This is a genomic window from uncultured Ruminococcus sp., assembly GCA_902785355.1.
Lineage (GTDB): Bacteria > Bacillota > Clostridia > Oscillospirales > Acutalibacteraceae > Ruminococcoides.
Map to the genome: position 1 here is coordinate 1 of CACZYF010000021.1, position 57,671 is coordinate 57,671.

49 protein-coding genes (1 of these 49 running past the window's edge) are annotated in these 57,671 nt (G+C 56.6%); 32 read left to right on the forward strand and 17 right to left on the reverse strand.

Features of this window, described 5'->3' with window-relative positions; all coding sequences use genetic code 11:
- The coding region (locus R2I50_RS06140) for a TetR/AcrR family transcriptional regulator (RefSeq protein WP_399552843.1) at window positions 1–378 on the reverse strand (378 nt) is incomplete at its 3' end.
- A 681-nt stretch (window positions 379–1,059) separates the two neighbouring features.
- On the opposite strand from R2I50_RS06140, the gene R2I50_RS06145 reads away from it, so the two are divergent.
- Entirely contained in the window at window positions 1,060–1,515 is a 456-nt protein-coding gene (locus R2I50_RS06145; protein ID WP_316608280.1) for a GNAT family N-acetyltransferase, read from the forward strand.
- A gap of 117 nt (window positions 1,516–1,632) precedes the next feature.
- On the opposite strand, the gene asnB is transcribed toward R2I50_RS06145, so the two are convergent.
- The gene (asnB, locus tag R2I50_RS06150) at window positions 1,633–3,945 is read right to left on the reverse strand and encodes an asparagine synthase (glutamine-hydrolyzing) (protein ID WP_316608281.1); all 2,313 of its coding nucleotides are present in this window, start codon (window positions 3,943–3,945) and stop codon (window positions 1,633–1,635) included.
- 395 nt (window positions 3,946–4,340) lie between these two features.
- Between asnB and R2I50_RS06155 the strand changes: the two genes are divergently transcribed.
- Window positions 4,341–4,766 (forward strand): universal stress protein, encoded by a 426-nt coding sequence (locus tag R2I50_RS06155; RefSeq protein WP_316608282.1) that lies wholly within the window; start codon window positions 4,341–4,343, stop codon window positions 4,764–4,766.
- Between the two features lie 125 nt (window positions 4,767–4,891).
- Here the strand turns inward: R2I50_RS06155 and R2I50_RS06160 are convergent, their stop codons facing one another.
- Window positions 4,892–5,911 (reverse strand): hypothetical protein, encoded by a 1,020-nt coding sequence (locus tag R2I50_RS06160; RefSeq protein WP_316608283.1) that lies wholly within the window; start codon window positions 5,909–5,911, stop codon window positions 4,892–4,894.
- 232 nt (window positions 5,912–6,143) lie between these two features.
- Between R2I50_RS06160 and R2I50_RS06165 the strand changes: the two genes are divergently transcribed.
- From R2I50_RS06165 to R2I50_RS06210, 10 genes are all read left to right on the forward strand, one after another.
- Complete coding sequence (locus R2I50_RS06165) at window positions 6,144–7,106, forward strand: PhoH family protein (RefSeq protein ID WP_399552844.1); 963 nt, start codon at window positions 6,144–6,146, stop codon at window positions 7,104–7,106.
- Between the two features lie 166 nt (window positions 7,107–7,272).
- Entirely contained in the window at window positions 7,273–7,758 is a 486-nt protein-coding gene (gene ybeY, locus R2I50_RS06170) for an rRNA maturation RNase YbeY (protein WP_316608285.1), read from the forward strand.
- A 157-nt stretch (window positions 7,759–7,915) separates the two neighbouring features.
- Complete coding sequence (gene era, locus R2I50_RS06175) at window positions 7,916–8,830, forward strand: GTPase Era (protein ID WP_316608286.1); 915 nt, start codon at window positions 7,916–7,918, stop codon at window positions 8,828–8,830.
- 174 nt (window positions 8,831–9,004) lie between these two features.
- Window positions 9,005–9,382 carry an endonuclease domain-containing protein gene (locus tag R2I50_RS06180; RefSeq protein WP_316608287.1) on the forward strand — a complete coding sequence of 126 codons (378 nt, stop codon included), beginning with the start codon at window positions 9,005–9,007 and terminating at the stop codon, window positions 9,380–9,382.
- A 187-nt stretch (window positions 9,383–9,569) separates the two neighbouring features.
- The gene (locus tag R2I50_RS06185; protein WP_316608288.1) at window positions 9,570–9,731 is read left to right on the forward strand and encodes a hypothetical protein; all 162 of its coding nucleotides are present in this window, start codon (window positions 9,570–9,572) and stop codon (window positions 9,729–9,731) included.
- Window positions 9,682–10,488 (forward strand): DNA repair protein RecO, encoded by an 807-nt coding sequence (recO, locus tag R2I50_RS06190; RefSeq protein WP_316608289.1) that lies wholly within the window; start codon window positions 9,682–9,684, stop codon window positions 10,486–10,488. Before R2I50_RS06185 ends, recO begins: the two co-directional genes overlap by 50 nt.
- A gap of 65 nt (window positions 10,489–10,553) precedes the next feature.
- A complete protein-coding gene (locus tag R2I50_RS06195) occupies window positions 10,554–12,905 on the forward strand; it encodes an endonuclease MutS2 (protein ID WP_316608290.1) in 2,352 nt (783 codons plus the stop codon).
- A 23-nt stretch (window positions 12,906–12,928) separates the two neighbouring features.
- Window positions 12,929–13,744, forward strand: coding sequence for a C39 family peptidase (locus tag R2I50_RS06200; RefSeq protein ID WP_316608291.1), 816 nt, complete (start codon window positions 12,929–12,931; stop codon window positions 13,742–13,744).
- Window positions 13,745–13,755: 11 nt separating this feature from the next.
- Complete coding sequence (locus tag R2I50_RS06205; protein ID WP_316608292.1) at window positions 13,756–14,229, forward strand: pyridoxamine 5'-phosphate oxidase family protein; 474 nt, start codon at window positions 13,756–13,758, stop codon at window positions 14,227–14,229.
- An 86-nt stretch (window positions 14,230–14,315) separates the two neighbouring features.
- On the forward strand, window positions 14,316–16,430 hold the full coding sequence (locus R2I50_RS06210; RefSeq protein WP_316608293.1) for a leucine-rich repeat protein: 2,115 nt from the start codon (window positions 14,316–14,318) through the stop codon (window positions 16,428–16,430).
- A 229-nt stretch (window positions 16,431–16,659) separates the two neighbouring features.
- Here the strand turns inward: R2I50_RS06210 and R2I50_RS06215 are convergent, their stop codons facing one another.
- From R2I50_RS06215 to R2I50_RS06230, 4 genes are all read right to left on the reverse strand, one after another.
- Entirely contained in the window at window positions 16,660–17,115 is a 456-nt protein-coding gene (locus tag R2I50_RS06215) for an ATPase (RefSeq protein ID WP_316608294.1), read from the reverse strand.
- A gap of 1 nt (window position 17,116) precedes the next feature.
- Window positions 17,117–17,611 carry a pantetheine-phosphate adenylyltransferase gene (gene coaD, locus R2I50_RS06220; protein ID WP_316608295.1) on the reverse strand — a complete coding sequence of 165 codons (495 nt, stop codon included), beginning with the start codon at window positions 17,609–17,611 and terminating at the stop codon, window positions 17,117–17,119.
- Between the two features lie 61 nt (window positions 17,612–17,672).
- Window positions 17,673–18,227 (reverse strand): 16S rRNA (guanine(966)-N(2))-methyltransferase RsmD, encoded by a 555-nt coding sequence (gene rsmD, locus R2I50_RS06225; RefSeq protein WP_316608296.1) that lies wholly within the window; start codon window positions 18,225–18,227, stop codon window positions 17,673–17,675.
- 229 nt (window positions 18,228–18,456) lie between these two features.
- Window positions 18,457–19,185: an RsmE family RNA methyltransferase gene (locus R2I50_RS06230; RefSeq protein WP_316608297.1), complete on the reverse strand. Its 729-nt coding sequence runs from the start codon at window positions 19,183–19,185 to the stop codon at window positions 18,457–18,459.
- A gap of 130 nt (window positions 19,186–19,315) precedes the next feature.
- Between R2I50_RS06230 and R2I50_RS06235 the strand changes: the two genes are divergently transcribed.
- The 3 genes from R2I50_RS06235 (at window position 19,316) to R2I50_RS06245 (ending at window position 23,954) form a co-directional block, all read left to right on the forward strand.
- The gene (locus R2I50_RS06235) at window positions 19,316–19,849 is read left to right on the forward strand and encodes a CinA family protein (protein WP_316608298.1); all 534 of its coding nucleotides are present in this window, start codon (window positions 19,316–19,318) and stop codon (window positions 19,847–19,849) included.
- A 247-nt stretch (window positions 19,850–20,096) separates the two neighbouring features.
- Window positions 20,097–21,596, forward strand: coding sequence for a 4-alpha-glucanotransferase (malQ, locus tag R2I50_RS06240; RefSeq protein WP_316608299.1), 1,500 nt, complete (start codon window positions 20,097–20,099; stop codon window positions 21,594–21,596).
- 3 nt (window positions 21,597–21,599) lie between these two features.
- On the forward strand, window positions 21,600–23,954 hold the full coding sequence (locus tag R2I50_RS06245) for a glycogen/starch/alpha-glucan phosphorylase (RefSeq protein WP_316608300.1): 2,355 nt from the start codon (window positions 21,600–21,602) through the stop codon (window positions 23,952–23,954).
- 285 nt (window positions 23,955–24,239) lie between these two features.
- Here the strand turns inward: R2I50_RS06245 and R2I50_RS06250 are convergent, their stop codons facing one another.
- Window positions 24,240–24,902, reverse strand: a complete 663-nt coding sequence (locus R2I50_RS06250) for a DUF4956 domain-containing protein (protein WP_316608301.1) — start codon at window positions 24,900–24,902, stop codon at window positions 24,240–24,242.
- A 67-nt stretch (window positions 24,903–24,969) separates the two neighbouring features.
- On the reverse strand, window positions 24,970–25,677 hold the full coding sequence (locus R2I50_RS06255; RefSeq protein ID WP_316608302.1) for a polyphosphate polymerase domain-containing protein: 708 nt from the start codon (window positions 25,675–25,677) through the stop codon (window positions 24,970–24,972).
- Window positions 25,678–25,978: 301 nt separating this feature from the next.
- Between R2I50_RS06255 and R2I50_RS06260 the strand changes: the two genes are divergently transcribed.
- Both R2I50_RS06260 and R2I50_RS06265 read left to right on the forward strand, forming a co-directional pair.
- On the forward strand, window positions 25,979–27,337 hold the full coding sequence (locus R2I50_RS06260) for a citrate/2-methylcitrate synthase (protein WP_316608303.1): 1,359 nt from the start codon (window positions 25,979–25,981) through the stop codon (window positions 27,335–27,337).
- A gap of 52 nt (window positions 27,338–27,389) precedes the next feature.
- Complete coding sequence (locus tag R2I50_RS06265) at window positions 27,390–28,295, forward strand: DMT family transporter (RefSeq protein ID WP_316608304.1); 906 nt, start codon at window positions 27,390–27,392, stop codon at window positions 28,293–28,295.
- 304 nt (window positions 28,296–28,599) lie between these two features.
- Here R2I50_RS06265 and R2I50_RS06270 read toward each other — a convergent pair whose 3' ends face one another.
- On the reverse strand, window positions 28,600–29,400 hold the full coding sequence (locus R2I50_RS06270) for an alpha/beta hydrolase-fold protein (protein ID WP_316608305.1): 801 nt from the start codon (window positions 29,398–29,400) through the stop codon (window positions 28,600–28,602).
- Window positions 29,401–29,824: 424 nt separating this feature from the next.
- On the opposite strand from R2I50_RS06270, the gene pyk reads away from it, so the two are divergent.
- Genes pyk through R2I50_RS06285 form a run of 3 tightly spaced genes read left to right on the forward strand, consistent with a single transcriptional unit; the run spans window position 29,825 to window position 33,657 of the window.
- Complete coding sequence (pyk, locus tag R2I50_RS06275) at window positions 29,825–31,258, forward strand: pyruvate kinase (protein WP_316608306.1); 1,434 nt, start codon at window positions 29,825–29,827, stop codon at window positions 31,256–31,258.
- Between the two features lie 56 nt (window positions 31,259–31,314).
- Complete coding sequence (locus R2I50_RS06280) at window positions 31,315–33,042, forward strand: dockerin type I domain-containing protein (protein ID WP_316608307.1); 1,728 nt, start codon at window positions 31,315–31,317, stop codon at window positions 33,040–33,042.
- 57 nt (window positions 33,043–33,099) lie between these two features.
- A complete protein-coding gene (locus R2I50_RS06285; RefSeq protein WP_316608308.1) occupies window positions 33,100–33,657 on the forward strand; it encodes a SprT family zinc-dependent metalloprotease in 558 nt (185 codons plus the stop codon).
- Between the two features lie 270 nt (window positions 33,658–33,927).
- On the opposite strand, the gene R2I50_RS06290 is transcribed toward R2I50_RS06285, so the two are convergent.
- Genes R2I50_RS06290 through R2I50_RS06300 form a run of 3 tightly spaced genes read right to left on the reverse strand, consistent with a single transcriptional unit; the run spans window position 33,928 to window position 37,390 of the window.
- A complete protein-coding gene (locus tag R2I50_RS06290) occupies window positions 33,928–36,048 on the reverse strand; it encodes a hypothetical protein (RefSeq protein ID WP_316608309.1) in 2,121 nt (706 codons plus the stop codon).
- 12 nt (window positions 36,049–36,060) lie between these two features.
- A complete protein-coding gene (locus R2I50_RS06295; RefSeq protein WP_316608310.1) occupies window positions 36,061–36,999 on the reverse strand; it encodes an Ig-like domain-containing protein in 939 nt (312 codons plus the stop codon).
- A 10-nt stretch (window positions 37,000–37,009) separates the two neighbouring features.
- Entirely contained in the window at window positions 37,010–37,390 is a 381-nt protein-coding gene (locus R2I50_RS06300; RefSeq protein ID WP_316608311.1) for a DUF3783 domain-containing protein, read from the reverse strand.
- 243 nt (window positions 37,391–37,633) lie between these two features.
- Here R2I50_RS06300 and R2I50_RS06305 point away from each other — a divergent pair, with 243 nt between their 5' ends.
- Window positions 37,634–41,134 (forward strand): fibronectin type III domain-containing protein, encoded by a 3,501-nt coding sequence (locus R2I50_RS06305; protein WP_316608312.1) that lies wholly within the window; start codon window positions 37,634–37,636, stop codon window positions 41,132–41,134.
- A 393-nt stretch (window positions 41,135–41,527) separates the two neighbouring features.
- Here the strand turns inward: R2I50_RS06305 and R2I50_RS06310 are convergent, their stop codons facing one another.
- From R2I50_RS06310 to cysK, 4 genes are all read right to left on the reverse strand, one after another.
- Entirely contained in the window at window positions 41,528–43,435 is a 1,908-nt protein-coding gene (locus tag R2I50_RS06310; RefSeq protein WP_316608313.1) for a fructose-1,6-bisphosphatase, read from the reverse strand.
- Window positions 43,436–43,536: 101 nt separating this feature from the next.
- On the reverse strand, window positions 43,537–44,565 hold the full coding sequence (gene mutY, locus R2I50_RS06315) for an A/G-specific adenine glycosylase (RefSeq protein ID WP_316608314.1): 1,029 nt from the start codon (window positions 44,563–44,565) through the stop codon (window positions 43,537–43,539).
- Window positions 44,562–45,098: a TIGR04002 family protein gene (locus R2I50_RS06320; RefSeq protein WP_186833943.1), complete on the reverse strand. Its 537-nt coding sequence runs from the start codon at window positions 45,096–45,098 to the stop codon at window positions 44,562–44,564. Before R2I50_RS06320 ends, mutY begins: the two co-directional genes overlap by 4 nt.
- Window positions 45,099–45,815: 717 nt before the next feature.
- Window positions 45,816–46,748, reverse strand: coding sequence for a cysteine synthase A (cysK, locus tag R2I50_RS06325; RefSeq protein ID WP_316608315.1), 933 nt, complete (start codon window positions 46,746–46,748; stop codon window positions 45,816–45,818).
- Between the two features lie 453 nt (window positions 46,749–47,201).
- Here cysK and rimP point away from each other — a divergent pair, with 453 nt between their 5' ends.
- The 11 genes from rimP to R2I50_RS06380 all read left to right on the forward strand — a co-directional run.
- Entirely contained in the window at window positions 47,202–47,687 is a 486-nt protein-coding gene (gene rimP / locus R2I50_RS06330; RefSeq protein ID WP_316608316.1) for a ribosome maturation factor RimP, read from the forward strand.
- Between the two features lie 87 nt (window positions 47,688–47,774).
- Entirely contained in the window at window positions 47,775–48,878 is a 1,104-nt protein-coding gene (gene nusA / locus R2I50_RS06335; protein ID WP_316608317.1) for a transcription termination factor NusA, read from the forward strand.
- 15 nt (window positions 48,879–48,893) lie between these two features.
- Window positions 48,894–49,160 (forward strand): RNase P modulator RnpM, encoded by a 267-nt coding sequence (rnpM, locus tag R2I50_RS06340; protein WP_316608318.1) that lies wholly within the window; start codon window positions 48,894–48,896, stop codon window positions 49,158–49,160.
- Window positions 49,150–49,458 carry a ribosomal L7Ae/L30e/S12e/Gadd45 family protein gene (locus R2I50_RS06345; RefSeq protein WP_316608319.1) on the forward strand — a complete coding sequence of 103 codons (309 nt, stop codon included), beginning with the start codon at window positions 49,150–49,152 and terminating at the stop codon, window positions 49,456–49,458. Before rnpM ends, R2I50_RS06345 begins: the two co-directional genes overlap by 11 nt.
- 2 nt (window positions 49,459–49,460) lie before the next feature.
- Complete coding sequence (infB, locus tag R2I50_RS06350) at window positions 49,461–51,833, forward strand: translation initiation factor IF-2 (protein ID WP_316608320.1); 2,373 nt, start codon at window positions 49,461–49,463, stop codon at window positions 51,831–51,833.
- Window positions 51,834–51,927: 94 nt separating this feature from the next.
- Window positions 51,928–52,311: a 30S ribosome-binding factor RbfA gene (rbfA, locus tag R2I50_RS06355; RefSeq protein WP_316608321.1), complete on the forward strand. Its 384-nt coding sequence runs from the start codon at window positions 51,928–51,930 to the stop codon at window positions 52,309–52,311.
- Complete coding sequence (locus R2I50_RS06360; protein WP_316608322.1) at window positions 52,292–53,239, forward strand: DHH family phosphoesterase; 948 nt, start codon at window positions 52,292–52,294, stop codon at window positions 53,237–53,239. Before rbfA ends, R2I50_RS06360 begins: the two co-directional genes overlap by 20 nt.
- Window positions 53,236–54,135, forward strand: coding sequence for a tRNA pseudouridine(55) synthase TruB (truB, locus tag R2I50_RS06365; RefSeq protein ID WP_316608323.1), 900 nt, complete (start codon window positions 53,236–53,238; stop codon window positions 54,133–54,135). Before R2I50_RS06360 ends, truB begins: the two co-directional genes overlap by 4 nt.
- A 245-nt stretch (window positions 54,136–54,380) precedes the next feature.
- Window positions 54,381–54,752, forward strand: coding sequence for a helix-turn-helix transcriptional regulator (locus R2I50_RS06370; RefSeq protein ID WP_316608324.1), 372 nt, complete (start codon window positions 54,381–54,383; stop codon window positions 54,750–54,752).
- A gap of 168 nt (window positions 54,753–54,920) precedes the next feature.
- Entirely contained in the window at window positions 54,921–55,184 is a 264-nt protein-coding gene (gene rpsO, locus R2I50_RS06375) for a 30S ribosomal protein S15 (RefSeq protein WP_316608325.1), read from the forward strand.
- 500 nt (window positions 55,185–55,684) lie between these two features.
- Window positions 55,685–57,671: the 5' portion of a polyribonucleotide nucleotidyltransferase gene (locus R2I50_RS06380; protein ID WP_316608326.1), read on the forward strand. The gene runs 212 nt beyond the window's last position; the window shows 1,987 of its 2,199 coding nt (coding positions 1–1,987); it begins with the start codon at window positions 55,685–55,687; its stop codon lies beyond the right edge, outside the window.

Genomic DNA, 57,671 nt, shown 5'->3' on the forward strand with positions numbered 1-57,671 from the left:
AATATCGGTATAGTTGTCATCAATTTCGGGGAGTATTCTATTTACGCCTATATTACCGGATGTTTTTCGCATAAACAAAAGTTGAAACAGCTTCGGCTCTTTTATTGCAAACTGAATATACGATTGACCAACGCCCTTGAAGGCAGGGGTTTGCTGTAATCCTTGCTCAACATAGTCGGAATAGATCTCACGAGCTTTTGTTTCAATCCCGTTAAGTACCTCGCCCATATTATCAAAAACGGTAAATATCGGTCTTGCCGAGCTGCCAAGATAATTGCCGATTTCTCTTGCAGTAACGGCGGAAATGTCACGCTCACGCAGGATCGCTAAGCCTGCGTCGATAATTTCTTCTTTAGTAAATTTTGCTTTAGGGGGCATAGCTTGCTCCTTTCTAAAACCAGCGTTTTAAATCATTTGTTTTATTATAAAGTATAATAATCGTTTTGTCAATAGCTGGATTTGTAACGCCCAAACTCGCAAAATAATAGAATTACCCTACAACTCTGTTTTTGCTCCACAGAGACCGCATAAACAGTACGTTTTGAAGCTTAAAAGCGTGACACTTTTTCGATTTATTATCAAGCTCAAAAAGCATAATCAATTTATCGCTTTAAAGTGTTGATCTTTAAAGTGTTGATTTTAAAGATTGTTCGTGCTATAATAACAATAGTACCGTTGATACTGTTTTGATACTGTTATTATTTGAAGCCAAAAATAATAGTCAGAATAGCGGTAATAACGGTATCAATAGAAGAAAATACTAAACTAATATGTTTAGTGCTAAAATGAATTAAGCGAGTGGGAATAACAGATAGTTTATTCTGAATCACATCTCAGCAGGCAGTGTAACAGCTGTCTGCTGTTTTTATAAGCAGTGATCACGGTCGTGTTCATGGTCATCGGAAAACGCCGCAGGAAGTCTGTCGATACCGCTGACAAGTAAACTTAGATTGATGAAGCGCGCTTTGCATATAATGCAGGCGCGCTTTTTTGAACTGTCTATTTACATTTGCTATGAAGCTGTGATAGAATCAAACAAAAGCAAATTGAGGTGAAGATATGAAAGAGGAGATCATCAAGCTGGAAATCGAGGATTTTGAAAAGTGTAATAACATCTGGGATATGGAACGGCAGAAGGAAATTGCCCGGCAGTGCTATCGCGAGCTCCTTGAGGGCAACCGCACGACCTATATCTATACCCTCGACGGAGAATATATCGCCGAGATCAATCTGGTGACGGAGATGGATGATCCCGACTATACCATCCCCGGCAGGCGAATTTATGTATCGCGGCTGATCGTAAAGGAGGGGTTCAGACGACGGGGGATCGGCAGAAAGCTGCTCGACTTTGCTGTCGCAACGGCACAGGAAGCGGGTTATACGGAGCTTTCGATCGGCGTTGATCTTGATAATTATGCTGCGCTCATGCTCTATATCGGGGCGGGTTTTGACCGGGTGATCTTCATCGGCGAGGATGAGTACGGCAGATTCGTAAAACTGCTGAAAGCGGTGTGATACCGACTTTTCGCTCAAACAGATAGTGAGTTTTCACGATCTTAAAATATTAATATTACAAATATAGAAACGCATACAAAAACACCCCCGAGCGATCGGGGGTGTTGCTTATGTTGTTTATTCTTCTTCGGGATCGATGTTCTCGCGGAGCTTTTCCTTGAGGCTCGCGAAGAAGTCCTCGGGGTCGATGTCGTCGGTCAGCACGAGGGGCTTTTCGTCCTCTGCGTCCTCAACGTTGACGCGCTTGGCGCGGGGGGAGGAGGAGAAGATATCCTCGAACTCCTGCTCGAGCTCCTCGGCGCTCTCGGGAGCGGCTTCGATCTCCGCCTGAGCGTCAGCCGCTTCTGCAGCGAGCTCCTCGACCGCGGGCTCGTTCTCCTCGGGAAGCGTATCGGTATCCTTCACGGGGGTAAAAACCTTAGTGCCGGAATCGGGATCGTCGTTCTCCGCTTCGGCTGCGGGAGCATTCTCGCTCTCTGCCTCGGCGTTGTCGCCGTCCTCGGTATTCTCAGCCTTTTCGCCGTCAGCGGCGTTATCCTCGCCCTCGGCGGGTTCCTCGGGCTTTTCGGGCTTCGCGGCAGGCTGCAGATCCTCGGGCGATACCGCGCCGAAGTAGATCATGTACCATACCAGGAATACATAGATCGTCCAGATCTTGCGGGAGTGATCCTCCTTCTCCTCGAAGTGCTCATCCAGATATTCGAGCAGCAGATCGGTGTTGAAGAATTTCTCAGCCGTCGGAGAGGTGAACATATCCTTGACGACGTTGTAGTAGTGTTCATCCTTGAGCCATTCGCGGGTCGGTACGGGGAAGCCGAGCTTCGGCTTCTCGGCGACGTCCTCGGGCAGGTGGCGTTGAGCCGCCTTACGCATCGCGTACTTGGTGTTGTACTTGTTCACGCGCAGAGGTGTCGGCAGAGAGGAGGCGACCTTGAAGACCTCTTTATCGAGGAAGGGCACGCGCAGCTCCAAGGAGTTTGCCATGCTCATACGGTCCGCCTTCAGAAGGATATCGCCGACCATCCACATGTTGATGTCGAGGTACTGCATCTTGGTCTCGTCGTCGCAGCGGCGGGCGCGGGTGAAGAAGCGGCGGGTCAGGCGCGAGGGATCGGTGGCGATGGAGGGATCCTTGAGCAGCGCTTTCTTCGCCTTCTCGTCATACATATAGGCGTTGCCGATGTAGCGCTTCTCCAGCGGATGGGTCGCTCGGATGAGGTAATCGCGGCCCTTGATATCGGGCAGCTTCTTGCAGATCCAGCCGATCGCGCGGCGTAAAAAGTACGGCACGATCTTCTGGTAGATCTTAAAGACACGGGGGTCGTTATAGCAGGTGTAACCGCCGAACAGCTCGTCGGCGCCCTCGCCCGACAGCACGACCTTGACGTGCTCGCTCGCGAGCTTCGTGACGAAGTACAGCGCGACGCAGGACGGGTCGGCGAGCGGCTGATCCATGTGATACTGTACCTTCGGTACCGCCGCCCAGAACTCCTCTGAGGAGATCAGCTTCTTGTGATGTTCGACCTCGATCTTGTCGGAGAGCGCCTCCGCCCACGAGATCTCGTTGTATCTGTCGCCGAAGTCAAAGCCGACGGTAAAGGTCTTCTGACCCTTGAAGTACGACGCGACCCATGACGAATCCACGCCGGAGGACAGGAAGCATCCGACCTCGACGTCAGCGATCTTGTGGGCGCTGACGCTGTCCTCAAAGACCTTCTCGATCTTGTCGACGGCTTCTTCCTCGGTCATCTCGACGTCGGGCTTGAACTTAGGCTCAAAATATCTCTGCGTCTCGACGACGCCGTCGCGGAACCACATGAAGTGACCCGGCAAGAGGCAGTAGACGTCCTTGAAGAAGGTCATCGGCTGGGGTACATACTGGAACGACAGATAGGCGTCAAGCGCCTTCTCGTTGAATTGCTTCTCGAACTTCGGGTGCTCTAAGATGCTCTTGATCTCGGAGGCATAGCACAGCTCGTCGCCGATCATGGTATAGTGCAGGGGCTTGATGCCGAAGAAGTCGCGCGCGAGGAACACCGCCTTGGTCTCCTTGTTATAGATCGCGAAGGCGAACATGCCGCGCAGCTTGTCGAACATGTCCTCGCCCCACTCCTCGAACGCGTGCAGCAGCACCTCGCTGTCGGAAGTGGTGGAGAAGTGATGACCCGCTTCTTCGAGCTCCTTCTTGAGCTCCTTATAGTTGTAGATCTCGCCGTTATAGGTCAGCACCAGATTACCGTCCTCGCTGATGATCGGCTGGTCGCCGGTCTCGAGGTCGATGATCGACAGTCTGCGGAAGCCCATGGCGATGTGATCGTCCATGTAGTAGCCGTCCGAGTTGGGACCGCGGTGGGTAATGACCTCCGTCATCTTACGAAGGGTATCCTCACGCGTTTCGAGCTGTCCTGTAAAACCGCAAATACCGCACATATCGCAAAACTCCTTTCAAGCTTGCTTCGTGTTTACTGTTCATTGTTATTGCGAGGCTCTTCGGCACGCGAGCCGGGAGCCGTGGCAATCTCAACTGCTTTATCGTATGACGATAAACCGATAATGCATATACTTTCGCATTATTAATAGTATCATAACATATTTTTCCCGAAACTGCAAGAAAATATTGGGAATTCGCGGATGTATCCGTAAAAAAGCGGGAACATATTTATCCGCGGAATCATGGGGGAGAGGCTTCGGCAAGTCGATTATCCCTGTTTTCTTGTGATTATTCATAAAACATTCATAATATATTCACACGGTTTTACACTTTTCGTCACAAAGACGTGGTATGATAAGACCATCAAAGAAAGTTTAGCAAGGGAGGTGAGAGAATGAGAGTCGCAAAGAAGCCGTCTGTGCTGGTGTGCGTGACAGGGCAGTATGACTGCGACCGTCTGATCGAAGCCGGATTCGAGCTGGCGGCGGAGCGTGACTGTGACCTGCATGTGCTGTGTGTACACAATCCGACTCGCGATATGTCGTCCTATTCGGACGAGATCGAGTATCTGTATCGTACAGCAAAGAGCTTAGGCGCTGATATGACCGTGCTGTTCCACGCGAACGCGCCGAGATGTACAGCCGACTTCGCGCGCAGGATCAACGCAAAGCACCTCGTCACCGGTATGCCGGACAGCCGTCCCAACGGCTTCGTCCTGACCGTGAACGAGCTGCTGCCCAAGCTTCCGGTCACCATGGTGACCGAAGACGGCGAGCGTCTGCTGTATGCGCTGGATCATGCATCGGCTGCCCTCGCCTGATCGATTAATTGTGTAACAAAACTACTTATCATGTATAAGAAAACAGTATAATCATATAAGCTACATCATCAATATATTTCATCAGAAAAGGCTGTCACGGTACGCTTCCGTGACAGCCTTTGACCTTATTCATCAGTTTTCGGTTTAGTATTAGCTTCGGTCGGGTCGTCGTTCTCCGTGCGGAGCCTGACCGCGATCATGTCGGTGGAGTCGATGGTCTCCCAGCTTTCGGCGTCTTTGATCTGGAAAGACATCTTGATACTGTCGATCGCATCGATGTCATATTCATCGAGATCCATGCGGTAGAAGGTGACGGTGTCCACGGCGCGCTTGCCCGGCAGGACGGTGCGGTTCATCACCGAGGTCAGGTCGTAGCCGTTGACTGTGACGTCGTCGGTGCGTACCGCGACGGTGCGGTCGGTATTATTCTCGATATAGACCAGCAGCTGCGCGTCGCCGTCCTCGGTGTAGACGGGCGACAGCTCGCCGCTCTCGCTCTTCGGCTGATAGGGCGGTTTCTTGAACAGGATGCGGATGTCCTTGTCGTCGTAGGCGGTCTGACCCTCGATCTCAGGCTCCTTTGCCGCTTCGGCAGGTGACGCGGCGGCAGAGGTCTTCAGCGTGATCAGGTCGGTGGTTTTGATCGGGTTATAGCTCTTGGTCTCCACCGCTCTCAGCGCGAAGTCGATCGTGCGGACGCAGGTGATTCCGGAGTAGGCGAGGCCTGTATAGCGCAGAGTCATGTTGCCGCTCTTGCTCTTGCCGGCAGGGACGTCGATGCTCAGCTCGGGGGTCAGCATATAGCCGTTGATGATCGCATAGGGTGACTGGACGGTGATATCCTTTCCGAAGCTGTTGCTGACCGTCAGGTGCAGCTCGGGGCCTGCGATCGGGGCGTAATTGATGCCGTGGACGGTGACGGTCATCTCGTTGTCGACGTAGATGATTTTGTCGCCGACGGTGGGCGTATCGTCAAAATCTGCCATAAAGCTTTTCACTGCGGAGGATCCATCTGAATCAGCCTGCCCGGCAGACTCGGTGGCTGAGGAGCCGTCGGTCGCCTCGGTCGGCCGGTGTTCGTCACCGCACGCGCAGCAGAACGCCGCCGTCAGCATGCAGAGGATCAGACATAGCACACGCTTCATGTTAAAATCTCCTTACTGTTATCCGTTTTCCGAATGATCCGGCTAAAATTATACAATAGATATGCCGAAAATGTCAATATCATGCTTTTATAAGATAGATAACGACGGTTTGCTGTATAGCTTACATAAAATATTATAAAATGTTGAAAAGTTTTTATATAATAATAGTTGATTTTTTGTGATCTATGTGTTATAATAATTAGACTTAATATGGAGAATTGTACTATTTACGATTATGGAACAAATCATTAATATAGACCGCATGGAGCATGCCGCCGCTTTATTCGGCAGCTTCGACTCCAATATCAAGATCATCGAGGATGAGTTCGGCGTGCGCGTACACGCGCGCGACAGCGAGCTGAAGATCTCCGGAGACGCGGAGGGCGTGCTCAAGGCGAGCAAGGTCATCGACAGCCTGCTGAATCTGCTCAACCGCGGTGAACAGCTCAGTGAACAGAATATCACCTACTGTATCTCGCTCGTTAACGAGGGCAGCGAGGAGAAGATCGAGTCCCTTGCGTCGGACTGTGTGTGCGTGACCTCCAAGGGCAAGCCCATCAAGCCCAAGACCATGGGCCAGAAGCGCTATTGTTCGGCGATTGAGAACAACACCATCACCATCGCCGTCGGACCCGCCGGTACCGGTAAGACGTACCTTGCCGTCGCGATGGCGGTCACCGCCTTCCGCAGCAAAGAGGTCAACCGCATCATCCTCACCCGACCCGCCGTGGAGGCGGGCGAGAAGCTCGGCTTTCTGCCCGGCGATCTGCAGAGCAAGGTCGACCCGTACCTGCGTCCGCTGTATGACGCGCTGTTCGATATGCTCGGCGCCGAGACCTACCAGAAGTATCTCGAGCGCGGCAATATCGAGGTCGCGCCGCTGGCGTATATGCGCGGCAGAACCCTCGACGACAGCTTCATCATCCTCGACGAGGCGCAGAACACGACGAGCGAGCAGATGAAGATGTTCCTCACCCGACTGGGCAATAACAGTAAGATGGTCATTACCGGCGACGTGACCCAGATCGACCTGCCCTCCGGCGCTAAGTCCGGACTAAAGGAAGCGGTCAGGATCCTTAAGGGGATCAAGGGTATCGAGCGCCTCACCTTCTCGGAGAAGGACGTCGTCCGTCACCGACTGGTGCAGGATATTATCCGCGCTTACGAAAAGGCGCAGGAACGCAGAAATTCATAAATCCAAAGTATGTTGTGATAATAATCGCCCGAGGGCGTTCATATATAGGATATAGATGATGTTAGGATGACCGACAGACCGTCAGCAATCTTCACTACTCCGTATTCACCATCAGCTAACACACATTTTGCCGCTCAGGGCGGTTCTACAGAGAGCAGGGATTCGGATGACAAGCAAGAAGGTAAGAGTTATTATCACAGACAGCCAGCGAAGAGTCCGCGTACCCTCGGGACTGAGGATGCATGTCCGCCGCGCGTGTACCGCCGCGCTGCGCAGCGAGGGCTTCACCGACCCCGCGGAGGTATCCGTCACCTTCGTCGATAACGATGAGATCCGCCGTCTGAACGCACAGTTCAGGAACATCGACCGCGAGACCGACGTGCTTTCTTTCCCGATGGGAGAGAACGGCGTGTACGATACCAATTACGACACCGGCGCTAAGATCCTCGGCGACATCGTGATCTCGATGGAGAAAGCCAAGGAACAGGCGAATACCTTCGGCCACAGCCTCGAACGCGAGGTGTGCTACCTGAGCGTACACAGCATGCTGCACCTGCTCGGGTACGACCACATGGAGCCTAAGGAAAAGGCGATCATGCGGATGAAGGAAGAAGCCGTTATGGTCAAGATCGGCTTAGGAGTAGGCACGTAAGATAATCTACGGCGAAGGCGCACGTTTTCGTGCGTCTTTTTTCTGTCGGATATCTGCCGTCTTACAGTATCGGTCTACAGTAATAAAACATTTGCTATCAAGCGCAAAATGTGTTATAGTTAAAATGTGTAACTATGATAAGATAAAGGAAGCTACTATGAATAATCAACAGAAATCAGCTTTTATCACCATCGTCGGCGTGCCGAACGTCGGCAAGAGCTCCATCCTCAACCGGCTTTTGGGGCATAAGGTAGCGATCGTCAGCTCCAAGCCCCAGACTACCCGTAACCGCATCACCGGCGTCCTCACCGACGGCGACGACCAGCTGGTCTTTTTCGATACGCCGGGTCTGTTGAAGCCGCGTAACGAGCTGGGCGAGTATATGGTCAAGGCGATCAACGAGTCCGTACCCAACGGCGACCTCGCCGTGCTGGTCGTTGAGGCGACCGGCGGTGTGCGAAAGGGCGAGCTGAGCTTGATCGAGAAGCTGAAAAAGTCCGACATGCCCGCGATCCTCGCGATCAACAAGATCGACACCTTGAAGAACAAGAAGGAAGAGCTGATGGAGGCGATCCTCGCCTACAGCGCGCTGTATGACTTCGACGCCGTGGTACCGGTATCCGCCGAGACGGGTGAGGGCTTCCCCGCGCTTATGGAGGAGCTGAAAAAGCACTGCGTCGAGGGCGGTCACTTCTTTGACGACGATACGCTGACCGATCAGCCCGAGAAGGTGATGATCTCGGAGATCATCCGCGAGAAGATCCTCCGACTGTGCGACAAGGAGATCCCCCACGGTACCGCCGTAGTCATCGAGAGCCTTTCGGAACGCGACAACGGGATGATGGATATCGAGGCGACCATCTTCTGTGAGCGCGACTCCCACAAGGGCATCATCATCGGTAAGAAGGGAGCTATGCTCAAGAAGATCTCGACCTACTCGCGTCAGGATATCGAGCGCTTCTTCGGTTGCAAGGTGAACCTGCAGACATGGGTCAAGGTCAAAGAGGACTGGCGCAACCGCCGCGCGCTACTGACCAACTTCGGCTACGACAGCAAGAATTTTGAATCATAAACAGGCTCCCTTTGGGAAAGGGAGCTGTCGCCCTTAGGCGACTGAGGAATTGCATCGATGATCGAGCGACAGCGAGAAACAAAGGCTCCCTTTGGGAAAGGGAGCTGTCGCCCTTAGGCGACTGAGGAATTGCATCGATGATCGAGCGACAGCGAGAAACCTTATTATTTACCCATGAAAAGAACCCACAATAAAGAGAAGAATTCGTTTGCAAGACAACTTCGCAACAACATGACAAAGGAAGAAAAACACCTATGGTATGACTTTTTAAAACCATATCATAAAACCTTCGGTGTGATTTTTCTTCGTCAAAAAATCATAGATAATTATATCGTTGATTTTTATTGCCCGCAGGCAAAGCTTGTGGTCGAACTGGACGGCTCGCAGCATTATGAAGAAGAAGCCGAGCTGTATGATAAGAAGCGAACCGAGTCTTTAAATACACTCGGAATCGAAGTGCTGAGATACAGCAACTTGGATATTCACAGTAGGTTTATGGAAATCTGCGGTGATATCGATTATCACGTACAATCTCGAATCAAAAGCATATAGAATAATGTGGTCGGCTTTGCCGACATTTGGTACAATTCCTCAGTCACCTAACGGTGACAGCTCCCTTTCCCAAAGGGAGCCTTTGAAGCAAGCATAAATGTAAGTTTTTCCATCTACATATTTCACGCAATATCAGCCGCGCTTTCATGTATAATAATAGTACACCAACAGTAAAGGTCTGATTTGTATGAACGCGAATGACGCATGGAAGAACTTTGTCGAGAGCGGCAGCGTGCCCGATTACCTGCAGTATGTGCAGGCACAGCGCGACGCCGCCGATGTGACGGACGGAGAACAACATGAGGTTCAAGACCAAGGGACTGATCATCCGACAGCAGAATATCGGTGAACGCGACAAGCTCGTTTGGCTCTTGACCGAGAGCCACGGTATTTTGCGCGCTTTTGCGCGCGGAGCGAAGAACATCAAAAGCCCTAAGTGCGCCGGCACGGGGCTTTTGTCATATTCCGCACTGACGATCTTCGAGGGGCGGGACAGCTATTCGGTGGATGAAGCCGAGTCGCTGGAGCAGTTCACCGGGCTGCAGCGCGATATCGAGAAGCTCGCTCTGGCGCAGTACTTCTGCGAGCTGTGTCTGCACCTTTGCCCGAGCGGTCAGGAGGCGGGCGAGCACCTGCGGCTGATGCTCAACGCGCTGTACCTATTGGCGAACGATAAGCGCCCCGCGCTGCAGATCAAGGTTTGCTTCGAAATGCGGCTGATCGCGATGACCGGCTACATGCCCGACCTCGTGATGTGCAAGGGCTGCGGCATATATGAAGCGCCCGAGATGGTGTTCGTCCCGAACACGGGACAGCTCTGGTGCGTTTCCTGTGCCGATCGCCACGGGATACAGGGCGCTCGATTCCCTGTCGCGGCGGTCACCGCCCTGCGGCATACGGTCTACGCCGACTTCGATAAGCTGTTCTCCTTCACCCTGAAGGACGAGCTGCTCGAACCGCTGTCAAACGCCGCCGAGCGCTATATCTCGTACATGACCGGCAGAGATTATCCCACTCTGCAATTCTATAAGAGCATGATTCAGATAACAGATAACGGTGACAGAAAGGCTCCGTCCTCAGCCGATCATAAATCAAAAAATCCGTAAGAAATTTCCCGAAATTATTCACCATTCACTATTCACTATTCACTATTCACCGGAAAGAACGAACTATGATGAACCGACATTACAAGACACTGGAACTGGACAAGATTTTACATATGCTCGCGGAGGAGACCTCGATCGACGAGGCAGGCGAGCTGGCGCTTTTGATTGAGCCGCAGCTGACCCTCGACAAGGTCGAGCCGCTGCTGCAGCAGACCGAGGACGCACATATGCTGATCGGGCGCTTCGGCGCGCCTTCCTTCGGCGGCATCAGCAACGTGACGAATCCGTTGCGCCGTGCCGAGGCGGGCGGATGTCTGAATACCTCGGAGCTGCTCTCTGTCGCCCGCGCTCTGCGGGTGATCAAGGGCGTGCGCGACTGGCACGCTCACTGCGCGGGGGTAGGTACCTCGCTCGACAACTACTTCCGTATGCTGTACACCAACCCGAATTTAAGCGACCGTATCACCGCTTGTATCATCGGCGCTGACGAGATCTCCGACGGCGCTTCACGCGAGCTGGGCGAGATCCGTCGGAGGATGCGGATCGCCGCGTCAAAGGCGCGCGAGGCGCTCGAGAAGATCATCCGGTCATCGACCTATCAGAAGTATTTACAGGAGGCGATCATCACCCAGCGCGACGGTCGCTATGTCGTACCGGTCAAGCAGGAGTTCCGCTCTCAGGTAGCGGGTCTGGTACACGACACCTCGTCCTCGGGCTCGACGGTCTTCATCGAGCCGATGGGCGTAGTCAACGCCAACAACGATATCCGCGTTCTAAAGGGCGAGGAGGAGAAGGAGATCGAGCGTATCCTCTTTGAGCTGAGCGGTCTGTGCGCGGGCTGTGCGACCGATATTATCGAGAGCTACAAGACCCTCGTACAGCTGAATCTGATCTTCGCCAAGGCACATCTCGCTTATAAGATGAAGGCGGTACGTCCCGTTATGAACGATGAGGGCGTGATCGAGCTGAAGGCTGCCCGTCATCCTTTGATCGATAAAAACCGCGTCGTTCCGACCGATATCCGTCTGGGCGGCGAGTTCGATACCCTCGTCATCACCGGCCCCAATACCGGCGGCAAGACCGTGTGCCTCAAGACCCTCGGTCTGCTGACCTTGATGGCGATGTGCGGCATGATGGTGCCCGCTTCCGATAATTCGCGACTTTCCGTATTCCGCCGCGTGCTGGTGGATATCGGCGACGAGCAGAGCATCGAGCAGAGCCTCTCCACCTTCTCGGCGCACATCACCAATATCATCGGGATATTGAAGCTGTGTAACCGCTCCACCCTCGCCGTGATCGACGAGCTGGGCGCGGGTACCGATCCCGTAGAGGGCGCGGCGCTGGCTGTCGCGATCCTCGAGAAGCTCCGCGAGCGCGGCGCGAAGATCGCCGCCACCACCCATTATTCGGAGTTGAAGGAATTTGCGTTAAAGACCCCGGGCGTCGAGAACGGCTGCTGTGAGTTTGACGTCAGCACCCTGCGCCCGACCTATAAGCTGCTGATCGGCGTGCCCGGTAAGAGCAACGCCTTCGCGATCAGCAAGCGGCTGGGTATGGAGGACGACGTCATCGAGCGCGCCCGCGCGCTGACCTCCTCCGAGAGCCGCCAGTTCGAGAACGTAGTCGAGAGCCTCGAGGTCAGCCGCAAGGAGCTGTCCGACGAGCTGGAAAAGGCGCGTCAGGCGACCCTCGCCGCGCAGCAGAAGCAGGCTGAGGCGGAGAAAGCCCTCGAACGAGCCAGGATCGACTCGAAGCGCGAGCTTGATATGGCGAAGCATAAGGCGCAGGAGCTCGCCGCCAAGACCCGCGCGCAGGCGTACGCCATCATCGACGAGCTCGAACAGGCGAAGAAGGAGAAGCGCTACGAGGCGGAGCAGAAAACCAAGTTCAAGACCGGCATGAAGGCGCTCGAAGAGACCGCCGATCCGATCAAGGAGAGCGAGCAGGGCGATTATAAGCTCCCGCGACCCTTGCAGGTGGGCGATAACGTGCTGATCTTTGATATCGATAAAAAGGCTGTCGTTCTCGAAAAGCCCGAGAAGGACAGCGTGCTGGTACAGGCGGGCATCATCAAGACCCGCGTCAAGCTCGACAATCTCCGCTTGTTGGAGCAGGAGAAGGTCAGCGTACCCAAGCGCCGCGAGCGCACCGTCACGAAGGATGTCAAGTCGCTCGCCAAGACTGAGATCGACGTGCGCGGACAGACCGCCGAGGAAGCGGTGATGAGCGTGGACGGCGCGATCGACAGCTGTGTGCTCACGAACGTCCATATGCTGACTATCATCCACGGCAAGGGTACCGGCGTGCTCCGCTCACGCATCCAGCAGTACCTCAGACATCATAAGGCGGTCAAGAGCTTTCGTCTCGGCACCTTCGGCGAGGGAGAGAGCGGCGTCACGATCGTTGAACTGAAATAAACGATTGATATAAGGGGTTCTATATGAAGAAACTGACCATACTATTCATACTTACTGCGTTCCTTTTTGCCGGCTGCGCGAAAACGGTCGAAACCTCGGCGGAGCTGTCGACTCCCGACGAAGCGACGGTCGATCAGGCGACGCCCGATCAGACCGAAAAACCGACCGAAAAACCGACCGAGCCGCCGACTCTCGACGAGCTGGCACAGGCACGGTATGATGAGATCCTCGCGAGTAAAGCCTCGGGTCACGCGCACCTCGAGCATGTCGAAGCGATCCCTCAGTACCCCGATATGGAGGCGGCGTGTGAGGCGATGGCGCTGACCGCGGCGATCAATCGCTTCGGCTATGACCTCGGTAAGGAGGACATCGTCGATAAATACATGGTGTACGCCGACGATTGCGTGACCGGTTATTGCGGCGATCCGCGCACCTTCTATGACGGCGCGGGCATCTACCCGCCCGGACTGGTGACGACGACGTGGAATTTCATCAACGACCGTCACGCGGCGCTCTATCCGTTCGATACAACGGGGCTGGGCATGGATGACCTGTACAAGTTTCTTGACGCGGGCTGTCCGGTGCTGATCTGGACCTCCGTGGAGCGTCAGGAGCCGTATTTCGACGGCGGCACCGAGTACAACGGTATCTTCTACCCGTGGTTCCCGACCGAACACTGCGTCTGTCTGTACGGCTACGACAAGAGCGACGGTCAGGTATTGGTCGCCGACTCCTGGTACGGTACCGACGAGTGGGAGGACGCCTCGTGGTTTACGGAGCTATATAACGAGATCGGCAAGTTCTCCATGATCCTCATGGATACATCCGATTTGAAGTAAAGGAGATCAGTATGGATTTCAGAGAGATGAGGCGCTTCAAGCAGCAGTTGTCGGATGATGATTGCCTGCGGGTTTTGCGCCGTTCACCCCGCGGGGTGCTGGCGGTACTGGGTGATATGGGCTATCCCTACACGGTACCGCTCAACTTTGTGTATGATAATGGCTGTATCTACTTCCATATGGCGCTGCAGGGGCATAAGCTTGACGCCCTGCGCGCTTATGATAAAGGCTCCTTCAATGTGTTGAGCGAGCCGATCCCCGCGGACGACGGTTGGTCGTTCTTCTTTGACAGCGTGACCGTGTTCGGCAGGCTGAGCGAGGTAAAGGATGAAGCGGAGAAGATCGAGAAGCTGCGGCTTCTCGGTCAGAAGTACTTCCCGACGAAGGAAATGGTCGAGGACGATATCCGTAAGAACGCCGCCCGCTGTACGGTGGTCGGATTGAAGATCGAGCATACGAGCGGCAAGCACGTCCACGAGCGGTAAAGAAAGCTTTACAAAAGGCTTATTAAGTGGTATAATATTCTTTACACGCATTATAATCACTTTACAAAGCTCAAAGGAGGAGACCCATGAGCAATTATCAGAAGATATTATCCGTATTCCTTACGCTGATCCTCGCGTTCGGTTCGCTGACGGCGATCCCCGCCTCGGCGGGCGAGCTCTCGGGACCGGTCGTGTGGTTCCCCGACGAGGATGACGATGTCGCAACGCCCGATTCGACGTGGGATGAGTGGGATGTCGCGACCGAGGACGAGTACCTGACCTTTGAGTCGACCGTCGACGAGCGTTATCCCGACTTCCGTTTCATCATTATGGACGTTATGCCGGATATCACGGGCTATGACGGTTCGAATCAGGAGAAGCTGATCGGTGCTGTCCTGAGGGCGTATTGCGGTAATGATAAGAACGTTGTGATCCCCGCGGAGCTTGGCGGCTATCCCGTCTATGTCCTCAGCGACGCATTTATGAACAACGAAACAGTCGAGACCGTCACCCTGCCCGATACGATTCGCGTAGTAATGTACGGCGCGTTTGAGAATTGTACCGCCCTCAAGCGTGTCATCCTGCCCGATACGGCGCGTCTTGAACAGGGCGTATTCCGGAACTGTACCTCTCTGGAGGAGTTCACGTTACCTGCGTCACAGACCATCATCGACTGCACCCTGTTCTACGGCTGCACTTCTCTGCGCGAGGTGAATATCCCCGCGTCCGTGGAGGCGATCAACCGTATAGAAGCCCTCAACATGTCTCCGCTCGACCCCTTCTACCGCTGCAGCTCGATCGAACGGTTCAACGTCGCGGAGGATAACGAGTATTATACCTCGGTGGACGGCGCGATCTATACCAAGGATATGAGCATGCTCGTCGCGTATCCGCCGACTGCCGAATCGATAAAGCTCTCCGATTCCGTACAGACGATCGGTGACCGCGCGCTGTCCGGCAACCCCCATATCACGAGCATCACCCTGCCCGCGAGCGTGACGGATATCGGCTCCGCCGCCTTTGCCGACTGTACGGCGCTGGAGGAGATCAAGCTCGAGGATAATTCGGCTTCATTGGGTTATCGCGTCGTCAACGGAACGAAGCTCAAGAACATGGATCCTTTCGGTCTGGTCAAGATCGGCAGCGTCGTTTATTCCTACAATAAGAACCTGAACGATCATGTTGTGATCCCCGACGGTATAACGAAGATCAACGACAACGCTTTTACCGAATTCAGCACCGTCGAGTGGATCGAGATCGACTCGCCCTACGGTGAGAAGTGGATGATTCCGTCGGAGCAGACCGCTGATTTCACGAGCATTTACGTCCCCGCCTCCGTCGTCACGATCGGACCCCGCGGTCTGGGCAGCTCGCCCGATCAGGCGCGTACCGTCTACGGCTACAGCGGTTCCGTCGCCGAAGAAGCGGCGAAGGAGAGCGGCTACGGCTTCATCCCCGTCGGCAAGCTCGTCACCGATGAGGCGACCGGAATCTCCGTCGGCGTCAAAAATGATGAAGAGCTGGTCGTATCCCCGCTGCACGCGGATGACAACCAGCTCGCCGCCTACGATATCTCTCTCAAAAAGGACGGCTCGACCGTTCAGCCCGGCGGTGAGGTCGCGGTCAGGATCCCCTGCGATACCAACACTGCGAGGGTCTATCATGTAGATGAGGAAGGCAACTATACCGATATGGATGCCGCCTACACCGACGGCTACTTGGTCTTTATGACCGATCATTTCAGCAAGTATGTCATCACCCGCAAACCCCTCGGCAATAACTTCAACCTTTACGGAGAGATCGAAGGCTGCGGCGCTTTAGATACCGTCAATCTGATCCTTAAAGGTGAAGGTGAAGAACGATCGAGCACGGTGAGCGCGGAGCTTGGATATATCTTCAAGAATCTCACCGCCGGCACCTACTCCCTCACCGTCAGCGTCGAGGGTTATGCTCCCATCACCTATACGCTGACCGTCGGCGATGATCTGCAGCGTGACGTCAAGCTCAACAAGTACGGCGATGTGAACGGCGACGGGCGGATCTCGACTGTCGACTACGGCAAGGCGAATGCCTGCGCCCGCGGTAAGGGTAAGCTTGAAGGATATGCGTTCAGCTGTGCCGATATGAACGGCGACGGTAGGATCACCACCGCCGACGCGGGACGTATCAACTCCCTCGCAAAGGGAAAAACAAAGCTTTGAATTTATGACATAAACGATAAGAGTGTTCACTGTAGGATTCTGCCGTGAACACTCTTTACTTTATCAAGGATTAGTATCAGACCTACAGCATAGAAACATCAAAGAGAAAGCTCCGGACGAAAATCCGGAGCTTGCGTTATCATTTGTATTTGATACCGACGGCTGCTGTCGCTGCCATTTGCTGAATCACAGCGTCATATCAGACGGGATCGGTACTGTGCCGCGCTGCTTACTGCTTCTTGGTGATACGCAGATTCTGGCGGGTCTTGCGCAGCTCGGTGAGCTGAGCGGTGATCGCGTCGTCGGTACGCTTCATAACGTTCTCGACATAATCGTTCGCGGCCTTGCGGATCTCGCTCGCCTTGCCCTTGGCGTCGTTGAGCAGCTCGGCTGCCTCCGCCTTCGCCTCGCGCATGACCTCGCTCTGCTCGATCATCGCCTTCTTACGCTCTTCGGCGGCGCGGATGATATCCTCGGATTCCTTCTTTGCCTCCGCCATGATCTGGCTGCGGTCGGCTACAATATTCTTAGCCTGTCTTACCTCGGCGGGCAGGGTGTCCTGGATGTCATCGAGAATGTCATAGATTTTATCCGCTTCGATGATGACCTTACCGCCGGAGAGGGGCATGGTCTTTGCGTCGGCTACAAGGTTCTGTAATTCCTCAATCAGTTCGTCTACTCTCATTTTACTTATTTCCTTTCGTTTTTAGTCTGTTGAAAACCTCGTCATGAATGCAGGCGGGAACAAAGTTCGTAATATCTCCGCCGTGATGCGCAACGTTCTTGACGATGGAGGAGCTCAGGTAGGTGAAGCTCGAATCGCTCGCTAAGAAAACGGTGTCGAGCTCGGGGTTCAGCTTACGGTTCGTCAGCGCCATCTGAAACTCATATTCAAAGTCAGATACCGCCCGCAGTCCCCTTACAACCGCGGTGGCGCCGAGATCGCGCGCGCACTCAGCCAAAAGTCCGTCGCAGGCGATCACCTTGATGTTCGGGATATCGCCTACGGTTCTCTTTAAGAAATCGACCCTTTCCTCGATCGTGAAGGTGGGGTGCTTCTCGCTGTTGACGAACACGCCGACGATGATCTCGTCAAACATCCTGCTCGCGCGGGTGATGATATCAATGTGCCCGAGGGTGACAGGATCAAAGCTGCCGGGACAGATTACGGTTTTGTGCATAATACGCTCCTAAGCGGCGCCTGACGAGGAACCGTCCGGCGACCATCGTTAAAGCCGCATATCAGCTTTCGACAAAATCTTCATGACGATATGTGCTTACCTTTATTTTACCATAGGTACGCTCCCTGTCAAGAGTAAAGTTGTAATATTTTTGTAATAATTCGTCATTTAATGCACTTTCACAAATAATGACTCCCGTTTTCTTCATCCTTTGTGCAATAAGCGGCATGGCTTCTTGCAAAAGCCCCCTGTTATACGGAGGATCAAGAAAGGCGACGTCAAACTCGCGGGAGGTGTTCCGTAGGAATGCGAGCGAATCCACGCACATCACCGTGCCTAAATGTTGCAGGTTTGTAACCTTTAGGTTGCGTTCGATGACAGCCGCCGCTTTCTTGCTCATATCGAGGAAAAGGGCGCTTCTTGCGCCGCGGGAGAGGGCTTCGATCCCCATCTGTCCGCTGCCCGCGAATACATCGATGAAGTCGCGCCCCTCCACCTCGAACTGGATGGATGAAAAGACGGCTTCCTTCACTTTATCGGTCGTAGGGCGGACGATATCGTCACCCTTCAATGTTTCCAGTACCCTGCCTCGCGCAGAGCCGGTGATCACACGCATAAAAATCCTCCTTATTAAGTTAGGAGTTAGGAGTGAGGAGTTAGGAATCATGGAAAAGCCTGTCGGCTTTTGGATTGGTATAACGTCTGCTTTTCAAATGTTTGCGATCCTGCATGGGTGCGGTGCGAATGTCCCTGCGGGACGCGGGTCGTCTTGGAAGCCGACCCCTACAACTCTATGCGACGTTTATATAATTCCTAACTCCTCATTCCTCATTCCTAACTCCTAACTATTCCAGGTTTCCCGTCAGCAGCATGGCGGCGCACAGGGCGGCGACAGGTGCCGTTTGCGCGCGTAATATCCGCTTGCCGAGGGTGGCGATCCGGACGCCGTGATCGCTCAGGAAGTCGATCTCCTCCTGCTCGAAGCCGCCTTCCGCACCGGTGATCAGCGCGAGGTGCTTCTCATCGCCCTTGATAAGGGCGCTCAGCTTCTCGCCGCCGCACTCGTAGAATACGACGGATGTGTCCGCGTCAGCGGTCGCTTCGGGAATATCCTTCAGATCGATACAGGGATTGACGCGGGGGATGACGCCGCGGCGGGACTGTGAGGCGGCGTTATCGGCGATCTTCTGCCATCGGGCGACCTTCTTCACCATGCTCTTGTCGTCGGGACGGGAGATGCACCGCGCCGAGAGGAAGGGCGTGATCTCGTACGCGCCCAGCTCGACCGCCTTTTGCACCACATCGTCGAGCTTGTCGCCCTTCATCAGCGCGATATAGAGCGAGACCCGCGTGCCGGGCTCCTGTTCGCAGACGGTGGAGCTGAGGATCCGCACGGTCACATTATCGCGCGTGATCTCGGTGATCTCGCAGTCGTGCCGTCTTCCGTCGGGGGTACAGAGGGTCAGCGCCTCGCCGACCCGCATCCTCAGAGAGCGGGAGATATGCGCCGCGTCCTCGCCGGTGACGGTGTAATATTCGGTTGTGATCGCGTCGTTCGCAAAAAACCAAGCCATGATCGTTCCTCGTATTGATATTATAATTGTAAACAAATTCTAACAAATTTGTCGGATGATTGCAATAGGGAAAAGTCGGGGGTATAATAGAATAAATGAATTGACTTCGTCATGATGAATGGAGGACGCTGTGAAAACATCGGAATTACTGGAGCTGTTGGCTCGGGAGAATATTGAAGAGAAGGAGCTGCCGACCCTGCTGGTCAATGCGCTGACCAAGGCGAAGAAGCGTGTGGCGACTGCCGAGAGCTGCACCGGCGGGATGATCTCCGCCGCGATCACCTCGGTATCGGGCGCCTCGGGCGTATTCGACTGTGGGGTATGTTCTTACGCGAACTTTATCAAGCACAAGGTCGTCGGCGTGCGTGAAGAAACGCTGAATACCTACGGCGCGGTATCGGATAAGACCGCCGCCGAGATGGCGCGCGGCGTCCGCCTGCTGTCGGGCGCGGATATCGGCGTCAGCACGACCGGTATCGCGGGGCCTCTGGGCGGAACGCCATACAAGCCCGTGGGGCTGGTTTATGTAGGTATCAGCACCGCGATGGGGCTGCATACCGAGAAGCTGCTGCTCGGTGAGAACAACGCCGACCGCGAACGCATCCGCGAGCTCGCCGTATCCGCCGCGCTCTTCTTCGCTCTCAAGGAGCTCGAAAAGCTGTGAGCGGCGCTTTCATGACGGAAACGGAGAGCGAATCCTCCCCTTCCTGATATCCGCATTTTATCCTCTTTGTCATTACTTATCCTACCCGTCGGTTTCGGCGGGCTTTTTCTTTGCGATTTCGGATGGTTTTTCATAAAAAAGGTTGTATTTTAATAATCTGTATGTTAAAATGTATAAGAATACTATCGGATAGTATGCTCCATATGAGCAATCTGATAAAAATTTAATCATGACAGGAGTTGAAATTATGGCAAGAGTTTCCGGTGTGCTCATGCCCATCACCTCTTTACCGTCGCCGTACGGAATCGGTACGATCGGCAAAGAGGCTCGCAAGTTCGCCGATTTCCTGAAGAAGGCAGGTCAGTCGATCTGGCAGATTCTGCCCGTCGGCCCGACCAGCTACGGCGACAGCCCCTACCAGTCCTTCTCGACCTATGCGGGCAATCCGTATATGATCGACCTCGACACCCTCGTCAGCGAGGGTCTGCTCACCAAGAAGCAGATCAAATCGTTCAACTGGGGTGATAACGATGAGGAGATCGACTACGGCGTGATCTACGACAGCCGTTTTAAGGTCTTGAGGCTTGCTTACGCAAAGTTTAAGGAGGGCGACCAGAAGGCGTTTAACTCCTTTAAGCGTAAAAACGCGAAGTGGATCAAGGACTATGCCCTGTATATGGCTGTCAAGCTCAGCTTCGGCAATAAGGCGTGGCCCGAGTGGGAGGATGAGAGCATCCGCCTGCGTGACGAGAAGGCGATCAACCGCTATACCCGCAAGTTCAGGGGTGAGATCGACTTCTGGAAGTGGCTCCAGTTCGAGTTCTATAAGCAGTGGGAGGACTTCCGCGCTTATGTCAACGGCAAGGGCATCAAGATCTTAGGCGATATGCCCATCTATGTCGCGATGGACTCCGCCGATACCTGGGCGAACCCCGAGGTGTTCTGGCTCGACGAGGAGCGTAAGCCCGTCTGCGTCGCAGGCTGCCCGCCCGATTACTTCTCCGAGACCGGTCAGCTCTGGGGCAACCCGCTGTATAACTGGGATTACTTAAAGAGCACCGGCTATGACTGGTGGATGGGCCGCATCGCCGCCGCCGACAAGCTCTTTGACATCACCCGTATCGACCACTTCCGCGCCTTCGATACCTACTATGCGATCCCCTTCGGCGCTGAGAACGCCATCGTCGGCGAGTGGAAGAACGGCCCCGGCATCGACTTCTTCAACGTTATGCGTGAGAAGCTCGGTGAGATCGAGATCGTCGCCGAGGATCTGGGCGAGCTGTTCGACAGCGTTCAGGAGCTGCTGGATGAGAGCGGCTATCCCGGCATGAAGGTGCTCGAGTTCGCCTTTGCGGACGACGATACCAACAACTTCCTCCCCCATAACTATACCGAGAACTGCGTCGTCTATACCGGAACCCACGACAATGACACCGTCATGGGCTGGTACGAGCAGGCAGAAGGCTGGGAGAAGGAGCACTGCAACAAGTACATGGCTGATTTCGTCGGCATGAAGTTCGGCGATGAGGTCAACTGGAAATTCATTGAAGCAGCCTATAAGAGTGTAGCGAACTACGCGATCATCCAGATGCAGGACATCTTAGGTCTGGGCACCGAGGCGAGGATCAACATCCCCTCTACCCTCGGCGGTAACTGGGCTTGGAGGATGCGTAAGGACGCTGTCACCAAGGATATCACAGAAAGACTCTACAACCTTTCAAAAACATATTCACGATTGGAGGACTAAACAATGGCGATTACTATGGATCAGATCACTGCGATCGCTAAAGCCGCTTATTGTAAAAAGCCGAAGGATCTTACCACCGAGCAGCTGCACCTTGTCATCGGTAAGGCTGTCATGGGTGAGATCGCCGACAACTGGCGCAAGAGCAAGAAAAAGCATGAGGAGAGCCGCAGAGCCTACTACTTCTCGGCTGAGTTCCTGATGGGCAGAATGTTCTTTAACAATCTGTACTGCTTAGGGATTCTCGACGAGGTAAGAGATCTGCTGAAGAGCAAGGGCATCGATATCAACCGCTTTGAAGATATCGAGGACGCCGCTCTGGGTAACGGCGGTCTGGGCAGACTGGCTGCCTGCTTCCTCGATTCCGCCGCGACTCAGGAAGTCCCGCTGGACGGCTACGGCATCTTCTATCGCTACGGTCTGTTCAAGCAGCTGATCAAGGACGGCTACCAGGTAGAGGTCGCCGATAACTGGCTCAAGTATGCCGATCCGTGGTGCATCCGCCGCGTCGATCAGGCTCAGATCGTCAACTTTGCCGACAGCACCGTCGTCGCCGTTCCTTACGATATGGCGATCATCGGCTACGGCACCAAGAACATCAACACCCTGCGTATGTGGCAGGCTGAGCCCGTGGAAGAATTCAACTTCCTCGCGTTCAACGAAGGCCGCTATGACGACGCTGTCAAGAATAAGAACAACTGCGAGAACATCTCCCGCGTGCTCTATCCCAACGACAGCAGCTACGAGGGCAAGATCCTCAGATTGAAGCAGCAGTACTTCTTCTCCTCCGCTTCCCTGCAGGATATCCTCCGCAGATATAAGAACAAGTACGGCACCGATTTCTCGCACTTTGCGGAGATGACTACCATCCAGCTCAACGATACCCATCCCGTTATCTCCATCCCCGAGCTGATCCGTCTGCTCGGTAACGAGGGCGTCGACTTTGATCAGGCGTTCGATATCGCGCAGAAGACCTTCAACTACACCAACCACACCGTCATGTCCGAGGCGCTGGAGAAGTGGGACAACGGTCTGATGAAGATGGTCATCCCCGAGGTGTACGGCATCATCGAGCGCATCAACGATCGTCAGTGGCACGACCTCAAGTATAAGGGCGTCGAGGAGCATAACATCAACGCCATGCGCATCATGTGGGACGGCAAGGTCCATATGGCTCGTCTTGCGATGTATGTCTCCAGCTACGTCAACGGCGTTGCGTGGATCCATACCGAGATCCTCAAGAACGACGTCCTCAAGGAGTGGTACTGGGTCTATCCGGAGCGCTTCCAGAACAAGACCAACGGTATCACCCAGCGTCGCTGGCTCGGTCTGTGCAACCCCGAGCTCGCTTCCTTCATCACCGAGCGTATCGGCTCCGGCTGGCTCAAGGATATGAGCAAGATGGATAAGCTCGAGGAGTATATCAACCCCGAGTCCGTCAAGGAGTTTAACAAGATCAAGTATCAGAAGAAGAAGCAGCTCGCCGCCTACATCAAGAAGAAGGATGACATCGAGGTCAACCCGAAGTTCATCTTCGATATCCAGGTCAAGCGTCTGCATGAGTATAAGCGTCAGCTGCTCAACGCCTTCTCCATCATGTGGATCTACTTCCGCATCAAGAGCGGTCAGCTGCCCGACTTCCAGCCGACCTGCTTCATCTTCGGCGCGAAGGCTGCTCCCGGCTACAAGAGAGCGAAGGCGATCATCAAGTACATCAACGAGATCGCGAACCTCGTCAACAACGATCCCGATACCAAGGATAAGCTGCAGGTCGTATTCGTCAGCAACTACAACGTTTCCTACGCTGAGAAGCTGGTCGTAGCGGCGGATATCTCCGAGCAGACCTCCACCGCGGGCACCGAGGCTTCCGGTACCGGTAACATGAAGTTCATGTTCAACGGCGCTGTGACCTTAGGCACCTACGACGGCGCGAACGTCGAGATCGCCCAGCAGGCAGGCGAGGAGAACGAGTATATCTTCGGCGGCAGAGTCGAGGATATCGATCGCCTCAAGAAGGAGGGCTACGACGCGAGAGCACTGTATAACTCCAACCCGATGATCAAGCGTGTTGTCGATACCCTGATCGACGGTACCTTCAACGACAACGGCGCCCAGGGCGAGGGCAGCTTCGCCGAGCTGCACAACGCGCTCATCAACGGCACCAACTGGCACCACGCCGATCATTACTTCCTGCTCTATGATCTGCCGGATTATGTCGCGAAGAAGCTGCAGGCGAACAACGATTACAAGGATCGTATCGCCTTCGGTACCAAGTGCCTCAAGAACGTAGCGCACTGCGGCACCTTCAGCTCCGACCGCACCATCCTCCAGTATGCAACCGAGATCTGGAAGGTAAAATAATCTTTTGATCCACAGAGCCGGTATCCCCATGCAGAGATCCCGGCTCTGAATAATTTTTGATCTGTACCGCGGCGGTACCGGGGCGGACTGTCCCATCTGCAGCGGCTCCGGCATGAGCATGTGTACCGGCTGCATGGGCACCGGCAAGGTTCTGTAGCGTAATCTCAAATTGAATAACGGATAAAACAGAAGCGGCGCCCCGTGGTGGAGCGCCGCTTCTGTCGGATATATTCTCAAGGAGTAGTGGAGATCGGGTTGAAAATCCTTTTACAGGTCAGACGATCATTACAGCTCGTCGTCGTTCTTGACTCTGCCGCAGGATACGGGCAGGTTGCCGTTGCGGGCGCGGATCGCGTCGATGAACGCCTTCTCGCCTTTGTCGCGGCGGAGAGAAACGTGGTACCTGAGCTCGTATATGCTGCCCATCTGGACGGTCTTGACGGTGATGACCTCGTGCTTGGTGGTGAATTCCTTGAAGATGTCGTCGAATAAGCCTTCATAGTCGAGGTTCTCGGGGATCTCGATACGCAGCTCCTTCTTGGCGGTGTTGCCGAAGGGAGTGGAGAAGAGGATCAGCCATACGATGCATACGATGACCGCGCCGAAAACCGCGAAGGTGACGTAGCCGGTGCCGCAGGCAAGTCCGATTGCCATGCTCAGCATGATCGCGAGGATCTCACGCGCGTTTCCGGGCTGTGAGCGGAAGCGTACCAGCGAGAACACGCCGACGACCGCGATGCCGGTGCCGAGGTTGCCGTTGACCATGAGGATGAGCATGGATACGATGGGCGGCAGCAGCGCTAAGGTCACGGCAAAGTTCTTGGAGCAGTAGCTCTTGAACATATATACCAGTGATGAGAGGATGCCCAGTCCGAGGGCAACGCCTGTTACGATAAGTCCCTGTACGACGGTGATCGCGTCGCCGGTGAAGATAGAGTTGAATGTCATGATATTTCCTCCTTGAATCTCATATTATTCGGATGCTTGTATCCCTGTTATGATTGTTTTTTTTCGATTAAAAACCGCTCGCCATGCGGATCTGTCTTTGTACGTGAGCGGTGCCGAACTTGGAGAAGCTGTGCGGGAAGATGTTCTTCTCACTGAGTACATGCGCCAGCCACAGGGGCATCGCGCCGGGGATCTTGATCTCCATGAGCACTGCGTCGGGGTCGAGTACCTTATGTCCCGGCGCCTGACTCTCGAGTCGGGTGTCGTCGTAGCGGGAGGTGATGTCGCGGTCGAAGGTGATCCGCAGGTCGGGGTCGGTATTGCCCGCCCATGCGACGCGCTTGTAGCTGATGAACGCCTTCGGAGCGAGTCGGTAGCGGCGTACCATGTAGTCGATCTCGGCGGGGATGTTGCCCTCGAGGTGCTCCGGCAGGCTGCCGCCGTTGATGTAGCGGTAGGCTTCATTCAGCTTCATGCTGACCCTGCGCTTGTAGACGATGCCGCGGTACTTCTTCTTGATCTCGAAGAACACGGTGCTGTCGGACTTGGGGGTGCCGTAGGAGCGGAGCCTCAGCTTTTCTTTATAAGCGGGTTTTCTCAGCGAGGTCTCGATCAGCTCGTCGTCGCTGTTGTCGAAGTAGATGTTGCGGATCTCGGTCTCGCCGTACCGGTCGACGTGCATGTAGGGCGCGATCGCCTGTACCAGATATTCGTACTGCTCGCGGGTGAGCATGTATTTCTTCTCGACGCGTTGAAAGATGTAAGTAAAAGCCATGGTGAAGCTCCTTTCTGTGTTTAATATTCGGTTGAGATTGCGGCGTCGTAACCGTGGGTTACTCCTCGCAATGACCGAATCGGTGTTGTTTTTCTGTTATGGCTTTAGTATAAAGGGGCTTTGTGTGGCAAAAATGGTGGAAATATGAACAAATTATGAACGGACAGGGGAGTTTGTGTGAAGTAGCGGTTCTCAGTGAGATTTTACACGCATAGATTTAATTTGACTAATGATCAAAAATACGATATAATAAATAAGTATCTATTTATTACACCGACGACGAATCGAAGGAAGTGATCTCATGTCAAACATCAATAATAACGATTTAAGGATCCGTCAGCTCGCGCAGGAATGTCTGGAGCGCGGCAATATTGACAAGGATCTGTACACGAAATATAACGTCAATATCGGACTGCGTGACCTTAACGGTAAGGGCGTACTGACGGGACTCACCGACGTCAGCGAGATCCGCCAGAACAAGATCGTCGACGGAAAGACAGTTCCTACCGACGGCAAGCTCTTCTATCGCGGTATCAACGTAGAGGATATCATCGCCGGCTGTCTGCGCGACAACCGCCTCGGTTTCGAGGAGGTCGTGTACCTGCTCTTGTTCTCGAAGCTCCCGACTGCGGAGGAGCTCGGCGACTTCATGGAGCTGCTCTCCGACGCCCGCGTTCTGCCTAAGCACTTCGTCCGCGACGTCATCCTCAAGGCGTCCGGCAGCGATATGATGACCGCCCTCGCGAAGGCGGTGCTGACACTCGCCTCTTATGACCACGACGTCATGAACCTGAGCATGGAGAACGTCCTGCGCCAGTGCCTCAAGCTGATCTCGCTGTTCCCGCTGCTGACGGTCTACTCCTATCAGGCATATAAGCATTATACACTGGGCGAGAGCCTGTTCATCCATAACCCCGAGCGCTGTGAGCCGACGGCTGAGATGCTCCTGCGTACCCTGCGTGAGGACAAGAAGTTCACCGCGCTGGAGGCGGCAGTCCTCGATATGGCGCTGATCCTCCACGCCGAGCACGGCGGCGGTAACAACTCCACCTTCACCACCTGCGTCGTCACCTCCTCGGGTACCGATACCTACTCCGCGATCGCGGCGGCTCTGTGCTCGTTGAAGGGCCCCAAGCACGGCGGTGCGAATCTGCGCGTCATGGGCATGATGAACGAGATCAAGGCCAACGTCAAGGACTGGGCGGACGACGACGAGATCGCCGCGTATCTTGAACGCATCCTCAATAAGGAGGCCTACGACCGTTCGGGTCTGATCTACGGTATCGGCCACGCGGTCTACTCGATCTCCGACCCCCGCGCCCGCGTCTTTAAGGGCTCGGTCGAGAAGCTTGCCGAGGCAAAGGGCGAGATGGCGGAGTACGGGCTGTACAGCCGTATTGAGCGCCTCGCGCCTCAGGTTATCGCTCGACACCGTAAGATGTACAAGGGCGTTTCCGCGAATGTCGACTTCTACTCCGGCTTTGTCTACAGGATGCTCGGACTGCCGCAGGAACTCTATACCCCAATTTTTGCCGTTGCGCGTATCGCAGGCTGGAGCGCTCATCGTATGGAGGAGCTGATGAACGTCAACAAGATCATCCGTCCCGCCTATATGAGCGTTTGCGAGGAGACTCCTTATACCGATATGAAAGACAGATAAACGATCAAATAATAACGGGCACGGCGATCTGCTGTGCCCGACTTTTATGAATATGAAAGAGAGTGTATTACAAAAGAAATGGGTCGCGATGGCGTGCGCGGTGCTGTGTACCCTGCTGTGGGGTACCGCCTATCCGACGATCAAGTACGGCTATACGGCGATGGCGCTGACCGATACGGCGGACAAGCTGATGTTCGCGGGGGTACGGTTCTTCCTTGCGGGGCTGATGGTGTTCGCCTTTACGTGGGTGAAGCAGAAGCGCGTGCCGCGGCTTTCGAGGGATAAGGTCGGCGGCGTTGCGTTGTACGGCGTCCTACAGACGGGGCTGATGTACATTTTCAACTACATCGGCGTAGCCAATACCACAGCCACCAAGACCTCTGTCATCACCGCCGCGTCGGCGTTCTTTGCGGTGCTGCTCGCGCCGCTGTTCTTCAGGGAACGGCTGACGGTATTGAAGCTGATCGGTATCCCGATCGGTGTGTGCGGGATACTTCTCGTGAACACCGAGGGGCTCGGCGGCTTCACTTTCGCGGGGGAGGGGCTGGTACTGCTCTCGGCGGTTTTGAACACAGCGGGCTCCTTCGTCGGCAAGCGCGTGTCGAAGGGGATCGTCATGGAGAGCAGCGCGTACCAGCTGATGATCGGCGGCGGACTGATCCTACTGACCGCGTTCGTGATGGGCGGACGGATGCCGCTCTCGCCGACAGCAATTTGGCTCACGCTGTACCTCGCTTTTGTATCGGCGGCGGCGTTCACGCTCTGGACGGCGCTCCTCGTGCGCTACGAGGCGGGTCAGATACTGGTGTTCAACGCCCTGATCCCCATCACCGGCGCGATCTGGTCGTTCATCATCCTCGGCGAGCGGCAGCTGTTCGAGCCGCTGTTCATCGTCAGCATCATCCTGACCGCCATCGGCATCATCTTAGTGAATTACCAAAAGAAAGCACCGGACTGAACAGATCCGGTGCTTTTTATATGTCAGCAGTGAGGAGCGGGGAGTTAGGAGTGAGGAGTTAGGAGTTGTAGGGGGCGGCTCCCAAGACGACCCGCGTCCCGCAAGGGACATTCGTGTAGCGACATCGTAGGGGCGGTCATTGACCGCACGCTATGGCGGTGCGTTGTATTTCCGATCCGACGTTTTCGATTTGGATAACGCCCGTCATTCTCGGGCGACCAATGGTCGCCCCTACGGCGGGAGCAAGCCCCCGCCCTACGATGTCGCTTCGCGAAAACATTATGTCAGGAATACCCTCGTTCGATCACAGTTCTCTGTGCAAAAATGTATGCAAAAAGTCGGTGAAGATCGGCGCCCATGCTTTCTCATTATGGGGATTCTCGGGTAGGAGCACTTCGGTGAGCTTTTCGGGCGGATAAAGTCCCGACAGCATATCATAGACCTGTTCGGTGCTCTCGAAGATCTCTTGCTCCAGCGGATCGCCCGCACCGCAGTAGAAGTAGAGGTAGGGGGCGGGATCGGCGAGCCGGTTCATCGTCCAGCTGATGATATCCGTGCTGTCATACAAGACGAAGGCGGGAGAGAATACGCCCGAGATACAGAAGAGGTCGGGGTGGCTCAGTGCGGTGAAATACGCCTGCAAGCCGCCCGAGGAGCTGCCGCAGAAGGCGGTGTTCTCTCTGCCGGCTGCAACGGGAAAGTCTTTTTCGACAGCGGGCATGACGGTATCAATGACAAAGGAGTCGAAGATCTCACCCTTCGGCTCGAAGCCCTCTTCAAGCTCCTTCGGGAGATCGGACGGGAAGCGTACCGCGCCGATGGAGCGGGGCGTGAGGTCGTTCGTGCGCTCGATCGCGCCCTCGTCGTTATGGATGCCGACGATGATCGCCGCCCTGCCGCTGATCCCGCGCTCCGCGCGTACCGCCTCGCGGGTGTACCAGCAGCCGAACTGCCCCGGCAGGTCGTCCTCAAACAGGTTTTGTCCGTCCGTCATGTAGACGACGGGCAGCTTCTCGCCCTCTTCATGCGCGGGTACATAGACGCGCACGGTCTTGTCATGTCCGTCGGGATAGGGCAGGGTCATTACGGTCAGCGATTCGTTCATTTTATCATCCTCCGAGTCAGCGTACAGTTTTTAATAATTGTACCAATTACCGCTGCAATTGTCCAGTTTCACCATAATACTAATCCTTAATAAAAACCTTTATCATCTATTGCGCTAAATTCCGCATAGCTTTGTTGTCGTCGTCGTTCGCTGTACTCGGTAGGCATATCCGGTTGGTATGCCTTGGCCTCGTGCCGCGACTCCTCCTCTCCCCACAACGCGAGGCGTTGTGGGGACCCCGGAAGTGACAGGCGCCAGCCTGTCTGCGTCTCCCGTCGCGCTATCCGAAATATATCACTAATCTTTTTATCAAGGATTAGTATAAAAATCCGTAAAAAGATGAAAAACCTCTTTACTTCCCTTGGTTTTACTGCTATTATAGTAATATTAGATAACTATTGTCAACATGAACGGGGGTTTTATTATGAGAATGACCAAGATAGTGTGTACGATGGGTCCTGCATGCGATGACGTCGATATCCTGTGCAGGATGATAGACGCGGGCATGAACGTCGCACGCTTCAACATGTCGCACGGCGAGTATGACGCGATGACCAAGCGCTTCAATATCGTCAAGAAGGCGATCGCCAAGAGCGGCAAGACCGTCGCGCTGCTGCTTGATACCAAGGGTCCCGAGATCCGTGTCGGTACCTTCGAGGAGGGGTTTATTGAGCTTGAGGCGGGTCAGGAATACCGCCTGTATTCCACCGAGGGCCATGGCGATGCCGAGGGCGTTACCCTCTCGTATCCCAAGCTGATCGATACCTTCCGCCGCGATAACACCGCGATCGGCAGGGTGATCCTCTTCGACGACGGCAAGATCTCCGCCCGCGTAGAGTCGGTCGAGGCCGACTGTATCGTCACCCGCATCATCACCGGCGGCAGACTCTCTAACCGCAAGAGCATCAACATCCCCGGTTATACCATCAATATGCCGTATATCAGCCAGCGCGACCGCGCCGATATCGAGTTCGGTCTGAAGATGGGCGTCAACGTGATCGCCGCCTCCTTCGTCCGTTCCGCCGACGACGTGATCAAGCTGCGCGACTATATCGACAGCCTCGGCTATGAGGACGTCGAGATCATCAGTAAGATCGAGAACCAGAGCGGCGTGGACGACATCGACCGCATCATCGAGGTGTCTAACGGCGTGATGGTCGCCCGCGGCGATATGGGCGTCGAGATCCCGTTCATCAAGCTGCCCGAGATCCAGAAGATGATCATCCGCAAGTGTGTGCTTGCGGGCAAGTACGTCATCACCGCGACCCAGATGCTCGACAGCATGACCACCAACATCCGCCCGACCCGTGCCGAGATCTCCGACGTCGCGAACGCGGTCTACGACGGCACCTCCGCCGTGATGCTCTCCGGCGAGAGCGCGGCGGGTATGTACCCCGTCGAGTCGGTCGAGGCGCTCAACGATATCTGTACCGAGGCTGAGAAGCATGAGAACCTCATGCTTCTGCGCGGCGCGTCGGCGACCCAGACGGACATGACCGCTTTCCGCGAGAATATCTGTGAGGCGGCGAAGCAGGTCGCTGAGAATATCGGCGCCAAGGCGATCATCGCCGAGAGCAAGACCGGCGCCGTGGCGCGCGCGATGGCGCGCTGCCGTCCGCGCTGCCCGATCATCGCGGTCGTCACCGGCGAGCAGGTCTGCCGCAAGCTCTGCCTGAGCTGGGGCGTCAGTCCGGTGCTGGGTGAGGAGAAGCAGACCTCCGACGAGATCACCGAACAGGCGATCGAGAAGGCGCTGGCTACCGGCATCGTCGAGAAGGGCGACACCGTCGTCATCATCAGCTCCAACAAGACCGTTCCCACCTCCGGTACCGATACCCTGAACATCCGCATCGTATAAACAAATCTAAACAGGGCGCTTTCAGGCGCCCTGATCTCTCTTAAAGAGGTGATCCAATGAAAAAATTGATGATCGCTGTCTCTGTCCTGCTGACGCTCTGCCTGCTCGGCGGCACAACAGTATTTGCCGACGTTATCCCGCTGATCGAGCCGCAGGGCGGGGAGATCGCGCTCTCCGACTTAGCCTACGCCGATACGCCGGACGACGGCTATGTGGTGACGGATGACGGCGAGCCTGTCCTGACGGTCGGCTACGTCGAGGCGGCGGGGCTGACAGCCGCCCTGAGCGACGTGTCCGCAAACGGCTATTATACCGCCGACTTCACCCTCCCCGACGGGGTGACGCAGGTGTTCCTGACCGGTCTGACCCGCTACAACGTCAGCGAGATCGAGCAGGCGATCGCCGCCGGTTACCGTGACGGCAGCTTCACGCTGACCGACCTCGGCTTCATCGACGCTGAGAAGACCCTCGACGAGGATGCGGACGACCAGCTCTGCTGGGCGGCGTCCAGCGCCGACGTCCTGACCTATACCGGCTGGGCGGCTCAGGCGGGCTTTACCTCCGCGGACGACCTCTTCGAGCTGTATATCGACAGTTTCGAGAACAAGGGCGGTCACGCCTACTACGGCATCGGCTGGTTCTTCAACGGCGTAAAGAACAACAATTCGACCTCCGCCATGCCTGTAAATTACCCTGACAGCGGCAACTATCTCCCGCAGTATGCCTTTGACGATTATGCAGAGGTCGTCGACCTGATCGACGCCGGCGCCGCGGGCGTCGGGACGCTGTATGAGCGCCTGCGCGACGGCTGCGGCGTGTCGCTGAACGCGGAGATCTACCTGAACGGCGAGCAGCAGGGCGGTCACGCGGTGACCTGCTGGGGCTTTGTGACCGACAGGCGCTATGCCGAAACGAACAAGAATTACTATAAGAGCGTCATCATCACCGATTCCGACTCGGATGAGCGCCTTGGCGTCGACAGGCGCACCGCTCCCGATGTGATGAGCTGCTGTACGCTCGTGCCGATGGAGCAGGACGGCGGGATCGACACCTACTACTTCTATATCACCCGCGATCAGGTCGCGGTGCTGAACGACAGCGTCACCCTGCGCCCCTACACCGACGGGCTGACGGCTGAGACCTCCTCCGCCGCAACGATGGATCGCCGCACGTCGCCCGACCTGACGGTGCACCTGTTCTATCTGTCAGACGTCGAATCGACGCAGGAAACCGCGCAGAAATTCGCCTACGGCTCCACGATCTATTACCAGCCTTATTTCCTGAACGCCGGCAGCGTGGATTATGACGGCGATTTCACCGTGAAGATCAAGGTGGTCGACAAAAACAGCGGCTCGACGGTCTATACGCGCAGTCTGCCCGGCGGTACGGTGAACATCGTGCCGTACCAGTATCTGGGCTTCCAGGCGCTGAGCATCCCGCGTAGGCTCGCGGTCGGCGACTACACGATCACCGCTTCGATCAACGACGACCACGCGACCCCTGAGGCGTATTTCTACAACAATGCGGGCTCTCTCGACTTCAAGGTACGCGAGACCTACCGTATCGGCGACGTCGACGGCGACGACTCGGTCGAAAGCACCGACGTGACCCTGATCATGCGCCATGCGGCGGCGATGTCGATCGGTCTCGACGAGCTTTCCATGCAGCGCGGCGACGTCAACGCGGACGGCGGGCTGGATATCCTCGACGCGACCCTGACCCAGCGGTATCTCGCGAACATCCCGATCCGCTTCGACATCGACACGACCGGCATCTATGATTGAACCTAATTGGTGAATTAAAGAGCGCTTCTTATGAGGCGCTCTTTCTATGGAGAGGCTATGGAAGAATATAAGCTGATAAAATCCCGCCGCAAGACCATCTCGCTCGAGGTGCGTGAGGAGGGGCTGATCGTCCGCGCGCCGAACCGCACCACCAAAAAAGAGGCGGATGACTTCGTCAGACGGCACGAGGCATGGATCAAAAAACAGCGCGAGAAGCTCGCTCTGCGTAAGGCGCAGAAGGAGCAGCAGCCGAAGCTGACCGAAGCACAGCTGCACGAGCTTGCACAGAAGGCGGCTGAGTACATCCCCGCCCGCGTGAGGTATTATGCCGGGCTTATGGGCGCACGTTACGGACGGATCACCCTGCGCTGTCAGAAGACCCGCTGGGGAAGCTGCTCGACGAAGAAGAACCTGAACTTCAACATCCTCCTGATGCTCGCTCCGCCCGAGGTGATCGACAGTGTGGTGGTGCATGAGCTGTGTCACCTGTGGGAGATGAACCACAGCAAGCGCTTTTATGAGCGGGTCTACGCCGCGTATCCCGACTATGACCGCTGGAACCGCTGGCTCAAGGAGAACGGCGCCCTCCTGATGGCGAGAGCGTTTGGGGAGTGAGGAGTGAGGAGTTAGGAATGAGGAGTTAGGAATGAGGAATTAGGAATTGCGGGAAACGCTTCGCGTTTTGAATTGATATAACGGTTACTGATCCTAACGCCCGTAACTCTGTATCGGGCACCATAAGAGCCGTGTCATTCCTTACAATAACGCATAGTAGAAAACGTCTGCGACTCTGTATCGGGTCGCAGACGTTTTTTCTATCAAGCATATACTAATTTGGGTGCGGGCTTTGCCCGCCATTCATTCCTAATTCCTCACTCCTAACTCCTAATTCTTTTTATACGTGATCGAGAAGCCGTCCCTGTAGAAGTAGCTCAGGTGCTTGCCCTCGCCGTCCATGCAGCGGATGGTGTAGGTGTACGACTTCCCGCTCGTGACGTTCGCGTCGATGACGGAGGTGTCGCGGGTGTCGGCGATCTTCGTCCAGCCGCTTTCGCTCTTGACGTAGACGCGGTAGTTCGATATGCCCGTGACCGCGTTCCAGCGGAGCTGTACGCCGTCGGCGGTATTGCTCAGGCTGAGCTTGGGCGCTTCATAGTAGGCGACGCTCTTTCCCGCGCGGAAATCGCTCGTGAAGGCGGTACCCGCCGCGTTGACGCAGCGCACGGTGTAGGTATAGGTGTTGCCGGAAGAAACGTTCTTATCGAGATAAGTGTTCGCGTCGGTCTCGGTGAGCTTCGTCCAGCCGTTCGCACTCTTGACATAGACGCGGTAGCGGACGGCTCCCGCGGGCTTGTTCCAGCTGACCTGTACGCCGTCGGCGGCGTTCTGTACCTTGACCTCGGGCGCTGTGACAAAGGTGGTCGTAAAGCCGTTTGTGTAGTAGGTGCTCAGGTGCTTGCCGTCCTCGTTCATGGCACGGGCGGTGAAGGTGTACGTTCTGCCGGAGGTGGGGTTCGCGACGGTCAGCTCGGTCTTGTCGGTGTCGGCGAGCTTTGTCCAGCCGCTGTTCGTCTTGTAATAGATACGGTAGCTGTGGGCGCCGTTCACGGTGTCCCAGTTCAGCCTGAGCTTGTCCTCAAGATTGGTGATCCTCAGCTTCGGAGCGGCGTAATGGGTGATGCTCTTGCCCGAGCGGAAGTAGCTCGTGAAGGCGGAGGCGTTCTCGTTGATACAGCGCACGGTGTAGCGGCGGCTCTTGCCCGACGGAGCGGTCTTGTCGAGGAAGCTCACATCGGAAGTATCGCCGAGCTTCGTCCAGCCGTTCGCGCCCTGATAATAGACGCGGTAGCGGACGGCTCCCGCGGGCTTGTCCCAGCTGACCAGCACCCCGTCGGCGGCGCTGCCGAGCTTGATCTCAGGCGCTTTGATGAAGGTGATCGAGAAGCCCTCGGGGTAGAAGTAGCTTAGGTGCTTGTTATTCTTATCCATCGCGCGGGCAGTGAAGGTGTAGGTGTTGCCGGAGGTGACGTTGCCGATGGTGCAGGAGGTCTTGTCGGTATCGGTGACCTTTGTCCAGCCGTTGGCGGAGCGGTAGTAGATACGATACTTCGCCGCGCCGTGTACGCTGTCCCACGCGATATTGATGACGTCGGTGCCGTTTGAAAGGCGCAGCTTCGGGGCGGCATAGTAGGTCGCTGACTTGCCGACGCGGTCAAAGTCGCTGACAAAGCGCTTGCCGTCGGCGGAGATACAGCGCACGGTGTAGGTGTAGCGGCTGCCCGATACGACGTCGGTATGCAGAAAGGAGGTCTCGGCGGTCTCGCCGATACGCGTCCATCCGCTGCCGCTCTTGCGGTACACGCGGTAGAGCGCCGCACGGGGAACAGGCTCCCATGTAACGCGCACACCGCCCGCGTAGGTCGCGGCGGAGAGCTGAGGCGTATCGAGCGCGACGTCGCGCAGGGTCTCGGTATAGTGCAGGCGCGCGTCGAGCCGCTTGTAGTCCTTACCGACGATGGTGTTGCCGTCAACGTCGTCTACATAGCGCACCTTGGCGCTCAACTCGTAGGCGCCTGCCGATTCGACGCGGAACACGACGGACAGAACGTCCTTCTCCTCACTGAGGTCGTAGCCGGCGGGATTCGTAAAGTTCATGACATAGCCGGGCATCCCGAGGGTGCTGTTCTCATCGGAGAGAAAGACGACGGCGGTGTCGGATACGGCGGGTGCGACCGTAGAGGAGAAGCGGTCGAGCTCCTCCTGCGTATAGCCGCTGAGGATACGGAAGTTGACCGGAAGCTCCGCCTGAGCGGAGGCGATCTTCTTCCCGCCGCCGTAGGAGAGCGACAGGGTGTATTCAAAGTAGTCGCCGACGTTGAAGGTGTAGCTCTCGCCGCCGACCTTGATGGTGGCGGTCTCGGCGGCTGATGCGCTGACAGCGCCGACAGCGAGCCCGCTCAACAGCAGACAGAGCGCTGTCAGCAGGCTGATGATTCGTTTATGCATAGGATCCTCCTGTTAAGGGGCATATTGGTTGATGACGCCGATGTTATACAGCTCGATCTCACTCAAGTCGTTCGGGCTGAAATACGGGTCGGCATGGTACCACGATTGACTCTGATAATAGCTGCGCAGGTTCTCGGAGCGAAAGACAAAGCCGTTGCGGGCGTAGATCTCGTTGACCGCGTCCTGTGCGAAGTCCGCGGATACCGGCGAGCCTGTCATCGAGGCGAGCCTCTCGGCGACCTCGCTGCCGTCGAGATAACGGGTGGATGAGTCGGGGAAGATGAAACCGCTTGAGGAGGCACTCTCCGATTTTTTCTTGCTCTTGCTGTCGCTCTCCTTGGCGGCGGTCGGTTTCTCGGTCGCGGCGGCGGTAGGCGGTATATACGGCGCTTCGGTAGGCAAAATATCGCTCGACACGGTGACCGCGCAGGAGCCCTCTACGCCGTTCTCTCCGGTGCAGACGATGATGGTCGCTCCGTCGCTGACGCCGGTGACATAGCCCTTCTCGTCTACGGTGGCGACGGATTCATCCTGACTCGTCCATTTAAGGGCAGTCCTCGACGCGTCCGCGGGGGAGTAGGAGGCGGTCAGCTGGATCGTCTTGTACGGCTCGAGGCGCAGGCTTTTCGCGCTGAGGGTGATGCTCTCGATCATCTTGTCCTCGACCGTCACGGTGCATACCGCCGTGGTGCCGTCGTCGATCGAGGCGGTCACGGTCGCGGTGCCTGCCGACTTTGCGTTGACGGCGCCGCCGATGACGGTACAGATCTTGTCGTCGCTGCTCTCCCAGTGGACGCGGGTGGCGCTGCCGGGACTCAGCTGTGCCGTCTCGCCGACGGTCAGATGCAGGGAGGTGCGGTCGAGCTCGAGCTTGTTGCTCCCGAACATCGCACAGGAGCACAGGCTCACGGTAAGTATCATACAGAGTAACAGGGATAAGGCTTTTTTCATAAAAATCACCTCACGGTTGTCGGTGCGCGTTCATGCCCCGGGCGATCGCTTCGCGCTCGGCGCACAGTTCGCGGTGAAGCTCATAGGAGGTGAAGCCGACGTTCGTTTCGGTCTGCACCGCCTTGAGCGGAATGATGATCTTGTTGCGGCGGAGTTGATCGATGAAGAGGTTCAGCATCCCGCCGCGCAGTCCCGCGATATACAGCATGCTGTCGTCGAAGTCCTCGCCCTGCGCGGGCTCAGTCTTTTCGCTCAGGCCTAAGAGTACGCCCAGCGGATAGCCGTATTCGGACTTCTCGACGGTGCGGCCGGAGATGTTCATTTTACGGCACAGCATCTTCAGCTTCGCGTCGAGCTGAGGGCTCAGGTTGTAGATCAGGATCTCACTCATATTCCTCCGCCTTTCCGATTTATCGAATATTGTTATTTTTTGTCATCTTAAAGTATATCATAAACGATAAATCTTTGCAATTGTGTAATTCATAGTTTACATTGTGTTCATGACTTCTCTGCCGCTTTGGAATATAATTACAATAGAGAATTATGACACTGTAATGATGACCGTAACGAGAGCTTGATCTCGTGATGTATTAACTGCTTTTGCTTACTGAAATCAAAATCGAGGGGTGATAAGATGAAGAGAGTATTATCCGTATTACTGTGCGCTCTGCTGCTCGCGATCACGGCGCTGCCCGCGGCGGCGGAGCTGAATGAGGATGAGACGCCCGCTTCGGTAGGCGCCGCGACGCCTGAGTTCACCGCGATCGAAGCGACCGACGAGGGCGTGATCGTCATGTGGAAGCGCATCGAAGGGATCGCGGGCATGCGCGTCGACCGCTACGACAGCACAAGCGGCTGGAAAACGCTCGGCACGACCTCGAAGCTCTATTGGGTCGATACCGGCGCGCTGGGCGGCGGCTTCTACCGCTACCGTCTGATCGGCGTGAACGAGGCGGGCAGCGGGATCACACCACCGTCGGTCCGTGACTACAGCCTCATCCGTCAGCCGAAGATCCTCGGCGTGGAGATCACGCCCGAGGGCAACCGTGTGCGATGGGACAAGCCCGAGGGCGTCCCGCAGGTCGCTTTGTACCTCAAGGTGACGAACGGCTGGAAGCGTATCGCCACCACCTCCGCGACCTCCTTTGTCGATAAGAGCGAGAGCGCGACGGGCAACTATACCTATACGATCCGCGGACTGTCCGCGAGCGGCGCGTTCCTCCACGATACCTACGACCGTCAGGGCGTGAGCGTAATGCGGCTTGCGACCCCGCAGCTGAGTGCTCAGAGCGCAGCGGGCGGCGTGCAGGTCAGCTGGGACGCGATCCCTAATGCCGACGGCTACCGCGTGTTCTCGAAGCTCCCCGGCGGCGACTGGAAGCGTGTCGGCGATACGAAGAGCACGACCTATCTCGACACTTCGGCGCTTTCCGGCAAGACCTATACCTATACCGTGCGCTGTATCTCGGCGGACGGCAATTCCTATACCAGTTATTTTGACAGGAACGGCAGAACCGTCAGCTATATCGCCGCGCCGAAGCTGCTTTCCGCCTCCGGCAACAGCGACGGCGTGACCGTGAAGTGGTCGAAGAGCGACGGTGCGGATTCCTACCGCGTGTTCCGTAAGGAGAACGGCACCTGGGTGCGTATCGCGACCGTGAACGGTACCTCCTATACCGATAAGGACGTCGCCTTTGGCTCGACAAACACCTACACCGTACGCTGTGTGGATTCAAATGACCGCTATGTCAGCGCGTTCTACGGCGAGGGTATTACCTGCGGCTTTGTATCGACTCCGACCCTGACCTCTGTTGCCTGCGGCGCTGACGGTGTAGTCGTCAAATGGGCTCCCGTACAGGGCGCCGAGAAGTACCGCGTGTACTATATGGGAACAAACGGCTGGACCCGCTTTGCCGATACAACCGAGACCACCGTCACCGATACCCACGTTACCTCAGGCTCGACCTATACCTACACCGTGCGCTGTATCTCGGCTGACGGCTCCGCCTTTATGAGCGGATTCCACGAGGGCAAAAGCGTTCACTATATCGCTGCACCCTCCATCAGATCGATCTCTTCCTATGACAAGGGTCTGCGTATCAGCTGGGACGCCGTTGAGGGCGCCGAGCTGTACCGCCTGTATGTCTACGGTGAGGACGGCTGGACGAAGCTGACCGATACCTCCGCGACCTCATACCTGCATACGAACCTTGTATCCGGTACGACCTATACCTACACCGTGCGCTGTCTGAACGCGAAGGGCAACGCATTCACCTCGTACTACAAGCCCGGCGTGTCGCACATGTTCCGCTATCTTGACCCGCCTGAGATCAGCTCGCTTATTTGGGGCGGCGACCATGTCAAGGTCAGCTGGAAGCCCGTCGAGGGCGCCGAGATGTATCGCCTGTACCTGCGTACCGGCAACGGCTGGACGAAGCTGACCGATACCACCGACACCACCTATATCGACCGCAACGTCGCGATAGGCAACGTCTATACCTACACCGTGCGCTGTCTGACCGCCGACGGCTCGTCCTTTACCTCGGACTACCTGCCCGGCAAGAGCGTGCGTTACCTGACTACCCCGCATATCACCGAGGCTGCTCCCACCGAGCGGGGCATGTCCGTCCGCTGGACGCCGGTCAATAACGCCGTGAAGTACCGCCTGTATGTCAGGAGCGGCAATACCTGGAAGCGTCTTACCGATACCGCCGCGACCTCTTACGTCCACGAGGGCGTGACCTCGGCACAGACCTACACCGTGCGCTGCATCAACGAGGACGGCACCGCCTTCGAGTCCGACTTTGACGCAAAGATGAATCTGAAATACAGGATCGCCGCCCCCGTGAACCTCAAGGCGCAGGTCGTGAAGAACACCGTCCGCGTTTCGTGGACGCCTTCGATCAACGCGGCGCGTTACCGCGTCTTTGTCTACGGCGCGGGCGACTGGACCCGTGCGGGAGAGACCGCCGGCACCTCCCTGACTCTCGCGAACCTTACCTCCGGCACGACCTACATCTACACCGTGCGCTGTATCTCTGCTGACGGCAAGACCTACGTCTCCGACTTCGACCATGACGGCGTGGCGGTGAAATATACCGACACCCCCGTCTTAAAGGCGGCTGAGAATACCAACACCGGCGTGAAGATCTCGTGGAAGGCTTCTCCCGGCGCCGAGCAGTACCGCGTGTACTACAAGGGCAACAACGGCTGGACGAAGATGGGCGAGACCACCTCGACCTCCTATACCGATACCGACGTCATCTCCGGCAAGACCTTCCGCTATACCGTGCGCTGTCTGACTGCCGACGGCAAGAGCTTCACCTCCGACTTCGACGGTACCGGCGTGAGTACGCTCTACGTTGCCGCTCCGAAGCTCAGGAGCATGGACGCGACGAACGGTACCGTTACCCTCAGCTGGACAAAGCCCGAGGGCTCCGTCAAGTACCGCGTATATAAGAAGGTCGGCGGCGCGTGGAAGCGCCTGACCGATACCACCTCCGATACCTATACCGACTATGACGTCTATTCCGGCAGCTCCTATACCTACACCGTGCGCTGTATCAACAGCGGCGGCACCGCCTTCATGAGCGGCTACGACCCCGAGGGCTTCACGGCGAACGTCACCGGCGGCGGTTCATCCTCGACCCCCGGCGACTTCGTCTACTACAGCCAGGGCGACTATAACTATCCTTACGGCGACGACACGATCGCCTACTCCGGCTGCGGCCCGACGTGCTTCGCGATGGTCGCCTCCACCATCACCGGCAAGAGCATCACGCCCGTTGACGCGGTGAGCTGGTGCGGCAACGATTATTACTGCTACGGCGTCGGCACCTACTGGAACTATTTTGAAGCCGCCGCAAAGCATTTCGGCATCACGATGGAGGGTCAGTATTCCGATACCTCCCTGGATTATATCGTCGATCAGCTTCGAAAAGGCAAGTACGTCATCAGCTCCCACCGAGCGGGACGCTTCACCTCCGGCGGTCACTTCATCGTGCTCGCGGGACTGGACGCGAACGGCAAGATCATCGTCTATGATCCCAACGGCTGGAACAACTACAAGGGTACCTCCTTCACCCCCGCCGAGATCGCCGAGTCCGCCACCCAGTACTGGGTATTCAAAAAGTAAAAACCTGCATAACAACGCCCGCCCGAGCACTGCTCAGGCGGGCGTTTTCTTCATTCAGCAATCAGAAATCGTAATCAATGAGGAAAAGTAATAAATTAGGAATGAGGAGTTAGGAGTTAGGAGTTATAGAAACGTCGCATAGAGTTGCAGGGAACGGTTCCTCAGCCGGAGACGGCGCCCCTCTGTCGCTTCGCGCCACCTCCCCAACGGGGAGACCCCCCGACGTCCCGCAAGTGACGTTCGCGGGCGACATCGTAGGGGCGGTCATTGACCGCCCGCTGTCGCAAGGCGTGGCATATCCTATCCGACGTTTTCGATATCAATAACGCCCGTCATTCGCGGGCGACCGATGGTCGCCCCTACGGCTAACTTCTCACTTTCAGTGCGTTTCTTTCATCCCCTGCTGCTGTCCTTCGGGGCGATGGTGCCGTTACGATACAGCTCCAGCAGGCGGTACAGGTCGGCGATCTCCGTCTGTAATGCCTGACCCGCGTCGGTATCGCCGACCATGCGGCGGTGCTCCTCGGTCTCGACGATCTCGGAGTCGGAGTGGATGTCGCGGTTGTCGCGCAGGGCTTCTTCTACGCTTCTGAACGGATGGTGCGCTTTAAGGCGGAGTCCGTGCGAGTTGTAAAACAGCGTGTAGCCCGCGATGCCGGTGGCGGCGTGGTATTTCTCGCAGAAGCCGCCGTCGATGACGAGCAGTCTGCCGTTCGCGCGGATGGGCAGCTCGCCCTTGACGGTGCGTACGGGGGTATGACCGTTGATGATGTGCGAGCGACGGCTCAGCCCGAATTCGCCGAGTATCATGATACAGGTCTTTTCCTCATAGTAGTAGCGGTAGTAGGGGTTCTTCGGCTCATCCCACGCGGCGGGGTCGTCGATGAACGCGCGCTCAAAGGTCTTGAGCGTCCTGCCGCAGAGCGGCGAGCGTTCGCTGCCCCAGAGATACCACATGAAGTCCAGCCCCTCTCTCGCGCGGCTTCTGCCGAAGAACGCGTGCCGCGCGATCGTCTCGGCGGCGTCGAAGTACTCTCTGCCGCTGTAGCGGTCGCCGAAGAGCTCTACCTCCATCAGGCTGCCGTCGTCGTTGAGCGGGACGCAGCCGTGATACAGCAGGTTGCCGTTATGGACGCGGTACATGCCGCCGTGATCGTAGAGGAAGGAGATATGGGCGTTCAGCCGCTTGCTCTCTTTGAAGGCGGCTTTCAGCTCGCGGATGACCGCTTCTTCGCCCCCGGTCAGCGCGGCGGGATCAGCCGGGTCGAGGGTCGGCAGGTCGGTTTCGTTCAGCGGATAGGTTTTGTCGCCGATGGTGACGACTCCCTTGTCGAGGTCGATCCTGTCGAGCAGCAGACGGTCGACCATTCGGTAATCGGGGTTGCGTCGGATGACCTGTTCCTCCAGCTTGAACTGCATGACGGTGATCGCGAGCAGCGCCGCGTCCATCGGGTCGCGGTCGGGATAGAGGCTCTGGGCATAGAGCACGAGCGGTCTGAGGCTGATGCCGTAGCCGTTCTCGAGCGTGCGCTCGGTGCGGTATTTGATCGCGTTGCGAACGACGTTCGCGATACACGCTTCACTCCCGCAGGCGGCTCCCATCCACAGGATATCGTGGTTGCCCCATTCGATGTCAAGCGAGTGGTGCTTCATCAACAGGTCGATGATCTTGTCGGGCGAGTCGCCGCGGTCAAAAATGTCGCCGACGATGTGCAGCCGGTCGACCGCCAGCCGCTTGATCAGTCCCGCGAGCGAGATGAGGAAGTCGTCGGCGCTGATACGGATGACCGTGTCGAGGATCTTCTCGTGATAGCGGATCTGGTTATTGTCCTCGTCCTTCTGCGCGTGGAGCAGCTCGTCGAGGATGTAGGCGTAGTCGTCGGGCATCGCCTTACGCACCTTGGAGCGGGTATATTTGCTCGACAGCACGCGGGCGATCTCCAGCATCCGTGAGAGCATATCGCGGTACCATGCGGCGTCGATGTGCTGCTCCCTTTTGAGCAGCTTGAGCTTCTCGACGGGATAGTAGATCAGGGTGCAGATCTCCTTGATCTCGTCGTGGCTGAGTGTGTCGCCGTAGAGCGCCTGCGTTTTCTCGCGGATAACGCCGGAGCAGTTGTTCAGAATGTGACAGAACGCCTCGTACTCGCCGTGGATATCGCTCATGAAGTGCTCGGTGCCCTTGGGCAGGTTGAGAATGGCGCTGAGGTTGATGATCTCGCGCGTGAGCGAGCGAACGGTGGGGTATTTCTCCGCAAGCAGGCGCATATATTTCATCTCGCTATTCGTGGATTGTGCCATGTGACCGCCTCCCTGTTCAATATAGAAAAAGTATAACAGAGCGGACTCGGAAAGTAAAGAAAAAACCACTGTTGTTTGACAGCGGTTGTGTGCAAAAGTGTTTACAGCATTTTTTGAAAGGCGGCGGGTAGGGGATAGGCGCGCTCGCGCTCCTCCCGGGTGACCCAGAGAAAGCGCGTCGAAGTCCCTTTTACCGTGACCTCATAGCCCTTCATGTACCAGTCGATATGGGTAAAGACATGCTTCATCTCTTTCGTGAAGCGGATGTTTTCGGGCACTAAGCCCCATTCGGTGAGTTGCTTTGTCAGCGCCGTTTCGTCGAGGAAGCCGTCGAGGTTCGGCAGCTGATACATCCCCGCGAGCAGTCCGCTTGCGGGGCGTTTTTCGAGCGCGAGACGGTCGTCGGGTGTACGCAGGAGTAGGATCGTCCTGTCCTCTCTGCGGCGCTTCGACGTCTTGATGCGGACGGGGATCTCGCCCGTGAGCTTTTCTTTGAAAGCGGTGCATTGTCCGAACAGCGGACAGCGCTCGCAGTACGGTGCGCCGTTCGGCAGACAGACCAGCTCCCCGAGCTCCATCAGCCCTTCGTTGAATCGTCCCGCCCGGTCGGGCATGATCGCTCTGAGCCGTTCGGAAAAATCTCTCTTCACTTGAGGGAGAAGAACATTCTCGCGGCTGCCGGTGAGCCTTGCGATGACCCGCAGGACGTTGCCGTCCACGGCGGGCGCCTTCTCGTCGTAACAGATCGAGGCGATCGCGCCCGCGGTGTATTCGCCGATACCCGGCAGCTTTTTCAACTCGTCATAGCTTTTCGGGAATGTACCGCCGTATTCGTTTACGATGACCTGCGCGGCTTTCTTGAGATTGCGCGCGCGGCTGTAGTAGCCCAGCCCCTCCCATAGCTTCAGGAGGGTGTCGTCGTCGACCTGTGCGAGGGCGTTTACATCGGGCAGTGCGTCCATGAAGCGCTCGTAGTAGCGCATGACCGCCTCGATCCGCGTCTGCTGGAGCATGATCTCGGATATCCACACGTGGTACGGCTCGCGGTCGCGCCGCCACGGGAGCGGTCGGCAGTTACGGTCGAACCAGGTTATCAGCGGCTCGGCGATCAGAGAGAGCTTGTCCGTCATCGGTTGAGCATCCGTTTTTTGATGTCCGCTTTGTCAAAGGCGGCGGCGATCAGCAGGAAGATCAGCGCCGAGGCGACCGCCTGGATCGCGTTCTCGGGCATCTTCCACAGGGCGTTGGCGATCGCGGACTGCATGCTGTCGCCCGCGAGCAGCATACGGATGAATTTTGAGATCGAGTAGCCGACGACCGTCACCAGTCCCGAGGGAATGGTCATCAGCGCGTTGCGCTTGGTCAGCAGCTTGTCGCCCTTTGAGCTGAAGAACAGGGCGTTGACCGCCTTGATGATGATGGTGTAGATGATGGTCTCGGGGTAGACCAGCAGGTCGGCGATGCCGCCGCCGATGGCTGACGCCGCGACCGCGTAGGGCAGGGGCAGAAAGCTCGCCGTCAGATAGATCATCGAGTCGCCGAGGTGGACGTAGCCGCCGGTGGGGGTCTTGATCTGTACGAACGCGGTCATCACCGCGACCATCGCCGCGAACATCGCCGCGATGACGATGTGGAGCGTGTGCTCAGAGTGTCTGTTTTTCATGTGAATACCTTCCTTTCGGAGTAGTGAGGAGGAATGAGGAATTATAGAAACGTCGCATAGAGTTGTAGGGGACGGTTCCTCAGCCGGAGACGGCACCCCTCTGTCGCTTCGCGCCACCTCCCCGGCGGGGAGACCCCTCGACGTCCCGAGAACAACGGGCGTTTGGCTATATTGTAGGGCGGGGGCACCCCCGTTGGGGGAATGTCCGAAGGACAAGGGGGGAGCCGTCTCCGGCGAGGAATGCTCCCGCCGAGAGTTATCCTCCAAATGTCGTTCTCACGCGAAGCATGACAGCCTTTGATTTGCTTCGCGTTTCACGTTGATGTTACAACAACGTTTCGGCGGGAGCAAAGCCCCCGCCCTACGATGTCGCTTCGCGAACGTCCCTGCGGGACGCGGGTCGTCGGACACGCGTGTCGGAGCCGACCCCTACAGGTTTTTCGGAAACGTCGCATAGAGTTGTAGGGGACGGCGTCTCGACGTCCCGCCGTAGGGGCGGTCATTGACCGCCCGCTTCACAGGGCGTTGCATTTCCTGTCCGATGTTTTCGATATTAATTTCGTCCATCGTTCGCGGGCGACCGATGGTCGCCCCTACGACAGACCTTTGTACGATCTCCGTTCGACCTGTTTCGCGCGGCGATACCACCGTTTTCATAAAAACAAAACGGCTCCGAGGTGGCCCGAAGCCGTAACATGTCTTGTACAAAGTGTGCCGTCAATCCTGGAAGAGCGGGGTGGAGAGATAGCGATCGCCGGTATCGGGGAGCAGAACGACAATGTTCCTGCCCGCGTTCTCGGGACGCTTGGCGAGCTCGATCGCGGCATACGCAGCCGCTCCGGACGAGATACCGACCAGCACGCCCTCGGTCTTGCCGATGAGCTTGCCCGTCTTGAAGGCGTCATCGTTCTCGACGGCGATGATCTCGTCATACACGCCGGTATCCAGCACGTCGGGGACAAAGCCCGCGCCGATGCCCTGGATCTTGTGCGCGCCCGCTTCACCCTTGCTCAGTACGGGCGAGGAGGCAGGCTCCACCGCAACGACCTTGACGTCGGGATTTTTACTTTTCAGATACTGACCTACACCGGTCACGGTGCCGCCGGTGCCTACGCCGGCGACGAAGATATCCACCTTGCCGTCGGTATCCTCATAGATCTCGGGACCCGTGGTCGCGACATGTGCGGCGGGGTTGGCGGGGTTGACGAACTGACCGGGGATGAACGCGCCCTTGATCTCTTCTGTGAGCTCGTCTGCCTTGGCGATCGCGCCTTTCATGCCCTTGCTGCCGTCGGTCAGCACCAGCTCCGCGCCGTAAGCCTTCATCAGCTGACGGCGCTCGACGCTCATGGTCTCGGGCATGACGATGATGATGCGGTAGCCTCTCGCCGCCGCGACAGCCGCCAGTCCGATGCCGGTGTTGCCGGAGGTCGGCTCGATGATGACGGAGCCTTCCTTGAGGAGTCCCTTCGCTTCCGCGTCGTCGATCATCGCCTTGGCGATACGATCCTTGACGGAGCCTGCGGGGTTGAAGTATTCGAGCTTTGCGAGGATCTTCGCGTTCAGTTCAAGCTTCTTTTCGATATTTGTGAGCTCCAACAGCGGAGTCTTGCCGATCAGCTGGTCGGCGGAGGTGTAGATATTAGCCATGATGTTTCTCCTTATTATATAGTAATGATTCGGATTTGTAAATACAGAAAACGGAATCGTCCGTGTGCTTTGGGGGGCGGCGCCTCCCGCAATACGATCACAACATTGTCGGTAGTTTCCGACATCGAAAGCCGCTGTAGTACATTGTATCACCTTCTGTAGTTGTTTTCAACCTACCTAACAAGTAGGATGGTTGTATTATAGCAACACCGTCCCTCTTTGTCAAGCATTTTTTCAAAAAATATTCAAATTGGGTAAAAACGGCTGTCCGTTCGAAAGTATCTTTGGTCAGCATTTACTTGACATCATATGATGAAAGTGTTAAAATAAGTACCGTAAGATATGATGTAACGTAAGGAGTGGGTCTTGACGGACCCGCTCCTTGTTATTGTTACGATAAAATGTTGTTGTGAACCGTCGCCCGACGGCTCACGATCTCAACAGAACAGGAGGATGAACGTGGCTAACAGCAAGGGCAGAAACACGGTCAACGCCGTTGAGGAGCTCGCCGCTCCCATCGCCGAGTCCTTAGGACTGAGGATATGGGATGTAAGGTATCTCAAGGAAGGCTCCCAGTGGTTTTTGCGGGTGTTCATCGATAAGGACGGCGGCGTGGATATCAACGACTGTGAGAATATGTCCCGCGCGCTCGACGAGCCGCTCGACCGCCTCGACCCCATCGACGGCGAGTATATCCTCGAGGTCAGCTCTCCCGGTATCGAGCGCGAGCTGGTTCGTGAGGAGCATTTCACCCGGTTCATCGGCGCCGATATCATGGTCAAAATGATCCGTCCGATCGAGGGCATCGGCAAGGAGTTCAAGGGTGTGCTGACCGCTTATGACGACGGTATGGTCACCATCACCGACCACAGCGGCGAGAATCACGTCACCATCAATAAGAAGGACGCGGCGTATATCAAGCTGGACGACTTCGATTGATACAGGCTCCCTCTCCCAAGGGAGGCTCATAAGGCTTATAAATTCAATTCATAATTCAATTCATATAGAAAGGTCTGATTTGGAAAAATGGCAAGCAATAAAGAGCTCTACGAGGCGCTGCGGCTCCTCGAAAAGGAGAAAGGAATCCCCGCTGAGTACATGGTAACTCAGATCAAGAAGGCGATCATGACCGCCTGCCGCAATAATTACGGCGGCAATGAGAATGTTGAGATCAAGATGGACTCCGACAGCAACGCATTTTCCTGCAAGCTGCTCAAGACCGTCGTTGAAGAGGTCGAGGATCCGAACTACGAGATCTCCCTCGAGGACGCGCTCATCATCAGCAAGCGTGCCGCGGTGGGTAAAGAGGTCGGTATCCCGCTCGATCCCAAGACCCTCGGTCGTATCGCGATCCAGACCGCCCGTTCCGTCATCCGTCAGGGTATCCGCGACGGCGAGAAGGATCAGATGCTTGTCGAGTTCCAGTCTAAGGCGCAGGAGATCGCTACCGCGGTCGTCGAGCGCGTCGACCCCGTCACCGGCAACGCGACCCTGAAGTTCGGCAACGCTGTCGCTGTTCTGCCCCGTTCGGAGCAGATCGAGAGCGACAACCTGCGCGAGGGCAGCACCGTGAAGGTATATGTCTCCGGCGTGAAGGAGACCGAGCGCGGTCCGCGCGTCAATATCTCCCGTACCCATCCCGAGTTCGTCAAGCGCCTGTTCGAGAAGGAGATCCCCGAGATCTACGACGGCACCGTCGAGATCAAGTCCATCTCCCGTGAGGCGGGCTCCCGTACCAAGATGGCGGTGTTCTCCGAGGATCCCGAGATCGACGCTGTCGGCGCCTGCATCGGCGCCCGCGGCGCGCGCGTCAATACCATCGTGGAGGAGCTCGGCGGTGAGAAGATCGACATCGTGCTCTACGACGACGATCCCACCAAGTTTATCGCGGCAGCCCTGTCGCCCGCCAACGTCGTCAAGGTGGAGCTTGCCGAGGACGGCTCCAAGGCGTGCAAGGCGACCGTCCCCGACGGTCAGCTCTCGCTGGCGATCGGTAATAAGGGTCAGAACGTCCGCTTAGCGGCAAAGCTGACCGGCTATAAGATCGATATCCGTCCCGAGTCCGGCTTCTGGGGTGAGGACGAAGCGGACGATAAGAAAGAAGATAACGACGTCAAGGAAGACGAGTAATACAGAGGTGCTTTTATGGCAGAGCGAAAGATACCGCTGCGCAAGTGTATCGGCTGCGGCGAGATGAAGGATAAGCGTACGCTGGTGCGCGTCGTCCGCAACAAGGAGGGCGAGATCTCGATCGACCTTGTGGGCAAGAAGCCCGGCCGCGGCGCGTATATATGTAACAGCATCGCGTGTCTTGACAAGGCGCAGAAGGCGCGCCGTCTGGAACGCGCTTTCTCGACGAAGATCGACCCGCAGATATACGATGAGATGAGGAGAGAGCTCGGTGAAGAATGACAGACTGCTCGGCTTTCTCGGGCTGTGTAAGCGTGCCGGCTGCCTGATCTCGGGCGCCGAGACCGTCACCCGTGCGATCACGGAGCGTAAGGCGGTATTGGTGCTGTACGCCTCGGATACGTCCGAAAACAGCCTCAAGGGCGTCTTAAAGGCGTCAGAGAGCGCCCGTATCCCCGCGTACCGGCTCTCCCGCTCCAAGGAGGAGCTGAGCTTCGCACTGGGTAAGCACTGCGCCGTCATCTGCACGACCGACGCGGGCTTTGCCAAAAAGATAACCGAACTGATGAAGGAGGAATAATCATGGCACTTATGATTAAATATAAAGTCAAAGAGGTCGCGACCGACCTTGACGTCACGACCAAGGAGGTCATCTCCGTGCTGAAGGATAAGCTCGGCACGGATAAGAAGGCGATGACCACCCTTACCGAGGATGAGCTCAACTACATCTTCGATTATTTTACCACGAAGAACGCGGTCTCCGACCTGTCCGCCTACTTCGCTGTCCGCGATAAGGCGATCGAGCAGAAGGAGGAGGAAGCCGCTCAGCGTAAGGCGGAGGAGAAGAAGCGCCGCGAGGAGGCGAAGAACCAACTCCGTCCCGACTCGGCGAAGAAGGCTCCCGCCGAGGCTCCGCCGAAGAAGGAGAAGGTCGACAAGACCGCCGATATCGATCTCAAGAGCGAGATCAAGAGTAAGCGCGGCACCGGCCGCCTCGTCGATACCGGCGCGGCTGAGGTCAACGTTGACCGCTATAACCAGAAGTATGACGATCTTGCCCTTGATAAGGTCAGAAACGAGAACAATATGTCCTCGAAGAAGCAGAAGATCAACCAGCGCAGTAAGCAGAAGAACCGCCGCTCCGCGAAGCGTGAGACCGAGCGCGAGCGTATGGCGCGTATCGAGAAGGAGCGTAAGGCAAAGAAGATGACCGTCCTGATCCCCGAGGAGATCTCCATCGGCGATCTGGCGCTGCGCCTTAAGGCGACCGTCGCCGAGGTCGTGAAGAAAGCCTTCCTCATGGGTACGATGGTCACCGCGAACGACGTGGTCGATTTCGACACCGCCTCCCTGATCGCGATGGAGTTCCACGCAAAGGTCGAGCGCGAGGTTGTTGTCACCATCGAGGAGCGTATCATCGACGACAGCGAGGATACCGATGAGAACCTGATCGAGCGCGCGCCGGTCGTCGTCGTCATGGGTCACGTCGACCACGGCAAGACCTCCCTGCTCGACTATATCCGTAACGCGCACGTTACCGCGACCGAGGCGGGCGGCATCACCCAGCATATCGGCGCGTACCGCGTGAATATCAACGACAGAGATATCACCTTCCTCGACACCCCCGGTCATGAGGCGTTCACCACCATGCGTGCCCGCGGCGCGCAGGTCACCGATATCGCGATCCTCGTGGTAGCGGCTGACGACGGTATCATGCCCCAGACGGTCGAGGCGATCAACCACGCCAAGGCGGCGGGCGTATCCGTCATCGTGGCGATCAATAAGATGGATAAGCCGGGCGCCAACCCCGAGCAGGTCAAGCAGCAGCTCACCGAGTATGAGCTGATCCCCGAGGAGTGGGGCGGCGATACGCCCTGCGTACCCGTATCCGCCAAGACCGGTATGGGTATCGACGACCTGCTGGAGATGGTGCTGCTGGTAGCCGATATGAAGGAGCTCAAAGCCAACCCCGACCGCGCCGCGAAGGGTACGGTCATCGAGGCGCGCCTTGATAAGGGCAGAGGTCCCGTGGCGTCCATCCTCGTACAGAACGGTACCCTGCATACCGGCGATATCGTCGTAGCGGGCACGGCGGTCGGTCACGTCCGCGCTATGACCGACGACAAGGGCAGACGCGTCCACGAGGCGGGTCCCTCGATCCCGGTCGAGATCACCGGTCTGGACGACGTCCCCACCGGCGGCGACACCTTCAACGCCGTCACCGACGAGCGCCTCGCGCGCGAGCTGGTCGAGCAGCGCAAACATGAGAAGAAGGAAGCCGAGTTCAATGCCCGCACCAAGGTCACCCTCGACAACCTCTTCGACCAGATGAAGCTCGGCGAGGTCAAGGAGCTGAAGATCATCGTCAAGGCGGACGTACAGGGTTCCGTCGAGGCGGTTCGTCAGAGCCTCGAGAAGCTCTCGAACGAAGAGGTGCGCGTCAACATCATCCACGGCGCTGTCGGCGCGGTTAACGAGTCCGACGTCATGCTGGCGAACGCGAGCAACGCGATCATCGTCGGCTTCAACGTCCGTCCCGACGCCACCGCTCAGGCGAACGCCGAGCGTGACGGCGTAGATATGCGTATGTACCGCGTCATCTACGACTGTATCGAAGAGATCGAGAGCGCCATGAAGGGTATGCTCGCTCCCAAGACCCGCGAGGTCATCCTCGGTACCGCCGAGGTGCGTAACGTCATCCGCATCAAGTCTATCGGCAACATCGCCGGCTGCTATGTCAAGAGCGGTAAGATCCAGCGCGGCGCAGGCGTGCGCGTGGTGCGCGACGGTATCATCATCGCCGACGACAACGTCGCCTCCCTCCAGCGCTTCAAGGACAGCGTCAAGGAGGTCGCCGAGGGCTACGAGTGCGGTATCGGTCTGGAGAAGTACAACGATATCAAGGAAGGCGATATCTTCGAGGTATTCATGATCGAGGAGTATCGCGAGGACTAAATAGCGAATGATGAATCGTGAATAGTTGCGGGAGGGCTGCGCCCTCACCCGATTTGTATTCTGTTTTATCGAACTATCATTTAGAGGAAGTATTATGGCTAATCATAAATTAGGCAGGACTACAGAGGATATCCGCCGCGAGCTGACCGCGATCTTCCGCGGGCTCAAGGACCCGAGAGTCACCGGCTGCTTTCTGTCGATCGTGCGTGTAGAGGTCACCAACGACCTTTCCTACTGCACGGTATATGTCAGCGCCCTCGAGGGTATGGACGCGGCGAAAGAGGCGGTCAAGGGGCTGAAAAATGCTTCGGGTTATGTGCGGAGAGAATTGGGAATGAGACTTCGTCTCCGCCATGTGCCCGAGCTGATCTTTACCCCCACCGACTCGATCGCCTACAGCGCCGAGATATCGCGTATTCTGAACAGTCTTGATATTCCGAAGGACGAGGAGGAGCCCGATGAAGAAGATCACGCTTGAGAAGGCTGCCTCTCTGCTCCTTTCACACGACAAATTCAAGATCCTGACCCATATCTACCCCGACGGCGACTGCCTGGGCTGCGGTTACGCGCTCGCTTTCGCCCTGCGTAAGCTCGGCAAGCAGGCGAACGTCGCCGTGGAGGGCGCGCTGCCCTCCAAGTTCGGCTATCTCGCCGAGCATTATGAGGAACAGGATTTTACCCCCGAATACATCGTCAGCGTCGATGTAGCCGCTCCTTCGCTGCTCGGAGAGAGCGTGATGCAGGGCGTGGATCATATCGACCTGTGTATCGACCACCACGGCACCAACACCATCACGGCAGACTATATCTATGTCGATTCCTCCGCCGCGGCTGCCGCCGAGAGCATCTGGCAGCTGCTGCCGCTGCTCCATGTCGAGATGGACGAGGATATCGCGGCGGCGATCTATACCGGTATCTCCACCGATACCGGCTGCTTCTGCTACTCCAACACCACCTCCCGCACCCACCATATCGCGGCGGGCGTCATGCCCTTCTGCGACTGGAACAAGATCAATTACATCAACTTTGTCGTCAAGACCCGCGCCAAGCTCAAGCTTGAGCGCATGATCCTTGATACGATGTCGTATTACTACGACGGCAAATGCGCCGTGATCTATACCACCCTCGATATGTGCGAGAAGCTCGGCACCGGCGATGATGAGATGGAGGGTCTCGCCTCCATCCCGCGCCAGATCGAAGGCGTGCAGATGGGTATCACCATGCGTGAGAAGGCGGGCGGCGTGTTCAAGATCTCCGTCCGTACCAACGACGGCGTAGACGCCTCGGCGTTCTGTAAGCTGTTCGGCGGCGGCGGTCATCCCGCGGCGGCGGGCTGCTCCGTCGAGGGCGACCTCGAGACCGTTCGGGATAAGCTGGTCACGGCGGCTGGGGACTTCTTGAGATGAACGGCGTCATCCTGATACATAAGGAGAAGGATTTCACCTCCTTCGACGTCGTCGCGGTCGTGCGTAAGCTGCTGGGTCAGAAGAAGGTCGGCCATACCGGTACCCTCGACCCGAACGCCACCGGTATCCTGCCGGTGCTGCTCGGCACGGCGACCAAGGCGCAGGATGTCATCCCCTGTCACGATAAGAAGTATCGCGCGGAATTCCGCTTCGGACTCGCGACCGATACCCTCGATATCTGGGGCAAGGTCACGGAGGAAAAGCCGTCCTGTGTGAGCCGCGAACAGCTCGAACAGGCTTTAGCGCGGTTTCGGGGCGAGATCGAACAGCTCCCTCCCATGTATTCCGCCGTCAGTATCGACGGCAAGCGGCTCTACCAGTATGCCCGCGAAGGCAAAGAAGTTGAGCGAAAGACCCGCAGAGTCACCGTTTATGAGCTGGAACTCATTTCCTTTGACGAAAGCTCACAGAGCGGTATTTTGAATATTTTCTGCTCCAACGGCACCTATATCCGCACCCTGATCGACGATCTTGCGCGCTCGCTGGGTACGGTCGGCGTGATGACCGACCTCGTGCGTTATGAGGCGTGCGGCTATCGTCTGGAGGACGCGATCACCCTCGATCAGCTGAGCGAGCTGACCGGGAGCGGCGCCTTCGACCCCGGGAGCGCGTACTTCCGCTCGGTGGAGAGTATCTTCGCGACCTATCCGGAGCTTATCGTCAGCGATAAGCAGGCGAACCGTTTTGTCAACGGTAACCCGCTGGATATCGCCCGTACCTCGCTGCGCGGCGGTTCTACAGACGGCACGATCTACCGCGTCAAGGACAGGGAGGGACACTTCCTCTCCCTCGGCGTCACCGCGGGCGAAGAATTGAAGCTGTATAAGCATTTCTAGCAGATAACGGCAGGAGCGATCCTGCTGTTTTTTTTATCAAGGATTAGTATTCGTGCGACAGCCCCCTACAACAGACCTTGAATACGGTTGTCGTTTTCGCACATCCTATCCGTGAAGGAACCGACCCGACACAGTGAAAAAACAGCACGTAAACAAGCCTGTGAAAAAGCTTCACGCTATACTGGATACATAACGACATGCATCGGCTCAAAAGCCGAAATCGCTCGGAAAGGCAGGGGAGAGGTGTGTCAAATAACGATGTATCCGAGAAGCTGCGCCGCTATCGTGAGGCGTGCGCGTTGTCGCAGCAGCAGGTGGCTGCCGCGCTGAATATCGAGCGCTCTACTTATACGAAGTATGAAACCGGCAAGACAGAGCCGAACCTTGCGACGCTGGTGAAGCTCTCCGTCATCTTCAACGTTTCGCCCGAAACGCTGCTTCCGGTTCTTATTGAGCCGGAGAGGAAGGATCTGCGTGAGGTCGCTAACGCCGACAGCCCGATCTATCAGCTCAGTAAGGACGAGCGCGGGTTGATTGCGCTGTACCGTGTGCTCGATAAGGACAATAAGCGCTCCGTGATCGAAACGGTGTCGAATTTAGCCAAAAAACAGGGCTGATATCCGTCGAATATCGCTCTGTTGCCGTGAACTTTTTCTTTACTTTTGAGAATAATTATGGTACAATAGCACTTGACGCCCGATATGGTTCAGGGGATACGCCTCATGCTGAGGATTTCACCTGCCCTGTACTATGCGGAGCGCAGTAAATAGGAAAGGGTGAAACACATGCTGAAGGAAGAGAAGCTTGCTATCATGCAGGAGTATGCGACTCATGAGGGTGACACCGGTTCGCCCGAGGTTCAGATCGCTCTGCTCACCAGGAGGATCAACGACCTCACCGAGCACCTGAAGATCCACAAGAAGGACCATCACTCCCGCCGCGGCCTTTTCAAGATGATCGGTCAGCGCCGTTCTCTGCTCAACTACCTCACCAAGGTAGACATCGAGAGATACCGCTCCATCATCCAGAGACTGGGTATCCGTAAGTAATTCACAGCATGGGGCAAATGGGGCGACCCGTTTGCCCTGCGTTTCGTTAATATGGATTTGTCATTGTGAGGAGCAGCCAACGGCTGCGACGCGGCAATCTCAACCATTTTCAAAACATCAAATACAGGATGTTACAGCTTCGTTTTAGCGGTAAAACGAGAGCACTTTCACAGCAAGAAGTGAGGAGTTAGAAGTCGTAATAAATCAGGAATGAGAAATTGTAGGGGCGACCATCGGTCGCCCGCGAATGACGAACGTTATTGATATCGAAAACATCGGATAGGATATGCCACGCCCTGTGACAGCGGGCGGTCAATGACCGCCCCTACAGTATCGCTCCGCGAGCACCGACGTTTATATAATTCCTCATTCCTCATTCCTAACTCCTAATTCTAAAGCGCTCCTCACTTATCAAAGCGCTCCGGTTTTATTGCTAAAATACTGTACCATCCTGTCAATATATATTAACAGGAGGTAACTCTATGGCTAACAAGGCTATGATTTTTGACAAGTACCGCGTATTCGAGACCGAGTTCGCGGGCAGACCGCTGGTCGTTGAGACCGGCAAGATGACCCAGCTCGCCAACGGCGCGTGTCTGGTACGCTACGGCGAGACCGTCGTGCATGTTGCGGCTACCGCTTCCGCAAAGCCCCGCGACGGCATTGATTTCTTCCCCCTCTCCGTCGATTATGAAGAGAAGCTCTACGCCGTGGGCAAGATCCCCGGCAGCTACCTCAGACGTGAGGGCAGACCCTCCGAGAAGGCGATCCTGACCTCCCGCGTCATCGACCGCCCCATCCGTCCGCTGTTCCCCAAGGATATGCGCAACGACGTTTCCATCGTCGCGACCGTTATGTCCGTTGATCCCGACTGCATGCCCGAGATCGCCGCGATGGTCGGTACCTCGATCGCGATCTCCATCTCCGATATCCCGTGGAACGGCCCGATCTCCGGCGTATCCGTAGGCTTGGTCGACGGCGAGATTGTTATCAACCCCACCGCCGCGCAGCGCAAGGTATCCGATATGGCTACCACCGTCGCTTCTACCTCGGAGCGTATCGCGATGATCGAGGCGGGCGCGAACTGCGTCAGTGACGAGGTCATGTACAACGCGATCATGGCGGGTCATGAGGCGAACCAGAAGATCATCGAGTTCATCAACGGCATCGTCGCCGAGATCGGAAAGCCGAAGTTCTCTTATCCCTCTAACGAGCCGGATCACGATATGTTCGAGGCGATCAAGGCGTTTGCCGAGGAGGACGTCAAGGTCGCTCTCGATACCGACGACAAGACCGTCCGCGACGAGCGCTTAAAGCCCATCTATGAGGCTGTCCACGAAAAGTTCGACGAGATCTACCCCGACTCTGAGGCGAAGATCGACGAGTGCCTGTACAAGACCCAGAAGTTCATCGTCCGCCGCTGGCTGCTCGATGAGCAGAAGCGCGTCGACGGCAGAGGCATGGATGATATCCGTCCCCTCGCGAGTGAGGTCGGTATCCTGCCCCGCGTACACGGCTCGGGTCTGTTCACCCGCGGTCAGACTCAGGTTCTGACCGTCGCGACCCTCGGCACCGTCGGCGATATGCAGCTGCTCGACGGCATCGATGATGAGACCGAGAAGCGCTATATGCATCATTACAACTTCCCCTCCTACTCTGTCGGCGAGACCCGTCCTTCCCGCGGTCCCGGCAGACGTGAGATCGGTCACGGCGCTCTGGCTGAGCGTGCGCTCCTGCCCGTGATCCCCTCTCTCGAGGAGTTCCCCTATACGCTCCGCCTGGTATCCGAGGTCGTATCCTCCAACGGCTCCACCTCTCAGGGCTCCGTCTGCGGCTCTACGCTGGCGCTGATGGACGCGGGCGTTCCGATCAAGGCTCCCGTAGCCGGTATCTCCTGCGGTTTGATCACCGAGGGCGAGCGCTGGATGACCATGGTCGATATCCAGGGTCTTGAGGACTTCTTCGGCGATATGGACTTCAAGGTAGCCGGTACCAAGGACGGCATCACCGCCATCCAGATGGATCTGAAGATCAGCGGCCTGCTGCCCGAGATGGTCAAGGAAGCGCTCGAAAAGACCCACAAGGCGCGCAACTACATCCTCGACGAGGTCATGCTCAAGGCGATCGCCGAGCCGCGTCCCGAGCTCTCCAAGTATGCTCCCAAGATGTTCACCACCACCATCCCCGCTGACAAGATCGCCGAGGTTATCGGCAAGTCCGGCAAGGTCATCAAGGAGATCCAGGCTGAGTGCGAGGTCAAGGTCGACATCGAGGAAGAGGGCGAGATCGGTCAGGTATTCGTCGCGGGCTTAGACGCCGAGAAGTGTCAGCGCGCGATCGAGATCATCCAGACTATCGCCACCGATCCCGAACCGGGCGCTATGTATCTCGGCAAGGTCACCCGCATTATGGACTTCGGCGCGTTCGTTGAGATCGCTCCCGGTAAGGAGGGTCTGGTACACATCAGCCAGCTCGACGTCAAGCGTA

What these genes read in the sequence shown, in the direction of transcription:
- R2I50_RS06160 (WP_316608283.1), bottom strand. Translation starts at nt 5,911, where the DNA reads ATGAAGCGTGTGCTATGTCTGATCCTCTGCATGCTGACGGCGGCGTTC.
- pyk (WP_316608306.1), top strand. Translation starts at nt 29,825, where the DNA reads ATGAGAATGACCAAGATAGTGTGTACGATGGGTCCTGCATGCGATGAC.
- R2I50_RS06245 (WP_316608300.1), top strand. Translation starts at nt 21,600, where the DNA reads ATGGCGATTACTATGGATCAGATCACTGCGATCGCTAAAGCCGCTTAT.
- R2I50_RS06155 (WP_316608282.1), top strand. Translation starts at nt 4,341, where the DNA reads ATGAGAGTCGCAAAGAAGCCGTCTGTGCTGGTGTGCGTGACAGGGCAG.
- recO (WP_316608289.1), top strand. Translation starts at nt 9,682, where the DNA reads ATGAGGTTCAAGACCAAGGGACTGATCATCCGACAGCAGAATATCGGT.
- cysK (WP_316608315.1), bottom strand. Translation starts at nt 46,748, where the DNA reads ATGGCTAATATCTACACCTCCGCCGACCAGCTGATCGGCAAGACTCCG.
- rsmD (WP_316608296.1), bottom strand. Translation starts at nt 18,227, where the DNA reads ATGCGTGTGATCACCGGCTCTGCGCGAGGCAGGGTACTGGAAACATTG.
- R2I50_RS06255 (WP_316608302.1), bottom strand. Translation starts at nt 25,677, where the DNA reads ATGGCTTTTACTTACATCTTTCAACGCGTCGAGAAGAAATACATGCTC.
- coaD (WP_316608295.1), bottom strand. Translation starts at nt 17,611, where the DNA reads ATGCACAAAACCGTAATCTGTCCCGGCAGCTTTGATCCTGTCACCCTC.
- R2I50_RS06310 (WP_316608313.1), bottom strand. Translation starts at nt 43,435, where the DNA reads ATGGCACAATCCACGAATAGCGAGATGAAATATATGCGCCTGCTTGCG.
- rpsO (WP_316608325.1), top strand. Translation starts at nt 54,921, where the DNA reads ATGCTGAAGGAAGAGAAGCTTGCTATCATGCAGGAGTATGCGACTCAT.
- R2I50_RS06230 (WP_316608297.1), bottom strand. Translation starts at nt 19,185, where the DNA reads ATGGCTTGGTTTTTTGCGAACGACGCGATCACAACCGAATATTACACC.
- R2I50_RS06210 (WP_316608293.1), top strand. Translation starts at nt 14,316, where the DNA reads ATGAGCAATTATCAGAAGATATTATCCGTATTCCTTACGCTGATCCTC.
- R2I50_RS06300 (WP_316608311.1), bottom strand. Translation starts at nt 37,390, where the DNA reads ATGAGTGAGATCCTGATCTACAACCTGAGCCCTCAGCTCGACGCGAAG.
- R2I50_RS06360 (WP_316608322.1), top strand. Translation starts at nt 52,292, where the DNA reads ATGAAGAAGATCACGCTTGAGAAGGCTGCCTCTCTGCTCCTTTCACAC.
- mutY (WP_316608314.1), bottom strand. Translation starts at nt 44,565, where the DNA reads ATGACGGACAAGCTCTCTCTGATCGCCGAGCCGCTGATAACCTGGTTC.
- rimP (WP_316608316.1), top strand. Translation starts at nt 47,202, where the DNA reads ATGAACGTGGCTAACAGCAAGGGCAGAAACACGGTCAACGCCGTTGAG.
- R2I50_RS06260 (WP_316608303.1), top strand. Translation starts at nt 25,979, where the DNA reads ATGTCAAACATCAATAATAACGATTTAAGGATCCGTCAGCTCGCGCAG.
- R2I50_RS06185 (WP_316608288.1), top strand. Translation starts at nt 9,570, where the DNA reads ATGAACGCGAATGACGCATGGAAGAACTTTGTCGAGAGCGGCAGCGTG.
- R2I50_RS06145 (WP_316608280.1), top strand. Translation starts at nt 1,060, where the DNA reads ATGAAAGAGGAGATCATCAAGCTGGAAATCGAGGATTTTGAAAAGTGT.
- era (WP_316608286.1), top strand. Translation starts at nt 7,916, where the DNA reads ATGAATAATCAACAGAAATCAGCTTTTATCACCATCGTCGGCGTGCCG.
- R2I50_RS06205 (WP_316608292.1), top strand. Translation starts at nt 13,756, where the DNA reads ATGGATTTCAGAGAGATGAGGCGCTTCAAGCAGCAGTTGTCGGATGAT.
- R2I50_RS06180 (WP_316608287.1), top strand. Translation starts at nt 9,005, where the DNA reads ATGAAAAGAACCCACAATAAAGAGAAGAATTCGTTTGCAAGACAACTT.
- asnB (WP_316608281.1), bottom strand. Translation starts at nt 3,945, where the DNA reads ATGTGCGGTATTTGCGGTTTTACAGGACAGCTCGAAACGCGTGAGGAT.
- R2I50_RS06265 (WP_316608304.1), top strand. Translation starts at nt 27,390, where the DNA reads ATGAAAGAGAGTGTATTACAAAAGAAATGGGTCGCGATGGCGTGCGCG.
- truB (WP_316608323.1), top strand. Translation starts at nt 53,236, where the DNA reads ATGAACGGCGTCATCCTGATACATAAGGAGAAGGATTTCACCTCCTTC.
- rnpM (WP_316608318.1), top strand. Translation starts at nt 48,894, where the DNA reads ATGGCAGAGCGAAAGATACCGCTGCGCAAGTGTATCGGCTGCGGCGAG.
- R2I50_RS06290 (WP_316608309.1), bottom strand. Translation starts at nt 36,048, where the DNA reads ATGCATAAACGAATCATCAGCCTGCTGACAGCGCTCTGTCTGCTGTTG.
- R2I50_RS06295 (WP_316608310.1), bottom strand. Translation starts at nt 36,999, where the DNA reads ATGAAAAAAGCCTTATCCCTGTTACTCTGTATGATACTTACCGTGAGC.
- R2I50_RS06305 (WP_316608312.1), top strand. Translation starts at nt 37,634, where the DNA reads ATGAAGAGAGTATTATCCGTATTACTGTGCGCTCTGCTGCTCGCGATC.
- R2I50_RS06280 (WP_316608307.1), top strand. Translation starts at nt 31,315, where the DNA reads ATGAAAAAATTGATGATCGCTGTCTCTGTCCTGCTGACGCTCTGCCTG.
- malQ (WP_316608299.1), top strand. Translation starts at nt 20,097, where the DNA reads ATGGCAAGAGTTTCCGGTGTGCTCATGCCCATCACCTCTTTACCGTCG.
- R2I50_RS06320 (WP_186833943.1), bottom strand. Translation starts at nt 45,098, where the DNA reads ATGAAAAACAGACACTCTGAGCACACGCTCCACATCGTCATCGCGGCG.
- R2I50_RS06200 (WP_316608291.1), top strand. Translation starts at nt 12,929, where the DNA reads ATGAAGAAACTGACCATACTATTCATACTTACTGCGTTCCTTTTTGCC.
- R2I50_RS06195 (WP_316608290.1), top strand. Translation starts at nt 10,554, where the DNA reads ATGATGAACCGACATTACAAGACACTGGAACTGGACAAGATTTTACAT.
- R2I50_RS06285 (WP_316608308.1), top strand. Translation starts at nt 33,100, where the DNA reads ATGGAAGAATATAAGCTGATAAAATCCCGCCGCAAGACCATCTCGCTC.
- R2I50_RS06250 (WP_316608301.1), bottom strand. Translation starts at nt 24,902, where the DNA reads ATGACATTCAACTCTATCTTCACCGGCGACGCGATCACCGTCGTACAG.
- infB (WP_316608320.1), top strand. Translation starts at nt 49,461, where the DNA reads ATGGCACTTATGATTAAATATAAAGTCAAAGAGGTCGCGACCGACCTT.
- rbfA (WP_316608321.1), top strand. Translation starts at nt 51,928, where the DNA reads ATGGCTAATCATAAATTAGGCAGGACTACAGAGGATATCCGCCGCGAG.
- R2I50_RS06215 (WP_316608294.1), bottom strand. Translation starts at nt 17,115, where the DNA reads ATGAGAGTAGACGAACTGATTGAGGAATTACAGAACCTTGTAGCCGAC.
- ybeY (WP_316608285.1), top strand. Translation starts at nt 7,273, where the DNA reads ATGACAAGCAAGAAGGTAAGAGTTATTATCACAGACAGCCAGCGAAGA.
- R2I50_RS06270 (WP_316608305.1), bottom strand. Translation starts at nt 29,400, where the DNA reads ATGAACGAATCGCTGACCGTAATGACCCTGCCCTATCCCGACGGACAT.
- nusA (WP_316608317.1), top strand. Translation starts at nt 47,775, where the DNA reads ATGGCAAGCAATAAAGAGCTCTACGAGGCGCTGCGGCTCCTCGAAAAG.